At 46.2% G+C, this 55658-nt stretch carries 68 protein-coding genes and 1 pseudogene (2 of these 69 cut by a window edge); 20 read left to right on the forward strand and 49 right to left on the reverse strand.

The genetic code is table 11. The annotated features are described in order from the left end of the window. The 3 genes in view from tsaC to dprA are tightly spaced (at most 42 nt apart) and all read right to left on the reverse strand, a layout consistent with a single transcriptional unit that may run on beyond the window. Nucleotides 1–258: the 5' end (the start) of an L-threonylcarbamoyladenylate synthase type 1 TsaC gene (tsaC, locus tag HYN51_RS13860; protein ID WP_108900559.1), read on the reverse strand. Its footprint begins 300 nt before the window's first position; 258 of the gene's 558 nt are visible here — the first part of the coding sequence; its start codon is at nt 256–258; its stop codon lies beyond the left edge, outside the window. Beyond that, complete coding sequence (locus HYN51_RS13865; protein WP_108900560.1) at nt 251–802, reverse strand: DNA topoisomerase family protein; 552 nt, start codon at nt 800–802, stop codon at nt 251–253. Before HYN51_RS13865 ends, tsaC begins: the two co-directional genes overlap by 8 nt. 42 nt (nt 803–844) lie before the next feature. Continuing rightward, entirely contained in the window at nt 845–1978 is a 1134-nt protein-coding gene (dprA, locus tag HYN51_RS13870; RefSeq protein ID WP_108900561.1) for a DNA-processing protein DprA, read from the reverse strand. 294 nt (nt 1979–2272) lie between these two features. Between dprA and def the strand changes: the two genes are divergently transcribed. From def to mscL, 5 genes and pseudogenes are all read left to right on the forward strand, one after another. Continuing rightward, nucleotides 2273–2782 (forward strand): peptide deformylase, encoded by a 510-nt coding sequence (gene def, locus HYN51_RS13875; RefSeq protein ID WP_108900562.1) that lies wholly within the window; start codon nt 2273–2275, stop codon nt 2780–2782. Between the two features lie 45 nt (nt 2783–2827). Next, entirely contained in the window at nt 2828–3778 is a 951-nt protein-coding gene (fmt, locus tag HYN51_RS13880; RefSeq protein WP_108900563.1) for a methionyl-tRNA formyltransferase, read from the forward strand. Between the two features lie 67 nt (nt 3779–3845). After that, entirely contained in the window at nt 3846–5135 is a 1290-nt protein-coding gene (gene rsmB, locus HYN51_RS13885) for a 16S rRNA (cytosine(967)-C(5))-methyltransferase RsmB (RefSeq protein WP_108900564.1), read from the forward strand. 45 nt (nt 5136–5180) lie between these two features. Further along, nucleotides 5181–6556, forward strand: a pseudogene (gene trkA, locus HYN51_RS13890) (Trk system potassium transporter TrkA). 115 nt (nt 6557–6671) lie between these two features. Continuing rightward, entirely contained in the window at nt 6672–7073 is a 402-nt protein-coding gene (gene mscL / locus HYN51_RS13895; protein WP_108900565.1) for a large-conductance mechanosensitive channel protein MscL, read from the forward strand. Between the two features lie 13 nt (nt 7074–7086). Here the strand turns inward: mscL and HYN51_RS13900 are convergent, their stop codons facing one another. Further along, entirely contained in the window at nt 7087–7293 is a 207-nt protein-coding gene (locus tag HYN51_RS13900) for an alternative ribosome-rescue factor A (RefSeq protein ID WP_108900566.1), read from the reverse strand. A gap of 66 nt (nt 7294–7359) precedes the next feature. Then, complete coding sequence (gene zntR, locus HYN51_RS13905; RefSeq protein ID WP_108900567.1) at nt 7360–7800, reverse strand: Zn(2+)-responsive transcriptional regulator; 441 nt, start codon at nt 7798–7800, stop codon at nt 7360–7362. A 124-nt stretch (nt 7801–7924) separates the two neighbouring features. Here zntR and HYN51_RS13910 point away from each other — a divergent pair, with 124 nt between their 5' ends. After that, a complete protein-coding gene (locus HYN51_RS13910; RefSeq protein ID WP_157953050.1) occupies nt 7925–9238 on the forward strand; it encodes a tetratricopeptide repeat protein in 1314 nt (437 codons plus the stop codon). 85 nt (nt 9239–9323) lie between these two features. Here HYN51_RS13910 and rplQ read toward each other — a convergent pair whose 3' ends face one another. The 38 genes from rplQ to HYN51_RS14100 all read right to left on the reverse strand — a co-directional run bounded on the left by rplQ (nt 9324) and on the right by HYN51_RS14100 (nt 32192). Next, a complete protein-coding gene (rplQ, locus tag HYN51_RS13915) occupies nt 9324–9710 on the reverse strand; it encodes a 50S ribosomal protein L17 (RefSeq protein WP_108900569.1) in 387 nt (128 codons plus the stop codon). Nucleotides 9711–9750: 40 nt separating this feature from the next. Beyond that, the gene (locus HYN51_RS13920) at nt 9751–10740 is read right to left on the reverse strand and encodes a DNA-directed RNA polymerase subunit alpha (RefSeq protein WP_029095697.1); all 990 of its coding nucleotides are present in this window, start codon (nt 10738–10740) and stop codon (nt 9751–9753) included. A 25-nt stretch (nt 10741–10765) separates the two neighbouring features. Beyond that, a complete protein-coding gene (rpsD, locus tag HYN51_RS13925) occupies nt 10766–11386 on the reverse strand; it encodes a 30S ribosomal protein S4 (protein ID WP_108900570.1) in 621 nt (206 codons plus the stop codon). A gap of 34 nt (nt 11387–11420) precedes the next feature. After that, complete coding sequence (gene rpsK / locus HYN51_RS13930; protein WP_027275681.1) at nt 11421–11810, reverse strand: 30S ribosomal protein S11; 390 nt, start codon at nt 11808–11810, stop codon at nt 11421–11423. A gap of 16 nt (nt 11811–11826) precedes the next feature. Next, nucleotides 11827–12183, reverse strand: a complete 357-nt coding sequence (gene rpsM, locus HYN51_RS13935) for a 30S ribosomal protein S13 (RefSeq protein ID WP_108900571.1) — start codon at nt 12181–12183, stop codon at nt 11827–11829. Between the two features lie 162 nt (nt 12184–12345). After that, nucleotides 12346–12459, reverse strand: a complete 114-nt coding sequence (gene rpmJ / locus HYN51_RS13940) for a 50S ribosomal protein L36 (RefSeq protein WP_108900572.1) — start codon at nt 12457–12459, stop codon at nt 12346–12348. 33 nt (nt 12460–12492) lie between these two features. After that, the gene (secY, locus tag HYN51_RS13945) at nt 12493–13821 is read right to left on the reverse strand and encodes a preprotein translocase subunit SecY (protein ID WP_108900573.1); all 1329 of its coding nucleotides are present in this window, start codon (nt 13819–13821) and stop codon (nt 12493–12495) included. Nucleotides 13822–13828: 7 nt separating this feature from the next. Next, entirely contained in the window at nt 13829–14263 is a 435-nt protein-coding gene (gene rplO / locus HYN51_RS13950) for a 50S ribosomal protein L15 (protein ID WP_108900574.1), read from the reverse strand. A gap of 3 nt (nt 14264–14266) precedes the next feature. Further along, on the reverse strand, nt 14267–14446 hold the full coding sequence (gene rpmD, locus HYN51_RS13955) for a 50S ribosomal protein L30 (RefSeq protein WP_101080134.1): 180 nt from the start codon (nt 14444–14446) through the stop codon (nt 14267–14269). A 6-nt stretch (nt 14447–14452) separates the two neighbouring features. Further along, nucleotides 14453–14953 (reverse strand): 30S ribosomal protein S5, encoded by a 501-nt coding sequence (rpsE, locus tag HYN51_RS13960; protein ID WP_029095690.1) that lies wholly within the window; start codon nt 14951–14953, stop codon nt 14453–14455. Between the two features lie 14 nt (nt 14954–14967). Beyond that, nucleotides 14968–15321 (reverse strand): 50S ribosomal protein L18, encoded by a 354-nt coding sequence (gene rplR / locus HYN51_RS13965; protein ID WP_029095689.1) that lies wholly within the window; start codon nt 15319–15321, stop codon nt 14968–14970. 9 nt (nt 15322–15330) lie between these two features. After that, on the reverse strand, nt 15331–15864 hold the full coding sequence (rplF, locus tag HYN51_RS13970) for a 50S ribosomal protein L6 (RefSeq protein WP_108900575.1): 534 nt from the start codon (nt 15862–15864) through the stop codon (nt 15331–15333). A 14-nt stretch (nt 15865–15878) separates the two neighbouring features. Further along, nucleotides 15879–16271 carry a 30S ribosomal protein S8 gene (rpsH, locus tag HYN51_RS13975; protein ID WP_108900576.1) on the reverse strand — a complete coding sequence of 131 codons (393 nt, stop codon included), beginning with the start codon at nt 16269–16271 and terminating at the stop codon, nt 15879–15881. 31 nt (nt 16272–16302) lie between these two features. Next, nucleotides 16303–16608: a 30S ribosomal protein S14 gene (gene rpsN / locus HYN51_RS13980; protein WP_047779700.1), complete on the reverse strand. Its 306-nt coding sequence runs from the start codon at nt 16606–16608 to the stop codon at nt 16303–16305. A 13-nt stretch (nt 16609–16621) separates the two neighbouring features. Further along, nucleotides 16622–17161 carry a 50S ribosomal protein L5 gene (gene rplE, locus HYN51_RS13985; protein ID WP_047779699.1) on the reverse strand — a complete coding sequence of 180 codons (540 nt, stop codon included), beginning with the start codon at nt 17159–17161 and terminating at the stop codon, nt 16622–16624. Between the two features lie 14 nt (nt 17162–17175). Next, nucleotides 17176–17490 (reverse strand): 50S ribosomal protein L24, encoded by a 315-nt coding sequence (rplX, locus tag HYN51_RS13990; RefSeq protein WP_108900577.1) that lies wholly within the window; start codon nt 17488–17490, stop codon nt 17176–17178. A 10-nt stretch (nt 17491–17500) separates the two neighbouring features. Continuing rightward, nucleotides 17501–17872: a 50S ribosomal protein L14 gene (gene rplN, locus HYN51_RS13995; RefSeq protein WP_108900578.1), complete on the reverse strand. Its 372-nt coding sequence runs from the start codon at nt 17870–17872 to the stop codon at nt 17501–17503. Between the two features lie 160 nt (nt 17873–18032). Beyond that, a complete protein-coding gene (gene rpsQ, locus HYN51_RS14000) occupies nt 18033–18287 on the reverse strand; it encodes a 30S ribosomal protein S17 (protein ID WP_108900579.1) in 255 nt (84 codons plus the stop codon). Further along, on the reverse strand, nt 18287–18478 hold the full coding sequence (gene rpmC, locus HYN51_RS14005) for a 50S ribosomal protein L29 (RefSeq protein ID WP_047779697.1): 192 nt from the start codon (nt 18476–18478) through the stop codon (nt 18287–18289). Before rpmC ends, rpsQ begins: the two co-directional genes overlap by 1 nt. After that, entirely contained in the window at nt 18478–18888 is a 411-nt protein-coding gene (rplP, locus tag HYN51_RS14010; RefSeq protein ID WP_029095681.1) for a 50S ribosomal protein L16, read from the reverse strand. The genes rpmC and rplP overlap by 1 nt, the downstream gene beginning before the upstream one ends. 12 nt (nt 18889–18900) lie before the next feature. Further along, complete coding sequence (gene rpsC, locus HYN51_RS14015; protein WP_108900580.1) at nt 18901–19602, reverse strand: 30S ribosomal protein S3; 702 nt, start codon at nt 19600–19602, stop codon at nt 18901–18903. A 17-nt stretch (nt 19603–19619) separates the two neighbouring features. Then, a complete protein-coding gene (rplV, locus tag HYN51_RS14020; protein ID WP_108900581.1) occupies nt 19620–19952 on the reverse strand; it encodes a 50S ribosomal protein L22 in 333 nt (110 codons plus the stop codon). 14 nt (nt 19953–19966) lie between these two features. Next, on the reverse strand, nt 19967–20245 hold the full coding sequence (gene rpsS, locus HYN51_RS14025; protein ID WP_029095678.1) for a 30S ribosomal protein S19: 279 nt from the start codon (nt 20243–20245) through the stop codon (nt 19967–19969). 14 nt (nt 20246–20259) lie between these two features. Then, on the reverse strand, nt 20260–21084 hold the full coding sequence (gene rplB / locus HYN51_RS14030) for a 50S ribosomal protein L2 (RefSeq protein ID WP_108900582.1): 825 nt from the start codon (nt 21082–21084) through the stop codon (nt 20260–20262). Between the two features lie 19 nt (nt 21085–21103). After that, nucleotides 21104–21406: a 50S ribosomal protein L23 gene (gene rplW / locus HYN51_RS14035; RefSeq protein ID WP_029095676.1), complete on the reverse strand. Its 303-nt coding sequence runs from the start codon at nt 21404–21406 to the stop codon at nt 21104–21106. Further along, on the reverse strand, nt 21403–22008 hold the full coding sequence (gene rplD, locus HYN51_RS14040) for a 50S ribosomal protein L4 (protein ID WP_108900583.1): 606 nt from the start codon (nt 22006–22008) through the stop codon (nt 21403–21405). The genes rplW and rplD overlap by 4 nt, the downstream gene beginning before the upstream one ends. A 16-nt stretch (nt 22009–22024) precedes the next feature. Continuing rightward, complete coding sequence (rplC, locus tag HYN51_RS14045; protein WP_108900584.1) at nt 22025–22654, reverse strand: 50S ribosomal protein L3; 630 nt, start codon at nt 22652–22654, stop codon at nt 22025–22027. A 32-nt stretch (nt 22655–22686) separates the two neighbouring features. Continuing rightward, nucleotides 22687–22998, reverse strand: a complete 312-nt coding sequence (rpsJ, locus tag HYN51_RS14050; RefSeq protein WP_001181005.1) for a 30S ribosomal protein S10 — start codon at nt 22996–22998, stop codon at nt 22687–22689. Nucleotides 22999–23393: 395 nt separating this feature from the next. Beyond that, on the reverse strand, nt 23394–24578 hold the full coding sequence (tuf, locus tag HYN51_RS14055) for an elongation factor Tu (RefSeq protein WP_108900585.1): 1185 nt from the start codon (nt 24576–24578) through the stop codon (nt 23394–23396). Nucleotides 24579–24648: 70 nt separating this feature from the next. Continuing rightward, nucleotides 24649–26760: an elongation factor G gene (gene fusA, locus HYN51_RS14060; protein ID WP_108900586.1), complete on the reverse strand. Its 2112-nt coding sequence runs from the start codon at nt 26758–26760 to the stop codon at nt 24649–24651. 95 nt (nt 26761–26855) lie between these two features. Beyond that, entirely contained in the window at nt 26856–27326 is a 471-nt protein-coding gene (rpsG, locus tag HYN51_RS14065; protein ID WP_108900587.1) for a 30S ribosomal protein S7, read from the reverse strand. 96 nt (nt 27327–27422) lie between these two features. Next, the gene (rpsL, locus tag HYN51_RS14070) at nt 27423–27797 is read right to left on the reverse strand and encodes a 30S ribosomal protein S12 (protein WP_108900588.1); all 375 of its coding nucleotides are present in this window, start codon (nt 27795–27797) and stop codon (nt 27423–27425) included. A 196-nt stretch (nt 27798–27993) separates the two neighbouring features. Then, the gene (tusB, locus tag HYN51_RS14075) at nt 27994–28284 is read right to left on the reverse strand and encodes a sulfurtransferase complex subunit TusB (RefSeq protein WP_108900589.1); all 291 of its coding nucleotides are present in this window, start codon (nt 28282–28284) and stop codon (nt 27994–27996) included. A gap of 8 nt (nt 28285–28292) precedes the next feature. Beyond that, on the reverse strand, nt 28293–28658 hold the full coding sequence (tusC, locus tag HYN51_RS14080) for a sulfurtransferase complex subunit TusC (protein WP_192878491.1): 366 nt from the start codon (nt 28656–28658) through the stop codon (nt 28293–28295). A gap of 5 nt (nt 28659–28663) precedes the next feature. Continuing rightward, nucleotides 28664–29056, reverse strand: a complete 393-nt coding sequence (gene tusD, locus HYN51_RS14085) for a sulfurtransferase complex subunit TusD (RefSeq protein WP_108900591.1) — start codon at nt 29054–29056, stop codon at nt 28664–28666. Beyond that, nucleotides 29053–29766: a helix-turn-helix transcriptional regulator gene (locus HYN51_RS14090; RefSeq protein ID WP_108900592.1), complete on the reverse strand. Its 714-nt coding sequence runs from the start codon at nt 29764–29766 to the stop codon at nt 29053–29055. Before HYN51_RS14090 ends, tusD begins: the two co-directional genes overlap by 4 nt. 159 nt (nt 29767–29925) lie before the next feature. Beyond that, nucleotides 29926–30714, reverse strand: coding sequence for an FKBP-type peptidyl-prolyl cis-trans isomerase (gene fkpA, locus HYN51_RS14095; protein ID WP_108900593.1), 789 nt, complete (start codon nt 30712–30714; stop codon nt 29926–29928). Nucleotides 30715–30995: 281 nt separating this feature from the next. Further along, nucleotides 30996–32192: an FKBP-type peptidyl-prolyl cis-trans isomerase gene (locus HYN51_RS14100; RefSeq protein WP_108900594.1), complete on the reverse strand. Its 1197-nt coding sequence runs from the start codon at nt 32190–32192 to the stop codon at nt 30996–30998. A 169-nt stretch (nt 32193–32361) separates the two neighbouring features. Here HYN51_RS14100 and HYN51_RS14105 point away from each other — a divergent pair, with 169 nt between their 5' ends. Beyond that, nucleotides 32362–32589, forward strand: a complete 228-nt coding sequence (locus tag HYN51_RS14105) for a protein SlyX (protein ID WP_108900595.1) — start codon at nt 32362–32364, stop codon at nt 32587–32589. A gap of 87 nt (nt 32590–32676) precedes the next feature. On the opposite strand, the gene slyD is transcribed toward HYN51_RS14105, so the two are convergent. The 3 genes from slyD to kefG form a co-directional block, all read right to left on the reverse strand. Then, nucleotides 32677–33303, reverse strand: a complete 627-nt coding sequence (gene slyD, locus HYN51_RS14110) for a peptidylprolyl isomerase (protein WP_108900596.1) — start codon at nt 33301–33303, stop codon at nt 32677–32679. Nucleotides 33304–33466: 163 nt separating this feature from the next. Continuing rightward, complete coding sequence (gene kefB / locus HYN51_RS14115) at nt 33467–35305, reverse strand: glutathione-regulated potassium-efflux system protein KefB (RefSeq protein WP_108900597.1); 1839 nt, start codon at nt 35303–35305, stop codon at nt 33467–33469. After that, a complete protein-coding gene (gene kefG, locus HYN51_RS14120) occupies nt 35305–35856 on the reverse strand; it encodes a glutathione-regulated potassium-efflux system ancillary protein KefG (RefSeq protein WP_108900598.1) in 552 nt (183 codons plus the stop codon). The genes kefB and kefG overlap by 1 nt, the downstream gene beginning before the upstream one ends. Before the next feature lie 353 nt (nt 35857–36209). On the opposite strand from kefG, the gene HYN51_RS14125 reads away from it, so the two are divergent. Together HYN51_RS14125 and HYN51_RS16420 are read left to right on the forward strand one after the other, a co-directional pair. Beyond that, nucleotides 36210–38132, forward strand: coding sequence for an ABC transporter ATP-binding protein (locus HYN51_RS14125; protein ID WP_108900599.1), 1923 nt, complete (start codon nt 36210–36212; stop codon nt 38130–38132). Between the two features lie 178 nt (nt 38133–38310). Next, on the forward strand, nt 38311–38463 hold the full coding sequence (locus HYN51_RS16420) for a hypothetical protein (RefSeq protein ID WP_157953051.1): 153 nt from the start codon (nt 38311–38313) through the stop codon (nt 38461–38463). A gap of 45 nt (nt 38464–38508) precedes the next feature. On the opposite strand, the gene HYN51_RS14130 is transcribed toward HYN51_RS16420, so the two are convergent. Continuing rightward, nucleotides 38509–39111 carry a LysE family translocator gene (locus HYN51_RS14130; RefSeq protein ID WP_108900600.1) on the reverse strand — a complete coding sequence of 201 codons (603 nt, stop codon included), beginning with the start codon at nt 39109–39111 and terminating at the stop codon, nt 38509–38511. 101 nt (nt 39112–39212) lie between these two features. Here HYN51_RS14130 and HYN51_RS14135 point away from each other — a divergent pair, with 101 nt between their 5' ends. The 5 genes from HYN51_RS14135 (at nt 39213) to HYN51_RS14155 (ending at nt 44482) form a co-directional block, all read left to right on the forward strand. After that, nucleotides 39213–40193: a hydrolase gene (locus HYN51_RS14135; protein WP_108900601.1), complete on the forward strand. Its 981-nt coding sequence runs from the start codon at nt 39213–39215 to the stop codon at nt 40191–40193. Beyond that, nucleotides 40190–40438 (forward strand): YheU family protein, encoded by a 249-nt coding sequence (locus HYN51_RS14140; protein WP_108900602.1) that lies wholly within the window; start codon nt 40190–40192, stop codon nt 40436–40438. Before HYN51_RS14135 ends, HYN51_RS14140 begins: the two co-directional genes overlap by 4 nt. An 84-nt stretch (nt 40439–40522) precedes the next feature. Next, nucleotides 40523–41392 (forward strand): phosphoribulokinase, encoded by an 870-nt coding sequence (locus HYN51_RS14145; RefSeq protein ID WP_108900603.1) that lies wholly within the window; start codon nt 40523–40525, stop codon nt 41390–41392. Between the two features lie 296 nt (nt 41393–41688). Then, nucleotides 41689–42321 (forward strand): cAMP-activated global transcriptional regulator CRP, encoded by a 633-nt coding sequence (gene crp, locus HYN51_RS14150; RefSeq protein ID WP_027273485.1) that lies wholly within the window; start codon nt 41689–41691, stop codon nt 42319–42321. Between the two features lie 70 nt (nt 42322–42391). Further along, complete coding sequence (locus HYN51_RS14155) at nt 42392–44482, forward strand: YccS/YhfK family putative transporter (protein WP_108900604.1); 2091 nt, start codon at nt 42392–42394, stop codon at nt 44480–44482. A gap of 239 nt (nt 44483–44721) precedes the next feature. Here HYN51_RS14155 and argD read toward each other — a convergent pair whose 3' ends face one another. Further along, complete coding sequence (gene argD, locus HYN51_RS14160) at nt 44722–45942, reverse strand: bifunctional acetylornithine/succinyldiaminopimelate transaminase (protein WP_108900605.1); 1221 nt, start codon at nt 45940–45942, stop codon at nt 44722–44724. Between the two features lie 328 nt (nt 45943–46270). Between argD and manD the strand changes: the two genes are divergently transcribed. The 5 genes from manD to HYN51_RS14185 all read left to right on the forward strand — a co-directional run bounded on the left by manD (nt 46271) and on the right by HYN51_RS14185 (nt 52687). Beyond that, a complete protein-coding gene (gene manD / locus HYN51_RS14165; RefSeq protein ID WP_108900606.1) occupies nt 46271–47485 on the forward strand; it encodes a D-mannonate dehydratase ManD in 1215 nt (404 codons plus the stop codon). Nucleotides 47486–47499: 14 nt separating this feature from the next. Further along, nucleotides 47500–48513, forward strand: a complete 1014-nt coding sequence (locus tag HYN51_RS14170; protein WP_108900607.1) for a Zn-dependent oxidoreductase — start codon at nt 47500–47502, stop codon at nt 48511–48513. Nucleotides 48514–48587: 74 nt separating this feature from the next. Further along, the gene (locus HYN51_RS14175; protein ID WP_108900608.1) at nt 48588–49997 is read left to right on the forward strand and encodes an MFS transporter; all 1410 of its coding nucleotides are present in this window, start codon (nt 48588–48590) and stop codon (nt 49995–49997) included. A 43-nt stretch (nt 49998–50040) separates the two neighbouring features. After that, a complete protein-coding gene (locus HYN51_RS14180; RefSeq protein WP_108902077.1) occupies nt 50041–51522 on the forward strand; it encodes a mannitol dehydrogenase family protein in 1482 nt (493 codons plus the stop codon). A 475-nt stretch (nt 51523–51997) separates the two neighbouring features. Next, nucleotides 51998–52687 (forward strand): GntR family transcriptional regulator, encoded by a 690-nt coding sequence (locus HYN51_RS14185; RefSeq protein ID WP_108900609.1) that lies wholly within the window; start codon nt 51998–52000, stop codon nt 52685–52687. 82 nt (nt 52688–52769) lie between these two features. Here HYN51_RS14185 and HYN51_RS14190 read toward each other — a convergent pair whose 3' ends face one another. Further along, nucleotides 52770–54284, reverse strand: coding sequence for a helicase HerA-like C-terminal domain-containing protein (locus HYN51_RS14190; protein ID WP_108900610.1), 1515 nt, complete (start codon nt 54282–54284; stop codon nt 52770–52772). 354 nt (nt 54285–54638) lie between these two features. Between HYN51_RS14190 and HYN51_RS14195 the strand changes: the two genes are divergently transcribed. Continuing rightward, nucleotides 54639–55658, forward strand: partial view of an FAD-binding and (Fe-S)-binding domain-containing protein gene (locus HYN51_RS14195; RefSeq protein WP_108900611.1) — the beginning only. 1797 nt of this gene lie beyond the right edge of the window; the window shows 1020 of its 2817 coding nt (coding positions 1–1020); its start codon is at nt 54639–54641; its stop codon lies off the right edge, out of view.

A 55658-nucleotide genomic window follows, 5' to 3' on the forward strand; every position in this document is an offset into this window, starting at 1 on the left:
CCCCGGCCAACTGGAAAACATCGTTGCTTTCTGTTCAGCTGTTAGCTGTGTATCATCGATATACGGTTGCAATTGCTCATAATTTGCAGCAATCAGTATTAGCCCTTTCTCCCATGATCGCTGCTTCAGTTGCAGAAGATATTCTACTGCTGATTGAACATCAGGATCGCAACCCAGCCCAAATACAGCTTCTGTTGGATAAGCAACAACCTGCTGTTGCTTAAGTTGCTCTACTATAAATTCTAAATTATTAGTCATCTTTCTCTGTCGAAACTTCTTTACCGCACACTTTACTTGCACAAAACAGACGATTACCTCTGGAGGTGCGCTTTTCCATCAAAAGAGGATAGCTGCATATTGGGCAGATTCCAGCGACAGGCGTATGATTAAACGCAAATTGACATTCAGGATAACGATCGCAAGCGTGAAAAACCTTACCATAACGAGACTTTCGCTGTAGTAACTTCCCTTGCTTACACTGCGGGCAATCAATCTGAGTTTCATCTGGCTTATCAATCACCGCAATATATTCACAATCAGGATAACTACTACAGCCAATAAACATGCCGTAACGACCCTGACGTAATACCAGAGTTTCACCGCATTGAGGGCAGTTCTGCCCTTCCAATACTTTGACAACGTGACCATCGTTTTGCGGCGTCAATGCGTGTATATAAGTACATTCAGGATAGCGAGAACATCCCTTAAACGGCCCCTGTTTTCCGGTGCGAATAACCAATAGCGCACCACACTCGGGACAAAGCTCTTCGCTTTTTCCTGTAAACAATGCTGTTTTGCTCATAGCCTCATTGCTAATCGTTTAAAGCCAGTAGATATTTACAGTCTACCTGATTAAAACCATTTTTATATCTCCTTGTTTACCTGACTCTGATATATCCCCCTGAACCACCTGTACCACGCCGGACAATTCCAGCTCAAGCAGTTGAATCATCACTTCAGTAACCGGTAGTGACATTTTCTCCGCAATAATATCGACAGAAATTGGCTGATGGCTAACATGAGCATACAAAGGCGAATCCACCAGCGGACAATCCGGACTAAACAGCAAAGGAATAGGCTCAATTGGAGGTTCTGACGATAGCGGTGCTATCCAACATAATGAGCTGTTAAGGTTTTCAATAATATCTTCGGGTTGTGCTACCAACAGTGCGCCTTGCTGAATCAGGCTATGAGTTCCTTCACTGTTACGGCTATCTAATGGACCAGGAATCGCAAATACTTCCCTACCTTGCTCTAGGGCGTATTTTGCAGTAATCAGCGAACCACTGCGTAAACCCGCCTCAATGACTAATACGCCTAAACAGAGACCACTGATAATTCTATTTCGTCGAGGAAAATACTCGGCTCTAGGCGCTTCAAAAGGTAAAAACTCGGAAACCAGCGTGCCTTGATTTTCCAATATCTTTTGAGCCAATCCCAGATGGCTTCGGGGATGAAGCCTAGCTAGCCCACTTCCCAAAACGGCTATTGTAATTCCCCCCGCAGTCAAAGCGCCCTGATGACTAATGCCATCAATGCCTACCGCTAATCCACTGGTTATTATCAACCCACTGGCTGCCAGCTGTTGTGAAAAATAACTGGCCCAAATTTGACCATAATGGCTGTAATGGCGACTACCCACTACCGCCAATTGAGGCTTCGCCAAATTACCTCGTTCTCCCTTAATAAATAAGGCCAATGGAGCAGAAGAGATATTTCGTAAGAGGTCCGGATATTCAGGGTCAATGTAAGTGACTAAATGGCAATCATCTCCCTTCAACCAATCAAGATTTTTTATCAGTTGATGTTGATCTACCTGTAAGAACGCTTCCGTTTGTTCTCGGCTAAAACCCAATAATGGCAAAAGCTGTTCACTAAAAACGATCTGCGATAGTTCTACATTTCTTAGTCGCCGAATATAAGAAAGCTTATATCCAGATATCATCAGCAGTCTTAGCCACCACTCGTCCCTTTCCATTTAATTACCTGCATCACACCATGAACCTATTTGTCAGATTAAAATGAAAAACCATCGAAACCGAGAGCCAAAATGACCAATTTCGACAGTGTTCCCATTGATATGATAACGCCATTCCCCCGTACGACTTATTTCTCCAGTAGAACTCGCATTTTTGAACATTGTATATTCAACAAACCCGCTGTCATCAGGTTATCTATTGGTTCAATAGTTGACGGATACTGTCAATCATCACAGGAAAGGTCTAGAATATAAGTATGATATTTTACCCGTTAATTGGTGATTTAAAGAGATATGGCCGTATTACCTGTATTACATTTTCCCGATGAAAGACTACGCATTAAAGCCAAACCGGTTGCGGAAGTTACGCCACAAATACAGCAGATCGTCGATGATATGTTGGAAACGATGTATGCCGAAGAAGGTATAGGCCTTGCGGCAACGCAAGTTAATATCCACCAACGTATTATCGTGATAGATGTTTCAGAAAACCGCGATAAGCATTTCGTCATTATTAATCCTGAAATACTGGGAAAATCTGGGGAAACCGGTATTGAAGAAGGCTGTCTTTCCGTACCAGAATCGAGGGGCTTTGTACCTCGAGCAGAACAGATTAAGATTCGCGCTCTAGATCGCGATGGAAAACCTTTCGAATTAGATGCGGCGGAGCTATTGGCCATCTGTATTCAGCATGAGATGGACCATCTGGAAGGTAAACTATTCGTTGATTACCTTTCTCCACTTAAGCGTCAGAGAATCCGTCAGAAATTAGAGAAAATTGCCAGACAGGAAGCTCGTTCATAGTAATAGTGTGGCAACACAACCCATAAGATACGGTAGGAAATTTTAGTGTCTCATCCTTTGCGAATTATTTTTGCTGGTACCCCTGACTTTGCGGCGCGCCATCTGGACGCGCTGCTCTCATCTCATCACCAGATTGTTGGTGTATTCACGCAGCCCGACCGCCCCGCAGGCCGAGGCAATAAGTTGACACCAAGCCCGGTTAAACAACTGGCGGAACAACATAACATTCCCGTATTTCAACCAAAATCATTACGGCCAGAAGAGAACCAACAGTTGGTTGCACAACTCAATGCCGATGTAATGGTTGTTGTAGCTTATGGCTTGATCTTGCCTCTGACTGTATTAAGCATGCCAAGATTAGGTTGTATTAATGTGCATGGTTCTCTATTGCCCCGCTGGCGTGGCGCAGCGCCTATTCAGCGCTCACTTTGGGCTGGAGACAGTGAAACAGGTATCACCATCATGCAAATGGATGAAGGGCTGGATACTGGCGATATGTTATACAAACTAACTTGCCCTATCTTATCTGAAGATACCAGTGCCACTTTATATGACAAACTGGCTAAACTGGGCCCTGAAGGTTTACTTAACACGCTGGCAGCACTATCAGAAGGGACTATCAAGGCAGAAAAGCAGGATGACACACTAGCTAACTATGCCGATAAGCTGAGTAAAGAAGAGGCTAAACTCGACTGGTCTCTTTCAGCGGTTCAGTTAGAACGCTGTATACGTGCCTTTAATCCTTGGCCTGTTAGCTATTTCATCATCGATGATCAGCCGATAAAAGTCTGGTCTGCTGATGTCATTGAAGATTATGATGCCCAAGCAGAACCCGGTACCATTCTTCAAGCTAATAAGTCAGGCATTCAGATTTCTACCGCTCAAGGCATTTTGAATCTCACTCAACTTCAACCTGCCGGTAAAAAAGTGATGTCCGCTCAGGATTTGCTAAACTCGCGCCGGGAGTGGTTTATTTCAGGTCATCGCTTAGCCTGATGTCAGGTGCTGGTCATTCCGACCAGCACAGTTATGAATAGCCTAATAATGGCTCGGTCCACTTTCTATGAATAACAAATATAATCTTCGGGCTATTGCTGCCAGTGCTATTAGTCAAGTTCTTGATAAGGGACAATCCCTCAGCACGGTGCTTCCTGAATATCAAAAAAACATTTCAGATAAAGATAAATCACTCCTGCAGGAACTCTGCTTTGGTACGCTACGCGTTCTGCCTGAACTCGAGTGGCATGTACAGCAGCTAATGGCAAAAGTGATGACCGGTAAGCAAAGGCCTTTACACTATCTGTTAATGATTGGTCTTTATCAACTGCTCTATACCCGTATTCCTGCCCATGCTGCTGTTGCGGAAACGGTAAACGGTGCGATTGTTCTGAAACGCCCACAAATGAAAGGTTTGATTAATGGCGTGATGCGACAATTTCAACGCCAACAGCAGGTTATGACCGAGCAATTTCAATCTCAAAATGGTCGCTTCTTGCATCCCGGATGGCTTTTGCAACGAATACAGCTCGCCTATCCACAACAATGGCAAGCCATTATCGATGCCAATAACCAAAAACCACCGATGTGGCTACGGGTAAACCGCCAGCATTATTCCCGTGAACAATATCTGCAATTATTGCAGCAGGCGAACATCGAAGCTTTTCCTCATCCTGATTATTCTGACGCTTTACGTTTAGCAGCCCCTTGCACCGTTACGCTTTTGCCTGGTTTTGAACAAGGTTGGGTCACCGTTCAAGATGCGTCAGCTCAAGGTTGCGTGTCGCTTCTCGAACCACAGGATGGTGAAATCATTCTGGATCTGTGTGCGGCTCCGGGTGGTAAAACCACTCATGTGTTGGAAGCGGCTCCAAAAGCTAAAGTTATTGCCGTTGATGTTGATGAAGGCCGCCTAAAGCGCGTTACTGAAAATCTGATCCGTTTGAATCAACATGCAACTGTTATTACCGGAGATGGCCGTGAACCGCAGGTCTGGAGTAATGGTCAAATATACGATCGCATTTTGCTGGATGCTCCGTGTTCAGCCACTGGTGTGATTCGACGTCACCCGGATATCAAGTGGTTGCGCCGTAACAGTGATATTGATGAATTGGTCTCGCTACAAAAAGAAATCATTAATGCCATTTGGCCGCAGCTAAAATCAGGTGGCACTATGATTTATGCGACCTGCTCGATTCTTCCTGAAGAGAACAGATTGCAGATTGATGATTTTATCCGGAATCATAGTGATGCTAAATTGGTGAATATTGGTGATGCACAATCACCCTATCGGCAAAATTTACCGTCACCAGAAGGTGGTGACGGATTTTTTTATGCCAAACTGATAAAAGCATAAGCTAAATCAGTAACAAAATATCTTCGGCGCTAAAAAGAGAAAAAAATGAAAATTATCATTCTCGGTGCAGGTCAGGTTGGCGGCACGCTGGCAGAAAATCTGGTTGGTGAAAATAACGATATTACTTTAGTTGATAATAATATTGTTCGCTTACGCCAACTGCAGGATAAGTTTGACCTGCGAGTCGTACAAGGACATGCCTGTCACCCTCGAGTACTGCGTGAAGCCGGAGCAGACGATGCAGACATGTTGGTAGCCGTCACTAACTCTGACGAGATCAATATGGTGGCCTGCCAGATTGCTTATTCGTTGTTTAATACCCCAAATCGCATTGCCCGGATTCGTTCACCAGAATATATTCGTGAAGAAAATAAGTTGTTTGAGCCTGAAGTAATCCCTGTCGACCATATAATCTCACCCGAAAAGTTGGTCACTGATTATGTCTATAAGCTGGTTGAATATCCAGGTGCTTTACAGGTAGTTAATTTCGCCGAAGGTAAGGTTAGTATCGCTGGCGTTAACGCCTATTATGGCGGCCCGCTAGTGGGTAATGCGTTATCCTCACTCCGTGAACATATGCCCCACATTGAAACCCGGGTGGCTGCAATATTCCGTCAGGATCGTCCGATCCGTCCACAGGCCTCCACGATTATTGAAGCGGGAGATGAAGTATTCTTTGTTGCCGCTTCTGAAAATATTCGTGCTGTCATGAGTGAATTACAGCGTCTGGAAAAACCCTATAAGCGATTAATGATCGTTGGTGGAGGTAACGTAGGGGCGGGTCTCGCCAAACGTTTAGAGAAAGACTATAGCGTCAAACTTATTGAAAGGGATGCAGAACGCGCAGCTGAATTAGCCGAAATACTACAAGACACCGTGGTATTTTGTGGTGATGCATCAGATCAGGAGTTACTGTCAGAAGAGCATATTGAACAAATAGATCTGTTTATTGCCCTAACCAATGACGATGAAGCCAATATTATGTCGGCAATGTTAGCCAAGCGTTTGGGGGCAAAAAAGTCATCGTGCTGATTCAGCGCCATGCCTATATCGATCTGGTTCAAGGCAGTGTTATCGATATTGCGGTTTCACCTCAACAGGCCACTATTTCCGCCCTGTTAGGACATGTCAGAAAAGCAGATATCGTTAGCGTTTCTACATTACGTCGCGGTGTCGCTGAAGCCATAGAAGCTATTGCTCACGGGGATGAGACGACATCTAAAGTTGTTGGCCGCCAGCTTGAAAATATCAAGTTACCACCGGGTACCACCATTGGTGCACTTGTTCGTGGAAACGATGTGATTATCGCTGACAGAACGACAGTTATCGAACAAGGTGACCACGTCATCATGTTTCTGGCTGATAAGAAATATATTTCTGACGTTGAACGGCTATTCCAACCAAGCCCATTCTTCCTCTGATAGCCCAAGGCTTATTGATGGAAAAACAATAAGCCTATATTTTTCCTCATTTATCTGGAAAAATACCGGTCGATTGTTATGCTTATAACACACATTGAATTAAAGGTAATTGAATATGAGTCTGCTTAAAGAATTTCGCGAATTCGCAATGCGCGGTAATGTTGTTGACCTCGCCGTCGGTGTCATTATTGGTGCAGCATTCGGTAAAATCGTATCATCACTGGTATCTGACATCATCATGCCCCCACTGGGATTATTGATTGGCGGAATAGATTTTAAGCAATTTGAATGGGTCTTACGCACTGCTCAGGGAGATACTCCCGCAGTTGTTATGCATTATGGTGCATTTATTCAAAATATTTTTGATTTTATTATTGTTGCTTTCGCTATCTTTATGGCAATTAAGCTGATGAATAAAGTGCGTCGCGAACAGCCACCGGCGGCTCCAGCGGCTCCAACAACAGAAGAAAAGCTGTTAACCGATATTCGTGATATCTTAAAACAACAGCATAAATAGAATAGACCGTAAATTAGCAGAAGGCTGGAGATAAAAAGACGCTTTGCATCACCTTATCTCCAGCCTCCCGCACCATCTTCCCTACGTGTTTTGGCTTCCGCTGATAGCTGCCTTTCCCTTTCGCATTCTTTTCTACACGCTGCCGAAACAATGGATCGTGCAGTAGAGCCTGCAGCGCATTGTCCTGAATGGTTCCTTTTTGGTGCTGATACTTTGCCATAACAACCTCACTTAATTTATATTGGCTATAAAACGAGCACATAATAGTACAAAAATGGTTTATTGCCTATCGGGTTCTTAAGTCTATATGTGGCAGCGTATTGGTTGCGCCATATTCTAATGCTTCCAAAATAGAACAATAAGCACTACTGTGAGCGCTACCACAACAGGCATCGCTTAATCTTTGCAGCGATACTCGCATATGCTCCAACTCTTCCAACTTTTTCTCCACTTCGCCCAATCTGGCTTGAACAATAGACTTAGACTCTTGGCAAGTATGTTGCTCTGGTTCAACGCGAATCGAAAGCAACTCCGCAATAGATTCCAACGTAAACCCCAGATGTTTAGCATAACGGATAAATTTAAGCCGCTGCAGGTCCTGTTCGGTATAAAGACGGTAGCCGCCTTCAGAGCGGACATCGTGCGACATCATACCCTGCTTTTCATAATAACGAATGGTGTCTGGTGTAACGCCAGCTAACTTTGCTAACTGTCCAATACGGTACATAACGCTTCTCCCCCTTCTATCGTCAATTTCTATCCCACATGTTAAAATGAAAGGATATATAGAGTACCACTAACCCACTTCCGGCGTTTTGAAAAAGAATTCTCTTTATAAAGTAGCCTTGTAAGTGACAAATAATTCAAATATGAGGTATTACATGCGCCCTGTTCAAAATAACAGACGCTCTGCTGATTTGATTGCAAAACAAGAGCAGCAGTTTCATCAACTAGCTAGCCAATTTCAGGAAGCTATGAGAAAAGCTGATTACCAGAAAGGTAAAGAACTTGCTGAAGCCACACTGAGAATCATGCCGCGCAATCAAGATGTTCAGGCCAGTTATGCACTTTGTTTAATGCGTATCGGTGAATATGAAAAGTCATACAAGCTTTATAAGCGTCTTCTAAATACTGCCCCTTTAAATAAACTACCATCAACCATGATTGATGGATTAACTGAGGTTTGCGGCTGGCTAGAACGCCCCGAAGAAGTACGCCGCTACGGTCTGATGTCACTCGAAGAAGCGGATAAAGTCTTTAGTGCCGGGAAAGCTTATTCATTACCAGCAGGTAATCCACCACCGTTCAACCCTGATAATCCACAAGAAAACGTTATCTCCTTCACGTTATTTGGTGCAGCGCCTCGTTATTGCGAAGCGGCCGTAATGAACGCTGTTGTCAGCAAAGACCTATTCCCAGGATGGGAATGCCGTTTTTATCTGGACGATACTGTTCCCCAAGATATACAGGAACGTCTTCGTAAGTCTGGGGCAAACGTCATTAAAGTTGATGAAGATACTCGTCAGGCCTTACCTGCTCTAATGTGGCGTTTTCTGGTTCTAGATGACCCTAAAATCAAACGCTATATTATCCGCGACGCTGACTCGCTGCTTTCAGAACGTGAACAGGCTGCAGTAAATGAATGGGTCAATAGTGAATGTTGGTATCACCATATTCGCGATTACTTCACTCACTCTGAGTTAATTCTGGCCGGGCTGTGGGGCGGATGTTACAATGAAAACCTTCCTTCCGTTATCGATGCTACTCGTGAATATCTAAGTCAACAGGAAGCGCACAAACGCTTTGTTGATCAGTACTTCCTGCGCCAATATATTTGGCCTACGGTGCGGCAAAGTATTCTTTCTCATGATGATATTTTTGGCTTCTATCACGCAAAACCTTTCCCTGCCCATCCACCCATTCGTTGGAAAACTAACAAATTCCATGTTGGCAGTAATGCCAGTTATCAACGTGTTGAAGTCAGCAGCAAATTAGCGGATGGCGAATTACAATCGTGGGAAATAGTAGACGAAAACGGTACCAAACAATGTGAATATCGCTCGATTGTGAGTAATGGGGTCTGGGAAGAATTTCTTCCATTTTTCATATTAAACCAGATTAACGACAAAAAATTGGCACTTCGAAATATCAATTCAGCAGAGTGAGTCTAACCTGAAGAATACTTGATACAGTAAACGAAAGACGTAAAAAAGCCGGGATAAACCCGGCTTTTCCTTTCAGCAACAAATATTACTCTGCTGCTTCTGCTGGAGCTTTTTCTGCACGGTCAACTAGCTCGATGTAAGCCATCGGAGCGTTATCACCTGCACGGAAACCACACTTCAAAATACGAGTGTAACCACCTGCACGGCTCGCAAAACGCGGGCCAAGCTCATTAAACAGTTTTGCCACGATCTCGTTATCACGAGTACGGGCGAATGCCAGACGACGATTAGCAACGCTGTCGGCCTTAGCAAGTGTAATCAGTGGTTCAACCACGCGACGCAGTTCTTTCGCTTTAGGCAAAGTCGTCTTGATAATCTCATGACGAACTAAAGAACCTGCCATGTTGCGAAACATAGCTTGGCGATGACTGCTGTTGCGGTTCAGTTGACGTCCACTCTTACGATGGCGCATGACCTTATCCTTCTCAGTAAAACCTTAACCTGTGATCCGGTTACTCGTCAGCAATGCTAGCTGGTGGCCAGTTTTCCAGGCGCATGCCCAGAGACAAACCACGAGATGCAAGCACGTCTTTAATCTCGGTAAGAGATTTTTTACCCAAGTTAGGAGTTTTTAACAACTCAACTTCGGTACGCTGTACCAGATCACCGATGTAGTGGATAGCTTCTGCTTTGAGGCAGTTAGCGGAGCGGACAGTCAGTTCCAGATCGTCAACAGGGCGTAGCAAGATCGGATCGAACTCTGGTTTCTCTTCTTTCACTTCTGGCTGACGTACATCACGTAAGTCAACAAAAGCTTCAAGTTGTTCTGCCAGAATGGTAGCCGCACGGCGGATTGATTCTTCCGGATCAATCGTACCGTTAGTTTCCATCTCGATGACCAGCTTATCCAAGTCAGTACGCTGTTCTACACGCGCTGCTTCAACATTGTAGGCAATACGCTCTACCGGGCTGTAGCATGCGTCAACCAACAGACGACCAATTGGACGCTCATCTTCTTCCGTATGAATACGGGCAGAAGCCGGCACATAACCACGACCACGCTGAACTTTGATACGCATACTAATGGATGCATTCTCATCAGTCAGATGGCAGATCAAGTGCTGAGGTTTGACGACTTCAACATCCCCATCATGGGTAATGTCGGCTGCAGTCACAGGGCCAATGCCAGACTTATTCAAGCTAAGAATAACTTCATCTTTACCATGAACTTTCACCGCCAGCCCTTTCAGGTTGAGCAGGATTTCCAGGATATCTTCCTGTACGCCTTCTTTGGTGCTGTACTCATGTAGTACACCATCAATCTCAACTTCAGTTACCGCACAACCCGGCATTGATGAAAGCAGAATGCGGCGCAGTGCGTTACCTAAAGTATGGCCGAAGCCACGCTCTAACGGCTCAAGGGTCACCTTAGCGTGCGTCGAACTCACTTGCTCGATATCTACCAGGCGTGGTTTTAGAAACTCTGTCACAGAACCCTGCATTGTGTCCTCTCTTTGGTACTAAACTTTACTTAGAGTAAAGTTCGACGATCAGGTGTTCGTTAATGTCCGCAGACAGATCGGAGCGCTCTGGATTGCGTTTGAAAACGCCTTCCATCTTAGCAGCATCAACTTCGATCCAAGTCGGCTTTTCGCGCTGTTCAAACAGCTCTAAAGCGGCTTTAACACGAGATTGCTTTTTCGCTTTCTCACGTACGCTGACTACGTCATTCGGAGATACCTGAAAAGAAGCGATGTTAACAACGCGACCATTAACCATTACAGCTTTGTGGCTAACTAACTGACGTGCTTCTGCACGAGTAGCGCCGAAGCCCATACGGTAAACCACATTGTCTAAACGACCTTCTAAAAGCTGCAGCAGGTTTTCACCCGTGTTGCCTTTCAGGCGAGTTGCTTCTTTATAATAATTACGGAACTGACGCTCAAGAACACCGTAAATACGACGAACTTTTTGCTTCTCACGTAACTGTACACCATAGTCAGACAGACGTGGCTTACGCGCACCGTGCTGACCAGGAGCTTGTTCAATTTTACACTTGGTATCGATCGCGCGAACGCCAGACTTAAGGAATAAGTCGGTGCCTTCACGACGGCTAAGCTTGAGCTTAGGACCCAAATATCTTGCCATTTTCTTTCTCCAACAATCCTAGAAACTGTGGCGATTAAACGCGACGTTTCTTAGGAGGACGACAACCGTTGTGAGGAATCGGAGTCACATCAGTAATATTAGTGATGCGGAAACCAGCCGCGTTTAATGCGCGGATAGTAGACTCACGACCGGGACCTGGGCCTTTAACCATAACTTCCAGATTCTTAATTCCGTACTCTTTTACTGCTTCTGCGCAGCGCTCTGCTGCAACTTGCGCAGCAAATGGAGTGGATTTACGAGAACCACGGAAGCCGGAACCACCAGCTGTTGCCCAACCCAATGCATTACCTTGACGATCGGTAATAGTCACAATGGTGTTGTTAAAAGAAGCATGGATATGAGCCATACCGTCAGAAACTTGTTTTCTTACACGCTTACGTGCACGAACAGGTGCTTTTGCCATTATTCAATCACCCCGATTATTTCTTGATCGGTTTACGCGGACCCTTACGGGTACGGGCGTTAGTCTTGGTACGCTGTCCGCGAACCGGTAGACCACGACGATGACGTACACCACGGTAACAACCAAGGTCCATCAGACGCTTGATGCTCATGGTAACTTCACGACGCAGATCACCTTCTACAACGTACTTGGCAACTTCGTCACGCAGCTTGTCAATTTGCTCTTCAGACAGTTCACTGATCTTAACACTTTCAGCAATACCAGACGCTACACAGATAGCCTGTGAACGGGTCTTGCCGATACCGAAGATCGCAGTTAATGCAATTACAGTATGTTTATGATCAGGAATGTTAATGCCTGCTATACGGGCCACTATGCACTCCTACAATAAAATAAGGCAACAATACTCTGAAAAGCCCGTTTTCAGGATACTCAAATAATGTTGCTGTCTTACACAAAAGATTGGCTGGCTAATCTAGCCAGCTCAATCACACTTTGCAAGAAAAAAATGTCAAAACTTTAGCATTAACAACAATCAGCCTTGACGCTGTTTGTGTTTCGCTTCAACGCAAATCACACGTACAACGCCGTGGCGCTTGATGATTTTGCAGTTGCGACATAACTTCTTGACGGAAGCACGAACTTTCATTTTAACTCTCCGTAACTTCTCAAGCTAGCTGAATTAACGGCCATAGCCTTTCAGATTTGCTTTCTTCAATGCAGACTCATATTGACTCGACATCATCAGAGTTTGCACTTGAGCCATAAAGTCCATGATGACGACAACGACAATAAGTAGTGAAGTACCACCAAAGTTGAAAGGTACTTTCATTGCGTCACGCATAAACTCCGGGATCAGGCAGATAAAGGTAATATACATGGCACCAACGAAGGTTAACCGAGTCATTACTTTATCGATATATTTAGCCGTTTGCTCTCCCGGACGAATCCCTGGTACAAACGCACCGGACTTCTTCAGGTTATCTGCTGTTTCACGAGGGTTGAAAACCAACGCTGTATAGAAGAAACAGAAGAATATGATCGCGGCCGCATAGAGTAACACATAAAGTGGCTGTCCGGGTTGCAAATACATAGAAATAGTTGTCAACCAGTTCCAACCAGTACCACCACCGAACCATGAGGCTATTGTCGCAGGGAACAGAATGATACTTGAAGCAAAGATCGCAGGTATTACACCGGCCATGTTCACTTTCAACGGTAAATGGGTACTTTGTGCAGCATAAACGCGGCGACCCTGTTGACGTTTGGCATAGTTAACGACGATACGACGCTGACCACGTTCAACAAATACAACAAAGAAAGTCACTGCGAATACTAAAACCGCAACCAACAGCAGCAGAAGAACATGTAAGTCACCCTGCCGAGCTTGCTCGATAGTCTGTCCAATAGCAGGAGGTAAACCAGCAACGATACCCGCGAAAATGATGATAGAAATACCGTTACCGATACCCCTTTCAGTCACCTGCTCACCCAGCCACATCAGGAACATGGTTCCCGTCACTAAGCTCACAACAGCGGTAAAGTAGAACGCAAAGCCTGGATTGATTACCAGACCTTGCATTCCCATATTCGGTAAGCCGGTAGCAATACCGACCGACTGGAATATGGCCAGAACCAACGTACCATATCGAGTGTACTGGCTAATCTTACGACGGCCAGACTCGCCCTCTTTCTTCAATTCCGCTAACTTAGGATGAACCACGGTTAACAGTTGCACGATAATAGAAGCCGAAATGTAAGGCATAATACCGAGCGCGAAGACAGAAGCACGACTGAGGGCGCCACCAGAGAACATGTTAAACATGTCAATGATGGTGCCTCTCTGCTCTTCGACTAACTTAGCAAGCACAGTGGCGTCAATACCAGGAATCGGAATGAAAGAGCCGATACGGAACACGATCAGAGCACCGACAACAAATAAGAGTCTGCGCTTAAGCTCGCCTATTCCGCCTTTTGCACTTTGAAAATCTAATCCTGGTTGCTTAGCCATCTGCTACTTATTCCTCAATTTTCCCGCCAGCGGCTTCGATTGCAGCACGAGCGCCTTTGGTAACACGCAGACCGCGTACAGTAACTGGACGATTGATTTCACCAGAAAGCATAACTTTCGCGAATTCAATTTGAATGCCAACTACGTTTGCCGCTTTCAGCGCATTCAGGTCAATCACTTCGCCTTCAACTAAAGCTAGTTCAGACAAACGAACTTCTGCCGTGATCATTGCTTTACGAGAAGTGAAACCGAATTTCGGTAAACGACGATATAAAGGCATTTGGCCGCCTTCGAAACCACGACGTACGCCACCGCCAGAACGAGACTTCTGACCTTTGTGACCACGGCCGCCGGTTTTACCCAGACCAGAACCAATACCACGACCTAAACGCTTAGCAGCGTGTTTTGCACCTTCGGCCGGAGCCAGAGTATTTAAACGCATCTCTTACTCCTCCACTTTAACCATGTAAGAAACCAGGTTGATCATGCCACGTACAGCAGGAGTATCCTCGCGCTCTACGGTGTGACCGATGCGACGCAGACCTAAACCGACCAGAGTTGCCTTATGTTTAGGCAAACGGCCGATTGAGCTGCGAGTTTGAGTAACTTTAATAGTCTTTGCCATTGCTCATTACCCCAGAATGTCTTCGACAGTTTTACCGCGCTTAGCAGCAACCATCTCAGGAGACTTCATATTCTCCAAGGCATCAATAGTTGCACGAACCACGTTAATCGGGTTAGTTGAACCATAAGCCTTAGCCAATACGTTACGTACTCCGGCGACTTCCAGAACGGCGCGCATTGCACCGCCGGCGATAATACCGGTACCTTCGAATGCTGGCTGCATAAACACGCGAGAACCGGTATGAGCACCTTTAACAGGATGCTGCAGGGTTCCGTTGTTTAATGCGACATTCATCATGTTGCGACGGGCTTTTTCCATCGCTTTCTGGATCGCTGCTGGAACTTCACGCGCTTTCCCGTAACCAAAACCAACGCGACCGTTGCCATCACCCACTACAGTTAGTGCGGTGAAGCTAAAAATACGACCACCTTTAACGGTTTTAGATACGCGGTTAACCGCGATCAGCTTTTCCTGCAGTTCGCCAGCTTGTTTCTCGATGTGAGACATCTTACACCTCTACCTTAGAACTGAAGGCCAGCTTCGCGGGCAGCATCTGCCAGCGCCTGGACTCTACCATGATATTGGAAACCAGAGCGGTCAAAAGATACTTTCGTAATCTCTTTAGCCAGTGCACGCTCAGCGATAGCTTTACCTACTGCTGCTGCGGCATCTTTGTTTCCGGTATACTTCAATTGTTCTGTAATAGCCTTTTCTAATGTAGAAGCGGCTGCCAGAACTTCAGAACCGTTTGGTGCGATAATCTGCGCATAAATATGGCGCGGAGTACGGTGAACCACCAGGCGAGTCGCACACAGTTCTTTAATCTTACGACGTGCGCGGGTCGCACGACGGATACGAGCTGCTTTCTTATCCATAGTGTTACCTTACTTCTTCTTAGCCTCTTTGGTACGCACGACTTCGTCGGCGTAACGGACACCCTTGCCTTTATATGGCTCAGGACGACGGTAGGCACGCAATTCTGCTGCGATTTGACCAATTACCTGCTTATCAGCCCCTTTCAGGATGATTTCAGTTTGGCTTGGACATTCGGCAGTAATGCCTGCTGGCAGTTTATGGTCAATTGGATGAGAAAAGCCTAACGCTAAATTCACCACATCACCTTTAACTGCTGCACGGTAACCTACGCCTACCAGCTGTAGCTTCTTAGTGAAGCCTTCAGTAACACCGATAACCATTCCGTTAATCAGAGAACGTACGGTACCCGCTTGGGCCCATCCGTCTACAAAACCTTCGCGTGGTGCGAAAGTAATTGCATTGTTTTCCTGCTTAACTTCAACGGAATCATGGACTGTACGCGACAGCTCGCCGTTTTTACCCTTAATAGTTATAACCTGACCGTTGAGTTTTACCTCTACGCCAGCAGGAATAACGACGGGTGCTTTTGCAACACGAGACATTTTTTCCTCCTGAATTAAGCTACGTAGCAGATAATCTCGCCACCAAGTCCTGCTTGGCGAGCTGCACGATCGGTCATGACACCTTTAGAAGTAGAAATAACAGCAATACCTAAACCAGCCATAACTTTTGGTAGCTCATCTTTTCTTTTATAGATGCGCAGACCTGGACGGCTGATTCGCTGAATACTTTCTACAACAGGCGCTCCCTGGAAGTACTTTAGTACTAATTCCAGTTCAGGCTTGGTGTCGCCTTCAATTTTGTAATCTTCAATATAACCTTCTTCCTTCAGCACTTTGGCAATAGCCACTTTTAGCTTGGAGGAAGGCATAGCGACCGCAACTTTGTTCGCGGCCTGACCGTTTCGGATACGGGTCAGCATATCCGCGATCGGATCTTGCATGCTCATCTGTCTCTACTCCCGTGATTCAATGGTGATATTACCAACTAGCCTTTTTCAGACCCGGGATCTCACCGCGCATTGCGGCTTCACGGACCTTGATACGACTCAATCCAAATTTACGCAGAACGCCGTGTGGGCGGCCTGTTTGACGGCAACGGTTACGTTGACGGCTTGGACTGGAATCACGTGGAAGAGTTTGCAGTTTGAGCACTGCATTCCAACGGTCTTCATCGGATGCATTCACATCAGAGATAATCGCTTTAAGTTCAGTACGCTTTGCGTAGAACTTGTCTGCTAACTTCACACGTTTAACTTCACGTGCTTTCATTGATTGCTTAGCCATTAGTAACCCTACCTTACTTGCGGAACGGGAAGTTAAAGGCAGCCAGCAGAGCGCGGCCTTCTTCGTCAGATTGCGCAGAAGTGGTAATGGTAATGTCCAAACCACGTACGCGATCGACTTTGTCATAGTCGATTTCTGGGAAGATAATCTGCTCACGCACGCCCATGCTGTAGTTACCACGACCATCAAATGACTTAGGATTTAAGCCACGGAAGTCACGTACACGAGGTACAGCAATAGAAATCAGACGCTCTAAGAATTCCCACATACGTTCGCCACGTAGGGTCACTTTACAGCCGATCGGATAGCCCTGGCGGATTTTGAAGCCTGCAACAGAGTTGCGTGCTTTGGTGATTAGCGGTTTTTGACCACTGATCGCTGCTAAATCAGCTGCTGCGTTATCCAGCAGTTTCTTATCAGTGATCGCTTCACCAACACCCATATTCAGGGTGATCTTCTCGACCCGAGGGACTTGCATGACAGATTTGTAGCCAAACTGGTCTACCAGTTTATTTACTACCTGTTCTTTGTAGTAATCATGCAGTTTCGCCATCGTACTACTCCAAATTACTTGATAGTTTCGCTATTAGATTTGAAGAAACGGACTTTTTTGCCGTCTTCAAAACGAAAGCCTACACGGTCAGCCTTACCTGTAGCTGTGTTGTAGATTGCAACGTTAGAAACTTGAATTGCAGCTTCTTTTTCAACGATGCCACCTGGTTGGTTCAGAGCCGGAACCGGCTTCTGATGTTTCTTCACCAGGTTGATACCTTCAACAACAATCTTACTGGAAGACAGAACATTCTTAACTTTACCGCGTTTACCTTTATCTTTACCGGTTAACACGATAACTTCGTCATCACGACGGATTTTCGCTGCCATGGTTCGCTCCTTACAGTACTTCTGGTGCCAGAGAGATGATTTTCATGAACTTTTCAGAACGCAGTTCACGAGTCACCGGCCCAAAAATACGCGTACCGATCGGTTGCTCACTGTTGTTATTTAATAACACACAAGCATTACGATCGAAGCGAACGACAGATCCGTCAGGGCGACGAACACCCTTTCTGGTACGCACCACTACAGCCTTAAGGACATCACCTTTTTTAACTTTACCGCGAGGAATTGCTTCCTTGATGGTAATTTTAATGATGTCGCCCACGCCAGCATAGCGACGGTGCGATCCACCCAGAACCTTGATACACATTACGCTACGTGCGCCAGAGTTGTCAGCGACGTTCAGCATAGTCTGTTCTTGGATCATCTTAGTGCTCCGCTAATGTCAACTACTAAGGACCCTCACGGGTCGTATAAAGCCCCATACATCGGGGCGCGGCATTATACCACCGCTTTCCGATGTTGGGTAGAAAAAATAAACGGCCCGTTAACTGAGCCGTTTATTTTGTTTAAGAAAGCATACTCTATTACAGAACAGCTTTCTCTACAACTCGAACAAGTGTCCAAGACTTAGTCTTAGACAGCGGACGGCATTCACGAATTTCGATCAGATCGCCGATTCCACATTCATTGTTCTCGTCATGTACGTGCAGCTTAGTCGTACGTTTGATGAACTTACCATACATCGGGTGCTTCACCATACGCTCAATCGCTACAACAAGGGATTTCTCCATCTTGTCACTAACAACACGACCTTGCAGAGTACGGATTTTATCAGTCATTACGCACCCGCCTTCTCATTCAGTAAAGTCTTCACACGTGCAACATTACGACGCACTTGTTTCAACAGGTGAGACTGTTGCAGTTGACCGCTTGCTGCTTGCATGCGCAGATTAAACTGTTCACGCAGCAGGTTAAGCAGCTCAGTGTTCAGCTCTTCAACACTTTTTTCACGCAGCTCTTTTGCTTTCATTACATCACCGTCTTAGTTACAAAGGTGGTTTTAATCGGCAGTTTTGCTGCTGCCAGCTTGAATGCTTCACGGGCAATTTCTTCCGAGACACCATCCATTTCATACAGGACTTTTCCCGGTTGAATCAGGGCAACCCAATACTCCACGTTACCCTTACCTTTACCCATACGCACTTCAAGCGGCTTTTCAGTGATTGGTTTGTCTGGGAACACACGGATCCAGATTTTACCTTGACGCTTAACTGCACGTGTCATGGCACGACGTGCCGCCTCGATTTGGCGAGCAGTCAGACGACCGCGGCCAACAGCTTTCAGACCGAAAGTGCCGAAGCTCACATCCGCACCAGCAGCCAGACCACGGTTGCGGCCCTTGTGCACTTTACGGAATTTTGTACGCTTTGGTTGTAACATCAGCGATGCTCCTTATTTACGGCCTTTACGCTGCTGCTTCTTCGGTTGAGCAGCCGGTTTTTCCGGTTGTTCAACGGCAGCCATACCACCCAAGATCTCACCTTTGAAGATCCACACTTTTACGCCGATTACACCATAAGTGGTGTGCGCTTCAGAAGTGTTATAATCGATATCCGCACGCAGAGTATGCAACGGAACACGACCTTCACGGTACCATTCGGTACGCGCGATTTCAGCACCGCCTAAACGGCCGCTTACTTCCACTTTGATACCTTTAGCGCCTATACGCATGGCGTTTTGAACTGCACGCTTCATAGCACGACGGAACATAACGCGACGTTCCAGCTGTGAAGTGATGCTGTCAGCAACCAATTTAGCGTCTAGTTCCGGTTTACGGACTTCGGCGATATTAATTTGCGCAGGCACGCCAGCAATAGATGCTACCGCGTTGCGCAGTTTTTCGACGTCTTCACCTTTCTTGCCGATAACGATGCCTGGGCGAGCAGTGTGAATAGTCACACGGATGCTCTTCGCAGGACGCTCGATAACGATGCGAGAAACAGAAGCTTTCGACAATTCTTTAGTTAAGAATTGACGAACTTTAAAGTCGCTGTCTAGGTTATCAGCGAATTCTTTGGTATTTGCGTACCAGGTAGAGTTCCAAGGTTTGACAATACCCAGTCGAATACCATTCGGATGTACTTTCTGACCCATTGCTATTCTCCAGAGTCTCAGCGATCGGACACAACCACAGTAATGTGGCTGGTGCGCTTCAGGATACGATCTGCACGGCCTTTTGCACGAGGCATTACACGCTTCATGCTTGGACCTTCGTCGACAAAGATTTTCGCGACTTTCAGATCGTCGATGTCAGCGCCATCGTTGTGTTCTGCGTTTGCAATGGCAGACTCAAGTACTTTTTTAACCAGATCAGCAGCTTTCTTGTTGTTGTAGGTTAAAATTTCCAGAGCTTGCGACACTTTCTTACCGCGAATCAGGTCTGCAACTAAGCGAACCTTCTGAGCAGAAGAACGAGCGTGGCGATGTTTAGCGATAGTTTCCATCTCTTCCTCCTACCTTAGCGCTTTTTGGCTTTTTTGTCAGCCGCATGGCCGCGATAAGTACGAGTCGGCGCGAATTCGCCCAGTTTATGACCGACCATTTCATCGGAAACAAATACTGGAACGTGCTGACGACCATTATGGACAGCGATGGTCAAACCGATCATGTTTGGAAAGATCGTTGAACGACGGGACCAAGTCTTAACAGGCTTTTTGTCTCCGCTTTCCACCGCTTTCTCTACCTTCTTCAGCAAGTGCAGGTCTATAAATGGACCTTTCTTGAGAGAACGTGGCATGGCTTATCCTCTAATTATTTTTTACTACGGCGACGTACGATATATTGATCGGTACGCTTGTTGCTACGGGTCTTCTTACCTTTGGTCTGAACGCCCCATGGAGTCACAGGATGTTTACCAAAGTTACGACCTTCACCACCACCGTGTGGGTGATCGACTGGGTTCATCGCAGTACCGCGAACGGTAGGACGAATACCACGCCAACGACTAGCACCAGCTTTACCCAGTACGCGCAGCATATGCTCTGAGTTACCAACTTCACCTAAGGTGGCGCGGCAATCAGATAATACTTTACGCATTTCGCCAGAACGAAGACGTATCGTTACATAGGAACCTTCACGGGCAACGATTTGAACATATCCACCAGCAGAACGAGCCATTTGGCCGCCTTTACCTGGTTTCATTTCAACGTTGTGAACCGTAGAACCCACTGGGATGTTACGCATTGGTAGGGCGTTACCTACCTTAATAGCTGCATCAACACCAGATTGGATTTGGTCACCGGCTTTCAGGCCTTTTGGCGCTAGAATATAACGGCGTTCACCGTCTTTATACAGAACCAGCGCGATATTCGCGGAACGGTTCGGATCATATTCCAGACGCTCAACAACAGCAGGAATACCATCTTTGTTGCGTTTGAAATCAACTAAACGGTAATGCTGCTTGTGACCACCACCAATATGACGCGTGGTGATACGGCCATTGTTGTTACGGCCACCTGATTTGCTGTTTTTTTCCAGCAATGGGGCATAAGGCTTGCCCTTGTGCAACTCAGGGTTAACCACTTTAACTACGTGGCGACGACCCGGAGATGTTGGCTTACACTTAACAATTGCCATTGTTTTTCAATCCTCCGACTTACTCTGCGCCGCCGATGAAGTCCAAATTCTGGCCTTCTTTCAAAGTGACGTAAGCTTTTTTCCAGTCGCTACGACGACCAACACGCTGACCATGACGTTTCGTTTTGCCTTTAACCAGCAAAGTACGAACTTCATTGACTTCAACCTCAAACAGCTTCTGAACAGCAGCTTTAACTTCTGCCTTGGTTGCATCTTTAGCAACTTTCAGCACGATAGTATTGTGCTTTTCCATTGCGCTAGAGGCTTTTTCAGAAACATGTGGTGCGCGCAGGACTTTCAGCAGGCGTTCTTCACGGATCATGCCAGCATCTCCTCTACTTGCTTCACAGCGTCAGCAGTCATCACCACTTTATCAAAAGCGATAAGGCTAAATGGATCGATGCCAGCAACATCACGAACGTCAACCTTGTGTAAGTTACCTGCTGCCAGGTACAGATTAGGTTCAACTTCGCTAGTGATGATCAACACATCATCCAGAGCCATTTCTTTCAGTTTCTGTACCAGCAACTTAGTTTTAGGTGCTTCTACAGTGAACTTCTCGACTACAATCAGACGATCTTGACGTACCAGTTCGGACAGAATGCACTTCAGTGCGCCGCGGTACATCTTTTTGTTGACTTTCTGGCTGTGGTCTTGTGGACGAGCAGCAAAAGTCACGCCGCCTGAACGCCAGATCGGGCTCTTTACAGAACCTGAACGCGCACGGCCGGTGCCTTTTTGACGCCACGGTTTTTTACCGGAACCTGTTACTTCAGCGCGGGTCTTCTGAGCACGAGTACCTTGACGAGCAGCTGCTGCATAAGCAACAACAACCTGATGTACTAACGCTTCATTGAAATCACGCCCGAAGGTAGTTTCGGAAACAGTCAGCGCGCCAGGCGCGTCTTTCATTACCAATTCCATTCCTATCTCCTCGACGTTACGCCTTGACAGCCGGTTTAACGATCAGGTCGCTACCGGTTGCTCCCGGAACAGCACCTTTGACCAGCAGCAGGTTGCGCTCAGCGTCAACACGTACTACGTCCAGGCTTTGAACGGTTACACGCTCGTCACCTAAGTGGCCTGCCATTTTCTTGCCTTTGAACACTTTACCTGGAGTCTGGTTCTGACCGATTGAACCATGACCACGGTGTGCCAAAGAGTTACCATGGGTAGCATCCTGAGTGCGGAAATTCCAGCGCTTAACAGTGCCAGCATAACCTTTACCTTTTGATGTACCGGTAACGTCAACTTTTTTAACGTCAGCAAAAATATCAACGTTAATTTCTTGACCTGCTGCGAATTCTTCACCTTCATTCAGGCGGAATTCCCACAGGCCACGGCCAGCTGTAACACCAGCTTTAGCGAAGTGACCCGCTTCTGGTTTGGTTACACGGTTTGCTTTTTTAGCACCGGTAGTAACCTGTACAGCACGGTATCCGTCATTAGCCAGATCTTTAATCTGAGTAACACGGTTCGCTTCAATTTCGATAACTGTAACGGGGATAGATACGCCATCTTCAGTAAAGATGCGGGTCATTCCCACTTTACGACCGACTAAACCAATCATTGTTTCAACCTCTCAATCGCTCAATGACCTGATTAACCCAGGCTGATCTGCACGTCAACACCGGCAGCCAGATCCAGACGCATCAGAGCATCAACCGTTTTCTCGGTTGGCTCAACGATATCAACCAGACGCTTGTGAGTACGAATTTCGTACTGATCGCGCGCATCTTTATTGACGTGCGGAGAGATCAGAACGGTAAAACGCTCTTTGCGGGTCGGCAACGGGATCGGACCACGAACTTGAGCGCCAGTGCGCTTAGCAGTCTCGACGATTTCCGCAGTTGATTGGTCAATCAAACGGTGATCAAACGCTTTCAGGCGGATACGGATTCTTTGGTTCTGCATGAGACCAGAGCTCCAATTATTTTATAAACGTAAAAAATTACTACCCACACCCATTTCGATTGATGGGGGAGTGTAATCGTTCTTCATGTAACCCCCAGATCGGGAGTATTGTTACTAATCAATTCATGTCGGACTGACAAAACTGCTTAGTAATAAGTTCTCATTTGAACTTATACCGCACCACATAAAAGTGCAGGCCTGAGCATTTTACAGATTTAGGGCCATAGCGCAAGGGATAACTGGGATTAAATTCAACTATGTCGATTTAAAAGGAGTTTTGTCGCCCCCTTTCCTGAGGAATTTAAAATAGAAATACGATGATTGAGCAACTGTCTAAAATTCGGACAATAAAAAAGGGTGCCAAAGCACCCTTTTTCATCGATAAGTAATAATTATTACTTAATGATCTTAGCAACAACACCAGCACCAACAGTACGACCACCTTCACGGATAGCGAAGCGTAAACCTTCGTCCATCGCGATTGGTGCGATCAGCGTTACTGTCATCTGAATGTTATCACCTGGCATTACCATCTCTACGCCTTCTGGCAGTTCGATAGTACCGGTCACATCAGTTGTACGGAAGTAGAACTGTGGGCGGTAGCCTTTGAAGAATGGCGTATGACGGCCACCTTCATCTTTGCTCAGAATATAAACTTCTGATACGAACTGGGTATGTGGATTGATACTACCTGGCTTAGCCAGTACTTGACCACGCTCGATTTCTTCACGCTTAGTACCACGCAGCAGAACACCTACGTTCTCACCCGCACGGCCTTCGTCCAGTAACTTACGGAACATTTCTACGCCAGTACAAGTCGTTTGTACGGTATCTTTGATACCTACGATCTCTACCGCTTCACCGACTTTCACAATTCCGCGCTCTACACGACCGGTAACAACGGTACCACGGCCTGAAATAGAGAACACGTCTTCGATTGGCAGCAGGAACGGACGGTCAATTGCACGCTCTGGCTCTGGGATATAGCTATCCAGGAAACCGGCTAATTCGATGATCTTAGCTTCCCACTCAGGAACGCCTTCTAACGCTCTCAGCGCAGAACCGCGTACGATTGGTGTATCGTCGCCTGGGAAGTCATACATTGAAAGTAATTCACGTACTTCCATTTCAACCAGTTCTAACAGCTCTTCGTCATCAACCATGTCGCACTTGTTCAGGAACACGATGATGTAAGGAACGCCTACTTGGCGACCTAACAGGATGTGCTCACGAGTTTGTGGCATTGGGCCGTCAGTTGCTGCTACTACCAGAATAGCGCCGTCCATTTGAGCAGCACCAGTGATCATGTTCTTAACGTAGTCGGCGTGTCCTGGGCAGTCAACGTGTGCATAGTGACGGCTTGGGGTGTCATATTCTACGTGAGAAGTATTGATGGTAATACCACGCGCTTTTTCTTCTGGTGCGTTATCGATTTGATCGAATGCACGAGCCTGACCACCGTAAGCTTTTGCTAATACGTTGGTGATAGCTGCTGTCAGAGTAGTTTTACCATGGTCAACGTGGCCGATAGTACCAACGTTAACGTGCGGTTTTGTACGTTCAAATTTTTCTTTAGACACGATTCTCTTCCTTTACACTATCCCCCTCTATCCGAGGGGGATTGGGATATAAATTTATTACCCGTGAGGCTTATTTAGCCTTGCGAGCTTCGATAATTGCTGTAGCAACGTTATTTGGCGCTTCACTGTACTTCAAGAACTCCATAGAGTAAGAAGCACGACCCTGTGTTTGTGAACGCAGGTCTGTAGCATAACCAAACATTTCAGATAGTGGAATTTGAGCACGTACAGATTTACCTGTAGCCATGTCTTCCATACCTTCGATGATACCACGACGACGGTTTAAGTCACCGATCACATCACCCATGTAGTCTTCTGGAGTTTCTACTTCAACCTTCATGATTGGTTCCAGCAGAATTGGTTTGGCTTTCATGAAGCCTTCTTTAAAGGCTATAGAAGCAGCCAATTTAAACGCCAATTCTGAGGAGTCGACATCATGGTAAGAACCGTAGTGCAGGCGCACTTTGATATCAACAACCGGATAGCCAGCCAGAGGGCCAGACTTCAGTTGTTCCCGAATACCTTTATCCACCGCAGGGATGAATTCGCCAGGAATTACACCACCCTTGATATCGTTGACGAACTCGTAGCCTGCGCCACCAGCTTCCAACGGAGACATATCGATAACAACGTCACCGTACTGTCCACGACCACCAGACTGTTTAGCGTGTTTACCCTGAACGTCTGTAATGGTTTCACGGATAGTTTCACGATAAGCAACCTGTGGTTTACCCACGTTCGCTTCAACGCCAAACTCACGACGCATACGGTCAACAAGGATATCTAAGTGTAATTCACCCATACCCGCGATAATAGTTTGACCTGATTCTTCATCAGTCCAAACACGGAATGATGGATCTTCCTGAGCCAAACGGCCAAGGGCAATACCCATTTTTTCCTGATCGGCTTTGGTTTTTGGCTCAACTGCAACAGAGATTACTGGCTCTGGGAATTCCATACGCTCAAGAATAATTGGAGCAGCTTCTGAACATAAAGTATCACCCGTGGTGGAATATTTCAGGCCAATGGCAGCTGCGATATCACCAGCACAAACTTCTTTGATCTCTTCACGCTTGTTAGCATGCATCTGAACGATACGACCAAAACGTTCACGTTTATCTTTTACTGAGTTCAGAACGGTATCGCCTGAATTTACAACACCAGAATAAACGCGGAAGAACGTCAAGTTACCAACAAATGGGTCGGTTGCAATTTTAAACGCTAACGCAGCAAACGGCTCTTTGTCACTTGAATGACGAACTGCTGGAGTATCTTTACCATCATTCAACATACCGTTGATTGATTCAACGTCAGTTGGTGCCGGCAGATATTCAACCACTGCATCCAGCATTGCCTGCACGCCTTTATTTTTAAAGGCTGAACCACAGGTAACCAGAATAACTTCGCTATTCAGCACACGCTGACGCAGAGCTTTCTTGATTTCTGCCTCGGTCAGCGTTTCGCCGCCCAAGTATTTGTCCATCAGTTCTTCTGAAGCTTCAGCAGCAGACTCAACCAGATTCTGGTGCCATTCATCGGCCAGATCTTTCATGTCAGCAGGGATTTCTTCGTATTCGAAGGTTACGCCCTGATCTGCTTCGTTCCAGTTGATAGCTTTCATTTTCACCAGGTCAATAACACCGGTGAATTTTTCTTCTGCGCCAATAGGCAGTTGAATTGGAACTGGATTAGCTGCAAGACGACTTTTCAGTTGTCCTACTACGCGCAGGAAGTTCGCACCCATACGGTCCATTTTATTAACGAACGCGATACGTGGAACTTTATATTTATTCGCTTGACGCCATACAGTTTCTGACTGTGGCTGAACGCCACCAACAGCACAATAAACCATTACCGCACCATCTAACACACGCATTGAACGTTCTACTTCGATAGTGAAGTCTACGTGTCCTGGGGTGTCGATGATATTAACACGGTGCGGTTCAAACTGTTTAGCCATACCAGACCAGAACGCGGTGGTAGCAGCAGAAGTGATAGTAATACCACGTTCTTGCTCCTGTTCCATCCAGTCCATAGTCGCTGCGCCATCATGTACTTCACCGATTTTATGGTTTACACCGGTGTAGAACAGGATACGTTCGGTAGTGGTTGTTTTACCGGCGTCAATGTGAGCACTGATACCGATGTTGCGATAACGCTCAATAGGGGTTACACGAGCCATTTTATTCCTCGATTACTAGGTCGTTCTTCAGATAACCCATGCGGGTCAACTTAAAAAGCGCCCGCATGATGATTAGCATAACTACCGAAAATAAATTACCAACGGTAGTGGGCGAACGCCTTGTTGGCTTCAGCCATACGGTGAACGTCTTCACGTTTCTTCACTGCAGTACCTTTGTTTTCTGCAGCATCAGACAGTTCATTCGCTAAGCGTAAAGCCATGGATTTATCACCGCGTTTACGAGCAGCTTCTACAATCCAACGCATGGCAAGTGCATTACGGCGAACCGGACGAACTTCAACCGGTACCTGATATGTAGAACCACCAACACGACGAGACTTAACTTCTACAGTCGGTCTTACGTTGTCCAGGGCAATTTCAAAAGCTTCCAATTCGTTCTTACCAGAACGCTGAGATAAAGTCTCAAGCGCTGTATAAACGATAGCTTCTGCGGTAGATTTTTTACCATCTACCATTAAAATATTTACAAATTTGGCCAGTAAGTCAGATCCGAACTTAGGATCTGGCAGAATTTTACGTTGACCAATGACGCGACGACGTGGCATGGAAATACTCCGTTGTTAATTCAGGATTGTCCAAAACTCGATGAGTTTATTTTGACATTAAGTTAAAAATGTTTGGCCTTACTTAACGGGTAACCATTAAGACTTCGGCTTTTTCACGCCATACTTGGAACGGGCTTGCTTACGGTCTTTAACACCTGAGCAGTCCAGCGCGCCACGAACGGTATGATAACGCACACCAGGCAAGTCTTTAACACGACCACCACGGATCAGGATCACGGAGTGCTCCTGTAGGTTGTGGCCTTCACCACCGATATATGAAGAAACTTCAAAACCGTTAGTTAAACGTACACGACAAACTTTACGTAATGCAGAGTTTGGTTTTTTTGGAGTGGTGGTATATACGCGAGTACATACTCCACGTTTCTGCGGGCAAGCTTCCAGCGCAGGAACGTTGCTTTTTGCAACCTTCATTGAGCGCGGTTTGCGTACCAGCTGATTAATTGTTGCCATTAAAAAAAGCTCCTGGTTTTTTTACTTTCGTAAACACGTAATAAATCGATCCCTGAATGCATAGGTACACTGAGGGACGCAAAATTTTATGGCTGAAGTGGGTGGCTGTCAAGAAATATACAGTATTGAACGATGAACAAAGGAATGTGGTGCTTGATTTATCAGAATATTCACTAAAACAATAGCGGGCGGAATATTACCAATTCACTTGAGGATAATGATTAACACTGAGATCCACCAAACCTGAGTAATCAATAATCTCAACTCGGCTATCTATCAGTAATAATAGCCCCCGAGCTTCAATATCTTCCCGAAGTACATAAATATTAATTGGGTTACGCTGAATCAGCAGCGCCAGCCAACGACTCTCCTTTAGTGCAGCCGTTACACTATCCTGCATCAATACCAACACATCACTCTGCCCTACGGCATTACTCAGCGTATTCATATCGATTTGATAAGGTGAATGTGAAACAGTATGTAACACGGTAATCCTTAAAAAGTTAGCACGACATCATAGCCAGATAAGCAATCATGTATTTGCTGCTGGTTCAGACGAATAGCATCAATAACCAATGGCGCATCCAGATCAATCCCTCGAACATGCATCGAATCACTGCAAATAAAACATTGCTCAATATCGTATAACGCCAGAACACCAAAGGTCGCAATATAGTTACGCATCAGGATCTGATCGGGTTGCTGATCAGGAAGTAACTGAAATACACCATCGGAAAGAAAGAACAGACCGATATCGTCCGTCAGAGCCGATGTTGCTAAAACAGCATCCAACCCTTCTCTGCCTCCGGAGGAACCATGAGGAACATGCGTAAAAACAAAGGCTATTTTCTTCATAATCAGCCTGCCTAAAACTGCATGACGCGATCGCAAGTCAGCATCGCTTCCGCTAATGACCCCAATCCACTTAGTACAAATCCCGGTTGTAAATTAGCCGCCGTCTGTTGGCGTAATGCCGCTTCTTGTTCATCCACAACACCACGACGCAGTGCTGCTGCAACACAAACATTTAGCACAGTTCCTTGTTGCTCCGCCAATCGTTGCCAAGCTCTGACTAAATCAAACTCATCGCTAGCAGGAGAAACTAACTGGTTCGCATTACTGATACCTTCTTGGTAAAAAAATACGCTCTCTAATTTGTGGCCACGAGCAATCAATGCCTGCGCAAACTGCCAGGCGCTGGTTGCCCGCTGAGTGCCATAAGCCGGGCCGGTAACGACCAGCGTATAACTTAGACTCACCGATCGTTTCCTGAGAAATCACCGCTCTTAAACTGGCGGATATAGAGATAAACGGTGTGCTTAGAGATATTCAAGCGATCGGCAACATGATTAATTGAATCCTTAATATCAAAAATCCCTTTCTCATACAGATTCAATACGATTTGGCGATTCTTGGCATTATTCGAAACGTTCCGATCGGCATTCACTTCTTCAATAGTGAATTCCAATGTTTGAGCAACCAGATCGTCAACCGATGAGGCAAAGTTAACATTAGAATGAACATCTTTGGTTTCTGGTGGAATAAAAGTCTGCATGATCTGGGAGAAAGGCACATCCAGATTCATATTAATACACAGTAATCCAATAACCCGATGGTCTCTATTACGAATGCCAATAGTCAGCGATTTCATTAATGAACCGCTTTTAGCACGAGTAAAATAAGCTTTAGAAACACTACTGTCATCATGTGACATGGCATGTAGCATCCGTAATGCCATATCCGTAATTGGAGAACCTATTTTACGACCAGTATGTTCGCCATTGGCAATACGAATAGCCGAACACTTTAAATCTTCCAGTGAATGTAAGACGATTTCACAATGCGAGCCAATCAACATAGCTAAACCATCAACTACTGATTCATAAGAACGTAAAATATCGTGATCTTCGCTGGTAAATGGCTGCTCATCTAACGTCTCATATTCGCCGGATAGCGGTGAATCAGACATGATTTTTCTCCAATATATTTAGTCCATATTGGTCCTCAGACTGAAAAAAACCTGGAGACGCATTCTTAACAAGTGTTGGTTAGTTTAACAAAAACAGGGCTGACATAAGAAATAAAAAAACCGCAGTGGCGTTCTGCGGTTTTTCTTCAAAGCAAAGAATTATTGCTTATCTTTCGCTGGGGCTGCTGCTGGCGTTTCCGCTTTTTCAGACTTAACGTCTAGCAATTCAACTTGGAATACTAATGTAGAATTAATTGGAATCCCTGGAACAACGTTCTCACCATAGGCTAAAGATGGTGGAATAACCATGGTCATTTTTCCACCTTTTTTCAGGAGTTTTAATCCTTCAGTCCAACCGGGAATTACGCTATCCAGACGGAAGGTGGCTGGTTGACCACGGGTATAGGAGTTATCAAACTCGGTGCCATCAATCAGTGTTCCTTTGTAGTTCACCACAACAGAGTCGCTATCGCTAGGTGCGCTACCGGTACCGGCTGTTTCTACTTTATACAATAAACCCGATGCCGTTTTTTTCACGCCGTCTTCTTTAGCGAAAGTATCACGATAGGCAACGCCTTTTTCTTCGTTCACTTTACCATCAGCCAGCATCTTAGCATGCGCTTTCTCTTTTACGCGGGCTTCAAAGGTCTGTAAAGTTTGCTCAATTTCAGCATCGGTTAATTTACTTTTGCTTTCAAAGGCATCTTTAAAACCAGCCTGAATTTGAGAACGATCTAATACTACACCTAACTTATCCTGATCCTTCAGAGAGTTAGTCATATAGCCCCCCAGAGAAGCACCTAACGCATAGGCAGCCTTCTGCTCTTCGCTGTCAAACTTAGCCGGTGCTGCGCTTTTTGGTGCAGCCGTTGCTACAGTGTTGGCCATTGCCCCGGTAGCGAAAGCCATTGCGGTCGCTAACAGCGTTACTTTAAATAGTGATTTCATCTACATCTCCGGTGATAGGACATATGTTGTTATGCAATAAAACAGAATCCGAATTCTATACCCTACAGGTAAATTCTAAGCAGACGCAAAGAATATCAAATTATCTTAGTTCCCCAAAAAGAATAGCCTATTATGCTAATTACTCATCTTCGACAACATAAATTAAAATGGTTCGCTGAAATTAAGAAATACCTTCATCAGCGAACCATAAATTATCATATTGTTCAAACGAATAAATACGTCGACACTCAGCTGAGCATATTTATTTTCCAGAAGACTAATTATTTAGCTTTGAACGGTTTAGCTGCCTTACTCGGCCTACTTGGCTTAGCCGCTGGCGTTACCTGCAATACCTTAAGAGTAAAAATCAGCGTTGCATTAGGTGGAATACCCGGTAGCGCGCCCTTTGGGCCATACCCCAGCTCTGGTGGTACCACTAACTTAATTTGACCACCATTACCAGCCAGTTTGATACCACTGCGTAATGCAGGGATCACATCAGCCACTTTTAATGAAATCGGAGAGGAGGTCTTCTCAAAAACGGTTCCATTTACCCGCATACCTTGAAGTTCAACTTCAACAATATCTTGATCGGTAATGGCTGCACCACTGCCTTGTTGTTCAACTAAATAGAGCAGCCCTTCCTTGCTTTTTTGCACATTATTTATCTTAGCGAAATCAGCCCGGTATGCGTCACCGATTTCACGTTCACGCACAGCTTCCTGTTCCGCCTTGGCTTTATTCAGCGTGTTGACCTGATCGTCAAACGCGGCCATGGTCTTTTTAACCATCGCTTCATCCATTTTTATATCACCGGCAAACGTATCAACAATGCCCGCCAGCACGATATTAGGATCAAGGGTAATATGCAGTTTCTTTTGCTGAGCCATATTTTCTTGCAGGTAACGCGCCAGCGTTACGCCACTGGCATAAGCACGTTTTTGCTCTTCACTGCTCAGAGAAAATTTTACCGATGATAATGGCGTGGTTTCCAGTTCAGTGACAACTGAGAGGGGCTCTTTCTTCGGCTCAGTCGCTGAAGCAAGCTCACCGGTTGCAGATACTGGAACGGCATCTGCCGCGATCGCTGCTGCAGTTGTTGCATTTTCTGTAGGCGCGGAAGTTCCGCCAGCTACTGGCGCTGCTTTTGTATCAGGGGCTGAATTTGTCGCTGCAGGCTCAATGACAGCTTGCTGCGTACTCATCTTTGGGTCTGGTACACTATCCTTAGCCGGTTCTGCTGCTGGAGATGGTTGAATGTTATTCTGTTCTTTCACCGTAACTGGCGCTACATCAGCTGATTGTCCGGCCTTTGCCGCTTCAGGTTCAGATGGTGCTGCCGTTGTTGCTGGTTGAACAACCGTTGAACTTTGTTCAACCTTAGAATCTGGCGCTACAGGATTAGCGAAAACAGTAAAAACAGGTAGCGTTAGCAGCAACGCTCCAACTGCATATGAAGGCTTATTTAAAAAAGACATCAATATATTCCTTGTGTTTCATTGTAGAATAAAGCCATTAACGGTCAACATCTCCTGCTGGTCGCATTACTGGCAAGCACACTAATATTTATGCGCATATTACAAATTTCTGCGCTGATTTAATATCACATTCATTGTATGAGACTCATCATGATTCACCGGAGAAAATATGCAACAACTAAACTCTGACAACCTGTTACAACGACTAGACTTACTGGAAAGCCGCTTGGCCTTTCAAGAGGTGACTATTGAAGATCTCAATCAGGCGGTGATTCAACATCAACTTGAAATCGCTAAACTTCAGGAACAGTTAAGGCTGTTGACAGATAAGTTGAAAGCCTCCCAACCCTCCATGATAGCTTCACAGTCAGAAGAGTTGCCTCCTCCGCACTACTAATGTTTCATTAAAACTATAGCGGTAATTCGGGCAAAAAATAAAATGGCAGCTTTAATTAAGCTGCCATTTTTCATTCTCAAATGATAATTAGTGACTACAGCCACAACCGCCATGGCCTTTACCATGACCACCACAGCCGCCTTCACCGTGCTCGTGATCATGATCGTGACCGCCACCACCGCAGCAACCACCGCCATCTCCGTGACCATGACCGCCACAGCAGCCACCTTCACCATGTTCGTGATCGTGCTCACCGTGAACATGACCATGAGCCAGTTCTTCCGGTGTTGCTTCGCGGATAGCAACAACTTCAACATTAAAGTTGAGGTTTTGACCAGCCAGCATATGGTTACCATCAACTACTACGTGGTCGTCTTCTACTTCGGTAATTTCAACTGGCACAGGACCTTGATCGGTATCAGCCAGGAAACGCATACCTACCTGAAGCTCATCAACACCCATAAATACATCTTTAGGTACGCGCTGAACCAAGACATCATCATAGTTGCCATAAGCTTCGTTAGCCGGTACAAACACGTCAAAACGATCGCCTACGTTATGATCTTCTAATGCTTTTTCTAAACCTGCGATCAGAGAACCATGTCCATGCAGATAATCTAACGGTGCGCTCACCGGAGACTCATCAACTAATACACCGTCTTCTGTACGAACCTGATAGGCCAGGCTGACCACTAGGTCTTTTGCTACTTTCATGATTTCTCCTACCGTTGATACTTAATTTCCGCTGATTGTAGCTGAAATCAACGGCGCTGTACTCACTGAGATAAAAATTTAGGCAACTTTATATTACTAAGTATGATGAAAGTCGACTATTAGATTGAGATCCTGCGGCCTATCCATCATCTCTTTTTTCAGGTTAATCCTGCTCTTCGTGCCGAGCCTCCTGTACGTCATCTTCCATATCCCAAGCGTCAGATAACTTGCTGTCATGCTGAATTTCTCGCTGAAACAGATTCTCCAGTTCACGCCGCGCTTCTGCTACTCGAGATACCTGCTGAACTTCACCCTGACGATCGGGCACCAGCTCACGCAGCATATTCTCATCCAAACGTTTGAAATACTGCTGGGCACGATAGGCTTGATGAGGATGCATTCCCAGATCAATTAGTGCCTTACGCCCTAAATCAAGGGCGCTAGAAAATGTCTCTCGGGAGAATAATTCAACACCCGCATTTAGCAGTTCATGAGCCTCAACCCGCCCTCTGGCTCGTGCCAAAATAGACAAATTAGGAAAGTATTGCTGACACAGACGAACCACTGTCATGGTCTCTTCCGGCAAATCACTGGTAATGATAATAGCTTTGGCTTTTTCCGCACCGGCTGCACGCAGCAGTTCAAGTTCAGTCGCATCGCCGTAATAGACTTTATAACCGTAGCCGCGCAAGATACTCACCTGACTGACATCTCGTTCCAGTACTGTCAGGCGAATTTCATTCGCCATCAATAAACGACCAACCACCTGACCGAAACGACCAAACCCAACCACGATCACCTGAGGTTCATCATCTTCCACATCAGATGCCTGAGTAGGTTCATCTCCGGGGTTATAACGACGAGCCAATATCTTGTCGACCAGTTGCATTAATATCGGCGTGGTCATCATGGAAATGGTCACCACCACCAGCAGCATGGCTATCTGCTCTGAATCAAAAATATTCTGAGACTTCGCAGCGGCAAACAGCACGAAGGCAAACTCCCCCCCCTGACTAAGTACGGCAGAAAACTGAAGCCTCTCTGAGCGGTTAATTCGGAAAAAGCGTGCTAATCCGTACAGTACAACGCTTTTAACCAACAGTAAGACGCATACCCCAACGAATACCTGCAGAATATGAGAGTAGAAAACCCCTAAATTGAGTACCATCCCGACCGAAATAAAGAACAGCCCCAGCAACAAACCTTTAAACGGCTCAATAGCCACTTCAAGCTCATGCTGATACTCGCTTTCTGCCAGCAGCACGCCTGCCAGAAAAGTCCCCAACGCCATAGAAAAACCGATTTGCTGCATAAGTACAGCGGCACCTAATACCACCAGCAGCGCGGTGGCGGTAAACACTTCCCGAGCGCCTGAAGCCGCAACATAGCGAAAAATCGGACGCAATAAATAACGGCAGCCGAGCACCAGAATCGCCAGCCCAACCACTTTACTGAGAACGGTAAACCAGTCCGCACCCGTTCCACCTGTTCCCGCCAAAATTGGTACCAGCGCCAGTGCTGGAACAACCGCCATATCCTGAAACAACAGCACTGCAAAACCTGACTGCCCACCGTCACCGCGCATTCCCTTTTCTTTCATCAACTGTAGCGCCATCGCAGTGGATGACATGGATAGCCCAATGGCACCAATAATCGCCGCAGACAAACCAAACCCGGCCCAATACAGCAGTCCGCAAAGAACAGCGCTGGTCATCAACACCTGAGCCGTTCCCAGACCAAAAATGGGCTTTCTCATATTCCATAGCTTGGCCGGGTTCAATTCCAGACCAATAACAAACAGCAGCAGAACTACGCCCATTTCAGAAAAATGAAGGATTTCATCAACATCATTAATCAGCCGAAATCCCCAGGGGCCAATAGCAATACCGGCTATCAGATAGCCAAGTACCGCGCCAATACCAATACGTTTCGCCAGAGGAACCGCCAAAACGGCCACCGAGAGAAAAACTAAAACAGCGATAAGTTGGGGGGAAGTATCCATTATTCGCTATCCTCTTCTGCGGACACACTAAGCCATTCGGCATATTTCAACGCATGCTGCTGTAATTCATCTTCTTCTAACCGGCGGGCGCGATAAATAATCATTGGGTCAACCCACACCATTCCGCAGGCTTTAGCCATAATTTTGAACGGTAGCAAAATATCGTCAAAGGAATATCCCACCGTCCCCCCTAACTGATAGCTACTCTCGGTGGCACCCGCAGTGACCACCAACCGAAAACGCTTACCAGAAAGCTCATTCGCGCCAATGCTGCCCGCGAATTGCAGGTTTAACACCCTGTCTATCCACTCTTTCATCAACGCTGGGCAACTATAGGTGTGAATGGGAAATTGAAAAATAATAACGTCGTGATCTCTTAATAGTTGATGTTCACGATGAGCATTAATAAAAAAATCGGGATAGTAAGCATACAAATCACGGACTGTGACGTTATCCAAATTGCGAATAACCTTTAATAACGCCTTATTGGCAACCGAGCGCTTGGGCTCGGGATGGGCAAACAAAACCAAGGCTTTTGGCAAGTGCGACATTTTCGCTTCCCCTAAACATCGTCATTACTGACATTTTCCGCTACCATGCATGGCTTATAAATTACCGGTGTGAATCAATGGTGGTTTAATACAACCGTCGCACTCTGTAAGTTTAGCGAGTAAATTGAAATATTGAACAATAATAATATTCAAAATAGGCTGTTACGAATAATCAGACTCTCGATTATCGATATAGCTAAGTTCTTTAATCTTAAATAATAATATTCAAAATAGTGTAGCGGCTGTTGTACTCCTCTCACTGTTTTCTATCAATAGTTTCATACCGCACTTATTTTTGAAGCCAAGTATTCACTGTTGATAACCCAGCGACTAATAACTTGATATGTGACCCTATGATTGTTTTTTCTTCATTACAGATTCGACGTGGCGTTAACGTTCTGCTTGATAACGCGACTGCAACCATCAACCCCGGACAAAAAGTGGGGCTGGTAGGTAAAAACGGCTGCGGAAAATCAACGCTGCTTTCGCTATTAAAAGGTGAATTATCCGCAGACGGCGGTAACGCTACCTTCCCTGCCAATTGGGCTTTATCATGGGTCAATCAGGAAACGCCAGCATTAGATATTCCCGCCATTGAGTATGTTATTGATGGCGATCGGGAGTACCGTCGGCTTGAACATGCATTAGCTGAAGCTAATGAAAAAAATGATGGTAATGAAATTGCGTCACTGCACGGTAAGCTGGATGCCATACAAGCATGGACTATCTATCCCCGAGCTTCCAGCCTGCTACACGGTTTAGGCTTCTCTCAGGAGCAATTACAGCAGCCGGTAAGTGCTTTTTCCGGCGGCTGGCGTATGCGTCTGAATCTGGCTCAGGCTCTGCTTTGTCGCTCCGACTTACTGTTGCTCGACGAACCCACCAACCACCTCGATTTAGATGCAGTTATCTGGCTGGAGAAATGGCTAAAAAGCTATGAAGGAACACTGATCCTGATTTCTCACGACCGAGACTTCCTTGATCCTATCGTGGATAAAATTCTGCATATCGAGCAGCAACAGTTGTTTGAGTACACCGGTAACTACTCCTCCTTTGAGCGTCAACGCGCCACTAAACTGTCACAACAGCAGGCACTGTATCAAAGCCAACAGGAGAAAGTTGCCCATCTGCAAAGCTATATCGATCGCTTTAAAGCTCAGGCAACCAAAGCCAAACAGGCACAAAGCCGAATTAAAATGTTAGAGCGCATGGAGCTGATTGCGCCTGCTCACGTTGATAATCCTTTCAGCTTTAGTTTTCGTCAGCCGGAAAGCCTGCCTAATCCTCTGCTGAGAATGGAAAAAGTCAGTGCGGGTTACGGCGATAAAACCATTTTGCAATCCATCAAGCTGAATCTGGTACCCGGCTCACGTATTGGTTTACTGGGGCGTAACGGTGCAGGTAAATCGACGCTAATCAAACTGTTGGCGGGAGAGTTAGCCCCTCAACAGGGAGAGATTGGTTTAGCTAAAGGCATCAAACTGGGTTACTTCGCCCAGCATCAGTTAGAAACCCTTCGCCCCGATGAATCGCCATTACAACACCTCAGCCGTCTGGCGCCGCAGGAATATGAACAGCCCTTACGAGATTATTTGGGCGGTTTTGGCTTTCGCGGCGATAAAGTCAGCGAAAATACCGAGCGCTTCTCCGGAGGAGAAAAAGCCCGTTTAGTGCTGGCATTAATCGTCTGGCTACGCCCAAATCTGTTACTGCTCGACGAACCGACTAACCACCTCGATCTGGATATGCGTCAGGCTCTAACCGAAGCACTGATTGATTTTGACGGCGCTCTGGTCGTGGTTTCCCACGATCGTCATTTACTGCGTTCTACTACCGATGAGCTCTATTTAGTTCATGACAAAAAAGTAGAGCCTTTCGACGGCGATTTGGAAGATTATCAGCAGTGGTTAGCCGATCTGCAAAAACAAGAAATGCAGCCGGAAGGTAGTGATAAAGAACCTACCGCTAACAGCGCCCAAGCACGTAAAGATCAAAAACGCCGTGAAGCAGATTTTCGAACTCAAACTCAACCAATTCGTAAAAAGATCGATAAGCTGGATATTGAGCTAAACAAGCTGGCAAAACAGCTTAGCGATATTGAACTGGCCCTATCGGATACCGCCATTTACGAGGCGGATAAAAAAGCTGAACTCACTAAACTGCTACAGCAGCAGGTTAGCGTGAAGTCCGCTCAGGAAGAAACTGAAATGAGCTGGCTGGAACTACAAGAGCAGTTGGAAGAGATGACCGCCAATTTTAATCAAGGGAATGATTAAGAATTAATAGCAGAGGCGGTGATATCATCGCCTGAGACTGCTGACAAACCTAATAAATCAGCATCTGCGAATATTCTGACCGTAAAAACAATGTGCTTATATCTACACCGATAACGGTCAGTAAACCGTCTGTACTCAGCTACGGAGCACATTGGGCCTGGCCGGGTTAGGGGCAGCTATGAAACACCTTATGGTGTTTCACCCTGCGGGCCAGCGCTGTTCAACCGGGCTTTTCCTGTTTGTCGTTGGCTTACGCCAAGTCGACCCCAACACCCGTCCCTCCCAACGATTGGCTATCTTAAAGTACAAAACTGAACTATCAGAAATATGAGCGGCAATGGTAAGTACCGCTTTGGTTAATTATGTTCCGATTTCGCTACAACCAAATAAGCGCCACGCAGCCCGCCGTCAAAATACCCATGGTTATATTAAAAATCGCCCACGATTTGCGGCTTTGCAGTAAACGACCAATCGCGGAACCAAAACCCATCCAGATAAAACCAGCCACCAGATTCACCATAAACATCGCAATGCTGATGGCAATCACCGATGCACTATACATGTCACCAGCCAAGCTGTAGCTAGCAATTGAGCCAATACCCATCAACCAGGCTTTAGGATTCAGTGCCTGTAACAATAATCCCTGATATAGCCGAACCGGTTGTGCTGTTCCTTTCTCTGTATCCAGCTTCTCATAGCGAGAAGTCGCAATTTTCCATGCCAGCCAAATCAGATAGAGACTACCTGCAATTTTCAGCGCTAAATGCAACGAAGGATAGGCGATCACCAGCGAGCCAACACCTATGGCAACTAGCAGCAACAGTAATTGCATGCCAATCATAATGCCAAACATCAACGGTAAAGAGCGGGTAAAACCAAAATTAGCAGTCGAAGAGGTGAGTAACATATTATTCGGCCCCGGTGTAACTGCCGCTATCCATAAAAACATCGACATAGAAAGAAACCAACCTAACGCCATTCTGTATACCCCTTTACCAGTAAGAGATGTTTAATCATTCCATTCAAGCTAGCAGTGTGATATTGATCGCACAAGACCCCAAGAGTGAATTTAATTTTGTTATGGATGCACAATTTCGGCCCATACCGGGCACCGCTAACCCACACATACAAACTCTATTACCTCGGATTATCCGCAGAAAAATTAGCCTGAAACCGGTGTGGCAGCGTCTGGAACTTCCAGACGATGATTTTCTCGATATCGCTTGGAGTGAAGATCCTCACCAAGCGAAACATAAGCCTCGGCTCGTGTTATTTCACGGTTTAGAAGGCAACTTTTACAGCCCTTATGCCCATGGTTTGCTGGCGGTTTGTCGTCAAAATGGTTGGCTGGGAGTTGTCATGCATTTTCGCGGCTGTAGCGGTGAACCTAACCGCAGCCCTCGCGCTTATCATTCGGGTGAAACCAGCGATACGCGCTTTTTTCTCAACTGGTTGCAAAATACGTTGGGAGAAGCTCCTACTGCAGCAGTAGGCTACTCGCTGGGTGGCAATATGTTAGGGTGTTATTTAGCAGAAGAAGGCGACCAAGTTCCACTTGAGGCGGCGGTGATTGTCTCCGCTCCGCTAATGCTCGATCCCTGTTCACGTCGACTGGAACAAGGACTGTCGAGAGTCTATCATCGATATCTGCTTGGTCTGCTAAAACAGAGCACCAAACGCAAGCTTGTCCGCTACCCCGGTATTATGCCGCTGCCCGATTTATCACTGAAAAATATTCGCTCAATCCGTGAGTTTGATGACGCTCTCACCGCACCATTACATGGATTTAAAGATGCCACCGATTATTATCAAAAGTGCAGCGCCCTGCCGGTATTACATCAGATACGTATTCCTTTGCTAATTATACATGCCAAAGACGATCCTTTTATGTCACCGGATGTCATTCCTGAGCGGAACAGCCTGCCGGAGAATATCGAATATCAATTAACCGAACATGGCGGGCACGTTGGCTTTGTCAGTGGCACATGGAAAAAGCCGCAGATGTGGTTGGAGCATCGCATCCCTGAATGGTTAACCCACTATCTGGAGAAAAATAAATGATGATCCCGTGGCAGCAACTGGCTCCCGAGACGCTGGAAAGTATTATCGAATCGTTTGTTCTGCGTGAAGGTACCGATTACGGAGAGCATGAAAGATCATTACAACAAAAAGTGGACGATGTTAAGCGTCAGCTAAAAAGCGGTCAGATAATATTAGTTTGGTCAGAGTTACATGAAACCATCAATATTATGCCCAAAGATCGGTTCAGTGATGATATGGAAGAACAACCTTATCCGGAGTATTGATTTCTTGGAATAAAATTTTGTGACATCCCGGCACCAATCCGACTATGCTCTGGTAATAACCATGAGAATTAAGGAATCAGGTTAATGTCAGCAAAACATCCAATCATTGCAGTTACCGGTTCCAGCGGAGCCGGTACTACCACCACTAGCTTGGCCTTCAGGAAAATATTTCAGCAGTTAAGCTTAAATGCCGCACGTATAGATGGTGATGCCTACCATCGCTATACGCGCCCAGAGATGGATGCGGAAATCCGTAAAGCCAGAGAACAAGGACGTCATATCAGTTATTTCGGCCCCGAAGCTAACGACTTCGCTCTGCTGGAAAACAGCTTTATTGAATACGGAAAAACCGGAAACGGACGCACACGTAAGTACTTGCATACTTATGATGAAGCCGTTCCCTATAACCAGACACCCGGTACATTTACCCCCTGGCAACCCTTACCAGAAACCACCGATCTGCTATTTTATGAAGGACTACATGGTGGCATCGTCACTGCGAAACATAATGTTGCCCAACACGTCGATCTGCTGGTTGGCGTTGTTCCTATCGTCAACCTAGAGTGGATACAAAAACTAATCCGCGATACGGTGGAGCGGGAGCACTCCCGGGAAGCCGTGCTGGATTCGGTTGTCCGCTCGATGGACGACTATATCAATTACATCACCCCCCAGTTCTCCCGAACCCATATCAACTTCCAGCGCGTACCCACCGTTGATACCTCAGATCCATTTTCTGCGAAGAGCATTCCAACTATGGACGAAAGCCTCGTGGTTATTCACTTCAGGGGGCTGACAGGCATTGATTTTCCCTATCTACTAGTCATGTTACAGGGTTCATTTATCTCCCAAACAAATACCTTAGTAATTCCGGGGGGGAAATTGGGACTGGCGATGGAGCTAATTATCACACCCTTAATACAACAATTATTAGAAGGCAGAATATTAGAATAGAAAAGTGAGGGTAAAACAGGCGAACAACCCGATTCAGCGCCGCTTAGCCCTCATTTTAGCAAGACAACACGAGACTCTTGGTTCAACCTGTGTTAAAACCATAGGGTGGGTATAATAGATAAATTAGAGTTCAATCAGGCTGATGCAACACCAGCCCACAAACACCTCTATATTCTTTTTTACATCAGTTATAATAGCGCCCACTTGGCAAGTTATATGCTTCGGGGCGGATAAGATTTTCGGCAAGCTTCTCGCTTTGCTGTGTTGGGCAGTGACTACAAAGAGGATAACAACAAATGGTTCTCGGCAAACCGCAGACAGACCCTACTCTCGAATGGTTTTTATCTCATTGTCATATTCATAAATATCCATCCAAGAGCACACTTATTCACCAAGGTGAAAAAGCAGAAACTCTTTACTATATTGTAAAGGGTGCCGTAGCCGTTCTAATTAAGGATGAAGAAGGTAAAGAGATGATTCTCTCCTATCTCAATCAAGGGGACTTCATCGGAGAACTTGGCCTGTTTGAAGAAGGTCAGGAACGCAGTGCTTGGGTCAGGGCAAAAACAGCATGTGAAGTTGCTGAAATTTCATATAAAAAATTTCGCCAGCTCATTCAAGTTAATCCGGATATTTTAATGCGTTTATCCGCTCAGATGGCTAGCCGCTTGCAGGTTACCTCTGAGAAAGTAGGAAGTCTTGCCTTCCTTGATGTTACGGGCCGTATCGCACAAACATTACTCAATCTGGCTAAACAGCCGGATGCAATGACTCATCCAGACGGTATGCAAATCAAGATCACCCGTCAGGAAATTGGTCAAATTGTTGGATGTTCCCGTGAAACGGTAGGACGTATTTTAAAAATGCTGGAAGATCAGAACCTGATTTCCGCTCATGGAAAAACTATCGTTGTCTACGGGACCCGTTAACTAATAAAGAGAAGCGGACATGTTTACGGCCTCCTGAAGCCATGTCCGCTCCCCTTTTCCCGGGAGACCTATGTGGCGACGAGTTATTTATCATCCAGAAGTCAACTATGCTCTCCGCCAAACTCTGGTTCTCTGTTTGCCCGTGTTTCTGTTTTGGCTATTAGGCGATCTACCAACCGGCTTTTTACTTTCGCTTGTTCCTGCCTGTTGCAGCATTGGTGGTCTCGATACTCCCCATAAACACTTTTTCAAACGACTGGCTATCGGTGCCACGTTGTTTGTTATCAGCAGTGTATTATTGCAGTTTCTTCTGTTGTGGTCTGTTCCGCTGCCGCTATGCATGCTTATTCTGACGCTATTATTTGGCGTGACGGCTGAAATCAGTCCTCTTTATGGACGGTTAATGCCTGCAGCATTAGTGACCGCCATTTTTACGCTCGGTATGGCAGGCAATTTACCCATTTGGCGAGTGGCTCTATTATTTGTCATTGGTACTGTCTGGTATGGTTTGTTTATCCGCCTGTGGTTTCGGCTTTGGCAAGAACAACCCATGCGAGAATCACTCAGCCTGCTTTACCGGCAGTTGGCGTATTATATGGATGAGAAGTACAGCTTACTTACTCAACATACCGACCCGGAGAAGGCGCTCCCTCCATTACTATTACGCCAGCAGCAAGTGATGGATACCATCGCGTTGGTTTACCAACAAATCTATATGATTACCAACCTGAAACACCCTCGCCATCGGCGATTAATTCAGGCGTTTCAGGTTGCTCTCGATTTACAGGAACATATTACCGTTAGCCTGCATCAACCCGGCGAAGTACAAAAACTGGTTGAGCAGAGCCAAGCTGAAGCCGTTATTCGCCATAATGCAAAAACCATTAGCCACCGTTTACAGATTTTAGCTGATGACATTCTCTACCATCGCCGTCCGGTCCCATTCAACATGAATAGTGACCTATCCGCCTTGGAAAAAATCGCCCATCACCATCCGAATAATCCCGTTGGCGCTTTTTGTTACTACCATTTTAGCCGTATCGCTCACTTACTTAGCCGCCAAAAACCGCTATATAACCGCACGTTGATGCCAATACAGAGTCATCTCCCTTTTCTGCTGGCGCTGAAAAACTATTGTTCACTTAAATCTGTCGCATTAAAAAACGCGGCTCGCATTGGCATCACACTAGCCGCTGGTGCTGGAATTGGCCTGACGCTTAATCTTCCCAAACCCTACTGGATACTCATGACCATTATGGTGGTTAGCCAGAACGGCTATAGTGCCACCCGAATACGTATTCAGCACCGCTCGCTGGGTACCATGATTGGGATTCTTGCTGGTGGCGCCATTCTTCATCTCTACTACTCTCAAAACCTGATGTTGGTGCTAATGCTGGTACTGACGTTTTGTTCCTATTTGATTGTGCGTAAGAATTATGGAATCGCTGTGATTGGTTTTACGATTACTGCGCTCTACACCCTACAGATTATCTCCAATAGCGGTATGAATTATCTGCTTCCTCGTATGATAGATACGGTCATCGGTTGTATTTTGGCGTTTGCCAGCAGCTTATGGTTATGGCCTCAATGGCAAAGTGCCACGTTGCGTAGAAATGCCCACAGCGCTCTGGAAACGTATCAACAGCACCTGCGTCAAATATTTAATATGACTAATGATGTAGCGGAACTCGCCTATACCCGAATGAAGGTTAATCAGGCTCACAATACTCTTTTTACCGCATTGAATCAGGCCATGCAGGAGCCGGGCTTTAATACTCGCTACTTGGCCGATATGCGCCTGTGGGTTACCCATAGCCAGTTTTTGGTTGAACATTTAAATGCAATGACAACTATCGCTCGAGACCAATATGTGTTGGTTCCTACATTGGCGCAGGAGTATTTAAACGCCTGTGAGATCCTGATTCAGACCTGCCAACAGCGCCTAGAATATGATGGTCCCAGCGGGGATAACAGCATATTGCCCATTGTAGAATCCGAGGATAACGATGAGCTATCAGAGACCTCAATGGAAAAACATATCGAGCGGATACTGGCGCATCTTACGACTATGCATACTATTTCGTCACTGGCGTGGCAGCAAAGGCCGCATCATGGAATGTGGTTGAAGAGGAAATTGAGGGAAGAAGGAGAGGCGGACTAGGCCCAACACGTCCTGACGCTAGATACGATGGTCTTCCGGCCAGTCACAAAGACAATATGTACCCTCTCATTTTTACGGCCGAAGGGCTTAAACTCCGGCGCAAGATAATATCTTGAATATCCTCTGAAACTCTCTCTATTTCAGCGTGATGACCGCTTGTCATCACGCTGTTTAAGATACAAATAGCGGCAGCCGCTAATGCCGCTAATTAGGAAGAACGTTTAAACTAACGGTCAATGCTATTTAACCTCAACCATTTGCTTCACCGCTTTTTCAAAGCGTGCCATTCCTTGTTGTAGATCATCCTCGGGAATGACCAGAGAAGGGGCAAAACGGATAACATTAGGGCCAGCATTGAGTAGCATCAGGCCATTTTCTACTGATGCCGCAAGAAATTCTCGCGCCATACCCTGATAATTTGGCTGTAGTTCAGCACCGATGAGCAGCCCTAAGCCGCGAACATCTGTAAATACATGATAACGTTGATTAATCTCTTCCAAACGGGTGACAATGTACTCATAACGTGATTGCACACCTGACAACACTTCTGGCGTATTGATCACATCAAAAGCCGCTTCCGCTACGGCACAGGCTAACGGGTTGCCGCCATAGGTTGTACCGTGAACCCCGGGTTCCATCACTTGCGCCACTTCATCGGTGGTTAGCATCGCGCTAATCGGGAAACCGCCTCCCAATGCCTTGGCTGAAGTTAAAATATCCGGAACAATGCCGTATTGCATGTAGGTAAACAGTGAACCGGTTCTGCCCATCCCAGACTGTACTTCATCAAATACCAATAGTGCTTTATAACGATCGCAAAGTTCTCTAACCCCCCGCAGAAACTCGGCGTCGACAGGTGTAATTCCACCCTCCCCCTGAACCGGTTCCAGTACGACAGCACAAGTGTGGTCATCAATAACCGCTTTAACCGCATCCAGATCGTTAAAAGGAATATGTATGATATCCGCTGGCTTTGGGCCAAAACCATCAGAATATTTAGCCTGGCCACCAACGGAAACAGTAAACAGCGTACGACCGTGAAAGGCATTATTGAACGCAATAATTTTTGTTTTATAAGGGCTATGGCGAGTAATGGCATAACGGCGAGCCAGTTTAAACGCGGCCTCATTGGCTTCAGCACCAGAGTTAGCAAAAAACACCCGGTCAGCAAAAGTTGAATCAATCAGTTTCTGGGCCAGTCGCAAAGCAGGTTCGTTGGTAAACAGATTACTGGTATGCCAAATCATCTCACCTTGGGTATTCAGTGCCTTAACCAAAGCTGGATGACAATGTCCCAGCGCGGTAACGGCAATACCGCTAGAAAAATCGATATACTCGTTTCCTTGCTGATCCCAGACCCGACTCCCCTTACCTTTTACCGGCACAAACGTTGCTGGCGCATACACGGGTAACATAACGTTATCAAAAGTATTGCGATTAACTGATGTATTACTGTCCATAAAACTTGACCTATTGATTTCACCGCGAATGACTCCACACTACCAAAATTGAATATAAAATCAATTTGTATAAATAAAAATACCAATAAAATCTGCTTACCATTTAATAATAAAATAATTATTAAAAAATCCGTAATAAATAATAATTCATAATTAATAAATAACTAGTCATTAAACATCATAAATTCCACGGTGATTTCGGTCACATATCTCAAACTTTCCCGCCATTAATATTCTAGACCTACTTGTATGGTAGTTAATCCATGAGTATCTTGTGTTCACTTTCTATACCGAATTGGTTCTATTTTTCCGTCAGGATGAATGCATTATGAAAATCGTAAAAGCTGAAGTTTTTGTTACCTGCCCGGGCCGTAACTTCGTTACCGTCAAGATCACTACCGATGAAGGCATTTATGGCGTTGGTGACGCCACCCTCAATGGCCGCGAGCTCTCCGTTGCCTCCTACCTTAAGGATCATCTTTGCCCACAATTAATTGGCCGAGATGCCCATCAAATCGAAGATATCTGGCAATTTTTCTATAAAGGCGCTTACTGGCGTCGTGGTCCGGTCACCATGTCCGCCATCTCCGCCATTGATATGGCACTATGGGATATCAAAGGCAAAGCAGCCAATATGCCGGTTTATCAACTGCTCGGTGGCGCATCACGCACTGGGGTCATGGTGTATTGCCATACCACCGGCCGAACCATTGATGAAGTGTTGGAAGACTACGCTAAGCATAAAGAGATGGGCTTTAAAGCCATTCGCGTTCAATGCGGCGTGCCGGGAATGAAAACTACCTATGGTTTGAGCAAAGGTAAAAACTTGGCTTATGAACCAGCAACCAAAGGTCACTACCCGGAAGAACAGTTGTGGTCCACCGAGAAATATCTAGATTTCACGCCAAAACTGTTTGACGCCGTGCGTAACAAGTTTGGTTTTGATGAACACCTGCTGCATGACATGCACCACCGCCTGACGCCAATTGAAGCGGCCCGTTTTGGCAAAAGCATTGAAGATTACCGCATGTTTTGGATGGAAGATCCGACGCCAGCAGAAAACCAAGAGTGTTTCCGTCTGATCCGCCAGCATACCGTTACCCCTATCGCCGTGGGTGAAGTCTTCAACAGCATCTGGGATTGCAAACAGCTCATTGAAGAGCAACTGATCGACTATATCCGTACCACCATCACCCACGCCGGCGGGATTACCCATATGCGCCGCATTGCTGACTTCGCCGCCATGTATCAGGTACGTACCGGTTCCCACGGTCCATCCGATCTGTCACCCATTTGCCACGCAGCCGCGCTGCACTTCGACCTGTGGGTGCCTAACTTTGGCGTGCAGGAGTACATGGGTTATTCCGAGCAAATGCTGGAGGTCTTCCCACACAACTGGACGTTTGATGATGGCTACATGCACCCAAGCGACAAGCCGGGTCTGGGCATCGACTTCGATGAAAAACTGGCTGCCAAGTATCCCTATGAAGCCGCCTACTTACCTGTTGCCCGTTTAACCGACGGCACGCTGTGGAACTGGTGATGAAGGAGAACAAGATGAAAAGTGTCGTCATTCAACAACCCGAAGTTTTAGTGATTGAAGATCGTCCGGTACCCCAACCGCAGGCTGGAGAAGTACGCCTACGGGTAGAAAGTGCCGGTATCTGCGGTTCAGATGTGCATATCTATCGTGGTCATAACCCTTTTGCCAAATACCCGCGCGTTATCGGTCATGAATTCTTTGGCCGTATTGATGCGGTGGGTGAAGGCGTTGATGCATCCCGTGTTGGTCAACGTGTCGTTGGCGATCCGGTAGTCAGTTGTGGTCATTGCTACCCTTGTTCAGTGGGTCGCCCGAATGTTTGTACCTCTTTACAAGTTATCGGTGTGCACCGGGATGGTGGATTCAGTGAATACATCACTCTGCCGGCAAAGAATGCCCATATCGTTCCTGACAGCATCCCGGATCGGGAAGCGACCATGATTGAGCCTTTTACTATCGCTGCAAATATCTGTAGCCAGATGAACCCTGGTCCACTGGATGTTGCTCTGGTATACGGTGCGGGCCCAATGGGTTTGACTTCGATTCAAGCACTGCGTGGTGTGTACGGGGTTAAAGAGATCATTGTTGCAGATCGCATTGATGAGCGTCTGGCGATGGCTAAGGAGAACGGTGCCGATCGCGTGATCAACAACACCGACATCGACCTTACTGCCGAACTGGCAAAACTGGGTATTCGGCCGACGTTGATTATTGATGCCGCATGCCACCCGTCAATTCTGCCGGAAGCCATTGGTTTAGCATCGCCTGCAGCTCGTATTGGCATCATGGGCTTCTCCTCCGATCCTTGCGTGATTAATCAGCAAGGGATCACCAGTAAAGAGCTAAGTATTTATAGCTCCCGTCTCAACAGTAATCGTTTCCCGATGGTTATTGACTGGATGAAGAGCAAAAAAATCCATCCAGAAAAACTCATTACCCATCAGTTTGATTACGCTCAAGTAATTGAAGCAATGGAGATATTTGAAAAAGACCCTAAGTTCTGTTGCAAAGTTTTATTGAAGTTTTAACGGAAAACCTCTGTACCCACCCCTTTTCTGTATATATAACAACAACTGTAGAGAGCAGAAATATGACTAAAAACATGGAATTAACAAACAATAAACCGGAAAGAAGTACTTCTGATCTGGTTAAAGCCGCGGTCTCTGGCTGGCTGGGAACCGCCCTCGAATTTATGGATTTTCAGCTGTACTCACTGGGTGCCGCATTGGTTTTCCATGAAATTTTTTTCCCTGAACAATCGGCAGCCATGGCTCTAATTCTGGCGATGGGAACTTATGGTGCAGGATATATCGCACGTATCGTTGGCGCCTTTATCTTCGGCAGAATGGGCGACACCATCGGCAGAAAGAAAGTTCTGTTCATTACCATCACCATGATGGGTATCTGTACCACGCTGATTGGCATATTACCGACCTACGCTCAGATTGGTATCTTCGCCCCCCTCTTACTGGTTACCTTGCGTATTATTCAGGGACTGGGCGCAGGTGCTGAAATCTCTGGGGCTGGCACCATGCTGGCGGAGTACGCACCTAAAGGCAAACGCGGCATTATCTCCTCACTGGTTGCCATGGGAACCAACTGCGGGACATTAAGTGCAACAGCCATCTGGGCGGTAATGTTTGTTCTGCTCGACAGAGAACAACTGCTTGACTGGGGATGGCGTATTCCGTTCCTGTCTAGCGTTGTCGTAATGATCTTTGCAGTTTGGTTACGGATGAACCTGAAAGAGAGCCCAGTGTTTGAACAGGCCAGCGAAACCGCTGCCGGTAAAACAGTAACCGCTAAAAAAATTGCTGCCGAAGAAAGCGCCCTTCTTTCCATGTTCACCAGCAAATCATTCTGGCTAGCAACCGGGCTGCGTTTTGGTCAGGCAGGTAATTCTGGCCTGATTCAAACTTTCTTAGCCGGTTATTTAGTACAAACCCTGCTATTTGAAAAACGTATTCCAACCGATGCATTAATGATCAGCTCAATTTTGGGATTCGTTACTATTCCACTGCTGGGTTGGCTGTCTGACAAAATAGGTCGTCGTCTGCCTTATATCGTTCTGAGCATCAGCGCCATCATCTTAGCCTACCCGATGTTATCAATGATTATGGATAAAACCGGTGAAGTTAACGTCATCATGGCCTGCATTATCATTATCCATAACGTTGCAGTATTAGGCCTGTTCGCCCTTGAAAACATCACCATGGCCGAAATGTTTGGCTCACGCAATCGCTTTACCCGGATGGCCATTTCTAAAGAGACCGGTGGTCTGGTTGCAGTAGGTTTTGGTCCGATACTGGCGGGTATCTTCTGTAATATGACCGATTCCTGGTGGCCTATTGTGGCAATGATTATCGTCTATTCCTCTATCGGTTTAATTTCAGCTATCTGTATGCCGGAAGTGAAAGATCGCGATCTGAGCGATCCAAGAGATGCTGCGGAAATCCCATCCCGTAAGGCATCGGAGGTTAACGTGCGCGGTAGTAGTGCAGCAGAAGTTTAATCACATCAACGCTTATTTATTATTTAACGGGTTAGCCGACAACATGAATTTATCAAACAAGACATTATGCGATCTGCCGAAAAATGTCGTAGTGCCGAGCTATGATAGGGCTGGGCTCCAGACCCGGATTGTGCATTTGGGCTTCGGCGCTTTTCACCGTGCTCATCAGGCCATTTATGCCGATATTCTGGCGTCTGAACACGACAGCGACTGGGGATATTGTGAAGTTAACCTGATTGGCGGCGAACAACAGATTAACGATCTGAATTCGCAGGACCTGCTGTATTCGGTGGCTGAAATGGCATCCGAAGGCTGGTCAGGTCGCGTGGTGGGCGTGGTTCGCCACGCTATCCACGGTGAAGTTGATGGTATCCATCGCGTGCTAGAAGCGATGACACAGCCAGAGATCGCTATTGTTTCGATTACCATTACCGAGAAAGGCTATTGTTATCAGCCAGCTACCGGCACATTAATCGAAGATCATCCGCTAATTCGGCATGATATTGCTAACCCGTCTGCACCAAAATCAGCACCGGGTGCAATCGTTCAGGCTTTACGACTGCGTCGCGACCGCAATCTTCCTGCTTTTAGCGTTATGTCCTGCGATAACATGCCGGAAAATGGTCACGTAACCCGCAATGTCGTCCTGGCTTTAGCCCGTATTCAGGATGCTCAACTGGCAAACTGGATTGAAACTAACGTCAGCTTTCCATCCACTATGGTAGACCGTATTGTCCCGGCCGTTACTCCGGAAACGTTGGAGAAAATAACCCAACAGCTTGGCGGAATTAACGATCCAGCCGGAGTGGCCTGTGAACCGTTTCGCCAGTGGGTGATTGAGGATAACTTTGTTAACGGTCGCCCTGAGTGGGAAAAAGCCGGTGCGGAACTGGTACAGGATGTACTGCCGTTTGAAGAGATGAAACTGCGTATGTTAAACGGCAGCCATTCATTTCTGGCCTACCTTGGCTATTTGGCAGGGTATCAGCATATTAACGACTGTATGCAGGACAATAACTATGTCACTGCTGCTCGCCATCTAATGATGAGTGAGCAGGCTCCTACGTTACGCACACAGGGTGTCGATCTGGAAGCCTATGCGGACTCTCTGCTTAACCGCTATCGCAATACCGCCCTGAAACACCGCACCTGGCAAATCGCGATGGATGGAACACAGAAGCTACCGCAGCGCATGCTGGATTCCGTGCGCTACCACCTTGCCCATAACCGCCGCTTCGACTGCCTGGCACTGGGTATTGCAGCCTGGATGCGTTACGTCGGTGGTATCGATGAACAGGGGCAAGCTATTGAAGTCAGCGATCCATTGCTGGAACAATTACAAGCGCTGGTTGCTGTAAGTAAGGAAAGAACTGAACGCGTGAAAGCACTACTGTCGCTGGAAGTCGTGTTTGGCAAAGCGCTACCGCAAAATGCATGCTTTGTTGCGGCAGTGACCGATGCCTATCTGCAACTGTTGCAGTATGGTGCCAAGCAGAGCGTTGCGCTGTTAGTTAAACAATTCTGATAAACCGTCGCATTTATCAACTAATCAATAGCGCCCACAGCATTAGCGGTGGGCGCTATTATACGGATGCCGAACTTCAGGCTAGCTGAAAACGCATCACAAATTGGCTCCCTTGCTCTACGCCATGTTCTATCCGATTACATTTTTCTACACATGATCACTCACGTAACACACCCATTAATTGCTGAATTTCACGCCAAAGATCAAAAAAAATATACTTTAATCATGGTAGGTTAATTTATATGCGAGACGGTCATGGATGAAAATCAGTTTAATGGTTAAAATCGACCGGTTCTCTGCTGAATAACATTCGTTTTGGTTTACTGGCTACTTTAATTCCAGTAAAAACAGCCATTCGCTACTCAATTGGATTGGTTAAAATGACGCTTTTCCATAAGAATTTTGGCGAATTGTCCGTAAAACCCCGCTATAATGCGGAAAGTTGCTAACTACAGTAAGAGTCCTATCGACATCAATGACCATTGCTTACCCATTCGCCACCAGTGAACCCGTCAATCAGCAAATCTACCGTCTGTTAAGACAGGAGATCGTTGATTGCACAATTCGTCCGGGCACTTTACTGTCAGAAAAAGAGATCTCAACGCGCTTCAATGTATCTCGGCAACCTGTCAGAGAAGCATTTATCAAGCTGTCAGAAACCGGGTTAGTTCAAATTCTGCCACAGCGCGGCACCTTCGTAATGAAGATCTCGGCCAAGCGCGTGTCTGATGGACGTTTTATCCGCGAAGCCGTCGAAATAGCAATTATTCGTCGAGCTGCGTTAGCCGTCACGCCTGAACACCTGATGCAGCTTAAGCACAATCTCCATCGTCAGGAGCTTGCTGCCAGCAATAAGCGTATTAAAGAATTTTTAGAGCTGGATGATGAGTTTCATCGCACTTTCACGCAAATCATTAATTGTCCAATGGCATGGGAAACGATCGAAACCATTAAAGCCACGATGGACCGGGTTCGATTTATGAGCTTGGCGGATGTTTCTCCACCCGAAAGTCTGATTGAACAGCACTACAAAATTTATAATGGACTGGAAAAACGCGATCCCGATGCCGCAGAAGCCGCAATGAAACAGCATCTCGGTGAAATGATCTCTACCGTTACCACCATTTCCCAACGCAATACCGACTGGTTCGAAGCTGACGAATAGCGCTTCGCTTTAGCTGTTAGATAAACGATAGAAAAATGGCGGCCCCTAAGGCCGCCATTTTATCGGATAACAATCGATTAAGTTATCTACGTTTACCACCCAGAATACTACCTAAAATACCCCGTACTATCTGGTTGCCTAACTGACGAGTCATCGATTTGGCAGCCGCCTGTACCAGACCCTCTTTTTTACCACCGCGTGGGCCGGTTGTGCCAAACAGAATATCGTTCAGGCTACCCATTAAACCGCCATCATCACTCTGTTGCTGCTGACCTTCCGCCTGCTTCGCTGGCGTTTCTTTCGCCGCCGGCGTTGCAACACCGGCGCCCGCCATCAGTTTTTCATAGGCAGATTCGCGATCGATCATCTCTTCATAGCGACCATACAGCGGAGAGCGGTTAATCAGGCCATTACGTTCATCATCACTCAGTGCTCCCATGCGAGAACAAGGTGCAATCACAAAGCCACGCTCAACAATATTTGGACGCCCTTTCTCATCCAAAAATGAAATCAACGCTTCACCAACGCCCAATTCGGTAATTGCCTGCTCTGCATTAAATGCCGGATTTGCCCGCATGGTTTCTGCCGCTGCTCTAACCGCTTTTTGATCCCGTGGCGTAAACGCACGCAACGCATGTTGTACCCGATTGCCCAACTGCCCCAGCACGCTATCCGGTATATCCAGTGGGTTTTGAGTAACAAAATAGATACCAACGCCTTTAGAACGAATCAGACGCACCACTTGTTCAATTTTTTCTAGCAGTGCCGTTGGCGCATCGTTAAACAGCAGATGAGCCTCATCGAAGAAAAACACCATCTTCGGCTTATCCATATCCCCCACTTCCGGCAAATGTTCAAACAGCTCAGATAACAGCCACAGTAGGAAAATCGCATACAGTTTTGGTTGGTTATACAGCTTGTCCGCCGCCAGAATATTGACGATACCCTGACCTGATGCATTGGTTTTTATTAGGTCGAAAATATCTAGCATTGGCTCGCCAAAGAAACTCTCAGCCCCTTGCTGCTCCAACGTCAGCAAACCACGCTGAATAGCGCCAATCGAAGCGCTGGAGATATTGCCGTATTCGGTTTGGAACTGTTTGCCATTATCACCAACAAACTGCACCATTGAGCGAAGATCTTTCATATCCAGCAGCAACAGGCCGTTATCATCGGCAATTTTAAACACTAATTGCAGCACGCCAGACTGAACATCATTCAGATTCAGAAGCCGGGAAAGTAGAATTGGCCCCATATCGGAAACCGTTGCGCGAACTGGATGCCCTTTCTCACCAAAAACATCCCAGAATACGGTAGGACAAGCCGCTGCATCCCAGTCGGTTACTTTTAACGCTTCCAGACGAGACTGAAGTTTCGGGTTCATTACCCCTTCTGCAGCAATACCCGACAGGTCGCCTTTAACGTCTGCCATAAATACCGGCACGCCAATTCGTGAAAAACTTTCTGCCATTTTCTGCAGCGAGACGGTTTTTCCTGTTCCGGTTGCACCGGTAATCAATCCATGACGGTTAGCCAGCGCAGGCAAAATCGCCAGTGCTAACTCATTGCTTTTGGCAATAACAAGAGGTTCTAACATCAGAGTTCATCCTATATATAACGACTCCACCGAGCCGAAAAGTGCACCTGTCAGACGTTTTTATTCAGCAAGGACGCAGCATGTCACTATGCACAATATCCTACACTGACACAGTATAAATGACTCAACCGAGGATCATTAATAAAAATTCCGTTTATCTCAACCAGCAACACATCGGCTAAAAATGACGGGAGATTGAACTCACTAACAACGCGCTGGGAACATATTTGTAATATGAATCGATTCAATCGCGATTAAAGATAGATTGAGATCACAATAATTTCATGTTTTTATTATTATAATCAACAACAAAGAAAGACAGAATTGCATAAAAGCAAAATAAAGGAAGTATAAATGAAAGTGTCTTACCAACCTTTTTATCGTGAACTTTGCCGTGTTATCGCTAAAGAATTTATCTATACCGATCCATCAAGAACCATGGCTTATGGTACTGATGCCAGTTGTTATCGTCTGATCCCTCAAATCGTTGTACGTGTTAATAACGAGCGTGAAGTACAACAAACGTTGGTACTGGCGAAAAAACATAAACTTCCAGTGACCTTCCGAGCAGCGGGCACCAGCCTGTCCGGTCAGGCGATTACTGACTCTATTCTGATTATTTTGGGCGACAATTGGCGCCAGTATAAGATTTTTGGTGATGCGGGTTATATTTCCCTGAAGCCGGGTGTGATTGGTGCAGACGCTAACCGTTATCTTGCGCCTTTTGGTCGTAAAATTGGCCCGGACCCAGCCTCTATTGACGCCTGTAAAATTGGCGGTATTGCAGCCAATAATGCCAGCGGCATGTGTTGTGGCACCGCCCAAAACTCTTACCAAACGCTACAGGCAATGCGCCTAATTCTAGCCGATGGTACGCTGATTGATACCGCCGACAGCGAATCCGTTGCGTCCCTCAATAAAACCCACGGAAAAATGCTGGAGCAACTGGGACAACTGGCTCAGCAAACCAAAGCAAATAGCCATCTGGCAGAGCTGATTCATCATAAATATCGACTAAAAAATACTACCGGGTATAGCCTAAATGCGCTGGTTGATTTCGACTATCCGCTGGATATCCTGACCCATCTGATGATTGGTTCAGAAGGTACATTAGGATTTATTGCAGAAATCACCTATCGCACGGTGGAAGAGCATCCGTTTAAAGCCTCAGCCCTGTTTGTCTTCAGTGACATTGAAGCCGCCTGTGAAGCAACGCGTATCCTGAAACAGCAGCCGGTTTCTGCCGTAGAACTGATGGATCGCGGTGCGCTGGCTTCAGTAGAGAATGAAGAGGGTCTACCCGACTTTATGCCTCATCTCAGTGAAGATGCCACGGCGCTACTGGTTGAAGTCCGCGCAGCCGATGCCGATACG

This window comes from Limnobaculum parvum, assembly GCF_003096015.2.
GTDB classification, from domain to species: Bacteria; Pseudomonadota; Gammaproteobacteria; order Enterobacterales; family Enterobacteriaceae; genus Limnobaculum; species Limnobaculum parvum.

Excerpts from the sequence above, each read along its gene's own strand:
- rsmB (WP_108900564.1), top strand. The coding sequence starts at position 3,846 with ATGAATAACAAATATAATCTTCGGGCTATTGCTGCCAGTGCTATTAGT.
- rpsK (WP_027275681.1), bottom strand. The coding sequence starts at position 11,810 with ATGGCAAAAGCACCTGTTCGTGCACGTAAGCGTGTAAGAAAACAAGTT.
- HYN51_RS14105 (WP_108900595.1), top strand. The coding sequence starts at position 32,362 with ATGCAACAACTAAACTCTGACAACCTGTTACAACGACTAGACTTACTG.
- crp (WP_027273485.1), top strand. The coding sequence starts at position 41,689 with ATGGTTCTCGGCAAACCGCAGACAGACCCTACTCTCGAATGGTTTTTA.
- rplW (WP_029095676.1), bottom strand. The coding sequence starts at position 21,406 with ATGATCCGTGAAGAACGCCTGCTGAAAGTCCTGCGCGCACCACATGTT.
- HYN51_RS14135 (WP_108900601.1), top strand. The coding sequence starts at position 39,213 with ATGGATGCACAATTTCGGCCCATACCGGGCACCGCTAACCCACACATA.
- fusA (WP_108900586.1), bottom strand. The coding sequence starts at position 26,760 with ATGGCTCGTGTAACCCCTATTGAGCGTTATCGCAACATCGGTATCAGT.
- rpmJ (WP_108900572.1), bottom strand. The coding sequence starts at position 12,459 with ATGAAAGTTCGTGCTTCCGTCAAGAAGTTATGTCGCAACTGCAAAATC.
- HYN51_RS14130 (WP_108900600.1), bottom strand. The coding sequence starts at position 39,111 with ATGGCGTTAGGTTGGTTTCTTTCTATGTCGATGTTTTTATGGATAGCG.
- HYN51_RS14175 (WP_108900608.1), top strand. The coding sequence starts at position 48,588 with ATGGAATTAACAAACAATAAACCGGAAAGAAGTACTTCTGATCTGGTT.
- dprA (WP_108900561.1), bottom strand. The coding sequence starts at position 1,978 with ATGGAAAGGGACGAGTGGTGGCTAAGACTGCTGATGATATCTGGATAT.
- mscL (WP_108900565.1), top strand. The coding sequence starts at position 6,672 with ATGAGTCTGCTTAAAGAATTTCGCGAATTCGCAATGCGCGGTAATGTT.
- HYN51_RS14155 (WP_108900604.1), top strand. The coding sequence starts at position 42,392 with ATGTGGCGACGAGTTATTTATCATCCAGAAGTCAACTATGCTCTCCGC.
- HYN51_RS14185 (WP_108900609.1), top strand. The coding sequence starts at position 51,998 with ATGACCATTGCTTACCCATTCGCCACCAGTGAACCCGTCAATCAGCAA.
- rplO (WP_108900574.1), bottom strand. The coding sequence starts at position 14,263 with ATGCGTTTAAATACTCTGGCTCCGGCCGAAGGTGCAAAACACGCTGCT.
- rplR (WP_029095689.1), bottom strand. The coding sequence starts at position 15,321 with ATGGATAAGAAAGCAGCTCGTATCCGTCGTGCGACCCGCGCACGTCGT.
- rpsE (WP_029095690.1), bottom strand. The coding sequence starts at position 14,953 with ATGTCTCACATCGAGAAACAAGCTGGCGAACTGCAGGAAAAGCTGATC.
- fkpA (WP_108900593.1), bottom strand. The coding sequence starts at position 30,714 with ATGAAATCACTATTTAAAGTAACGCTGTTAGCGACCGCAATGGCTTTC.
- HYN51_RS13865 (WP_108900560.1), bottom strand. The coding sequence starts at position 802 with ATGAGCAAAACAGCATTGTTTACAGGAAAAAGCGAAGAGCTTTGTCCC.
- rplN (WP_108900578.1), bottom strand. The coding sequence starts at position 17,872 with ATGATCCAAGAACAGACTATGCTGAACGTCGCTGACAACTCTGGCGCA.
- argD (WP_108900605.1), bottom strand. The coding sequence starts at position 45,942 with ATGGACAGTAATACATCAGTTAATCGCAATACTTTTGATAACGTTATG.
- rplX (WP_108900577.1), bottom strand. The coding sequence starts at position 17,490 with ATGGCAGCGAAAATCCGTCGTGATGACGAAGTTATCGTGTTAACCGGT.
- rplV (WP_108900581.1), bottom strand. The coding sequence starts at position 19,952 with ATGGAAACTATCGCTAAACATCGCCACGCTCGTTCTTCTGCTCAGAAG.
- rplB (WP_108900582.1), bottom strand. The coding sequence starts at position 21,084 with ATGGCAATTGTTAAGTGTAAGCCAACATCTCCGGGTCGTCGCCACGTA.
- rpsD (WP_108900570.1), bottom strand. The coding sequence starts at position 11,386 with ATGGCAAGATATTTGGGTCCTAAGCTCAAGCTTAGCCGTCGTGAAGGC.
- secY (WP_108900573.1), bottom strand. The coding sequence starts at position 13,821 with ATGGCTAAGCAACCAGGATTAGATTTTCAAAGTGCAAAAGGCGGAATA.
- HYN51_RS14125 (WP_108900599.1), top strand. The coding sequence starts at position 36,210 with ATGATTGTTTTTTCTTCATTACAGATTCGACGTGGCGTTAACGTTCTG.
- rpmC (WP_047779697.1), bottom strand. The coding sequence starts at position 18,478 with ATGAAAGCAAAAGAGCTGCGTGAAAAAAGTGTTGAAGAGCTGAACACT.
- HYN51_RS14140 (WP_108900602.1), top strand. The coding sequence starts at position 40,190 with ATGATGATCCCGTGGCAGCAACTGGCTCCCGAGACGCTGGAAAGTATT.
- rplF (WP_108900575.1), bottom strand. The coding sequence starts at position 15,864 with ATGTCTCGTGTTGCAAAAGCACCCGTCGTTATTCCTGCTGGCGTAGAG.
- HYN51_RS14190 (WP_108900610.1), bottom strand. The coding sequence starts at position 54,284 with ATGTTAGAACCTCTTGTTATTGCCAAAAGCAATGAGTTAGCACTGGCG.
- rpsS (WP_029095678.1), bottom strand. The coding sequence starts at position 20,245 with ATGCCACGTTCTCTCAAGAAAGGTCCATTTATAGACCTGCACTTGCTG.
- HYN51_RS16420 (WP_157953051.1), top strand. The coding sequence starts at position 38,311 with ATGAAACACCTTATGGTGTTTCACCCTGCGGGCCAGCGCTGTTCAACC.
- zntR (WP_108900567.1), bottom strand. The coding sequence starts at position 7,800 with ATGTACCGTATTGGACAGTTAGCAAAGTTAGCTGGCGTTACACCAGAC.
- HYN51_RS13900 (WP_108900566.1), bottom strand. The coding sequence starts at position 7,293 with ATGGCAAAGTATCAGCACCAAAAAGGAACCATTCAGGACAATGCGCTG.
- HYN51_RS14170 (WP_108900607.1), top strand. The coding sequence starts at position 47,500 with ATGAAAAGTGTCGTCATTCAACAACCCGAAGTTTTAGTGATTGAAGAT.
- rpsC (WP_108900580.1), bottom strand. The coding sequence starts at position 19,602 with ATGGGTCAGAAAGTACATCCGAATGGTATTCGACTGGGTATTGTCAAA.
- rpsL (WP_108900588.1), bottom strand. The coding sequence starts at position 27,797 with ATGGCAACAATTAATCAGCTGGTACGCAAACCGCGCTCAATGAAGGTT.
- HYN51_RS14090 (WP_108900592.1), bottom strand. The coding sequence starts at position 29,766 with ATGTCTGATTCACCGCTATCCGGCGAATATGAGACGTTAGATGAGCAG.
- rpsQ (WP_108900579.1), bottom strand. The coding sequence starts at position 18,287 with ATGACTGATAAAATCCGTACTCTGCAAGGTCGTGTTGTTAGTGACAAG.
- rplC (WP_108900584.1), bottom strand. The coding sequence starts at position 22,654 with ATGATTGGTTTAGTCGGTCGTAAAGTGGGAATGACCCGCATCTTTACT.
- HYN51_RS14180 (WP_108902077.1), top strand. The coding sequence starts at position 50,041 with ATGAATTTATCAAACAAGACATTATGCGATCTGCCGAAAAATGTCGTA.
- kefB (WP_108900597.1), bottom strand. The coding sequence starts at position 35,305 with ATGGATACTTCCCCCCAACTTATCGCTGTTTTAGTTTTTCTCTCGGTG.
- manD (WP_108900606.1), top strand. The coding sequence starts at position 46,271 with ATGAAAATCGTAAAAGCTGAAGTTTTTGTTACCTGCCCGGGCCGTAAC.
- HYN51_RS14145 (WP_108900603.1), top strand. The coding sequence starts at position 40,523 with ATGTCAGCAAAACATCCAATCATTGCAGTTACCGGTTCCAGCGGAGCC.
- rpsN (WP_047779700.1), bottom strand. The coding sequence starts at position 16,608 with ATGGCTAAGCAATCAATGAAAGCACGTGAAGTTAAACGTGTGAAGTTA.
- rplP (WP_029095681.1), bottom strand. The coding sequence starts at position 18,888 with ATGTTACAACCAAAGCGTACAAAATTCCGTAAAGTGCACAAGGGCCGC.
- def (WP_108900562.1), top strand. The coding sequence starts at position 2,273 with ATGGCCGTATTACCTGTATTACATTTTCCCGATGAAAGACTACGCATT.
- rplQ (WP_108900569.1), bottom strand. The coding sequence starts at position 9,710 with ATGCGCCATCGTAAGAGTGGACGTCAACTGAACCGCAACAGCAGTCAT.
- HYN51_RS13920 (WP_029095697.1), bottom strand. The coding sequence starts at position 10,740 with ATGCAGGGTTCTGTGACAGAGTTTCTAAAACCACGCCTGGTAGATATC.
- rplE (WP_047779699.1), bottom strand. The coding sequence starts at position 17,161 with ATGGCGAAACTGCATGATTACTACAAAGAACAGGTAGTAAATAAACTG.
- slyD (WP_108900596.1), bottom strand. The coding sequence starts at position 33,303 with ATGAAAGTAGCAAAAGACCTAGTGGTCAGCCTGGCCTATCAGGTTCGT.
- rpsJ (WP_001181005.1), bottom strand. The coding sequence starts at position 22,998 with ATGCAGAACCAAAGAATCCGTATCCGCCTGAAAGCGTTTGATCACCGT.
- kefG (WP_108900598.1), bottom strand. The coding sequence starts at position 35,856 with ATGTCGCACTTGCCAAAAGCCTTGGTTTTGTTTGCCCATCCCGAGCCC.
- HYN51_RS14100 (WP_108900594.1), bottom strand. The coding sequence starts at position 32,192 with ATGTCTTTTTTAAATAAGCCTTCATATGCAGTTGGAGCGTTGCTGCTA.
- rplD (WP_108900583.1), bottom strand. The coding sequence starts at position 22,008 with ATGGAATTGGTAATGAAAGACGCGCCTGGCGCGCTGACTGTTTCCGAA.
- rpmD (WP_101080134.1), bottom strand. The coding sequence starts at position 14,446 with ATGGCAAAGACTATTAAAGTTACTCAAACTCGCAGCTCAATCGGCCGT.
- rpsH (WP_108900576.1), bottom strand. The coding sequence starts at position 16,271 with ATGAGCATGCAAGATCCGATCGCGGATATGCTGACCCGTATCCGAAAC.
- rpsG (WP_108900587.1), bottom strand. The coding sequence starts at position 27,326 with ATGCCACGTCGTCGCGTCATTGGTCAACGTAAAATTCTGCCAGATCCT.